Source organism: Anaerostipes sp., assembly GCF_018381315.1.
In the GTDB taxonomy this organism is placed as follows: Bacteria; Bacillota; Clostridia; order Lachnospirales; family Lachnospiraceae; genus Anaerostipes.
This window is the reverse complement of sequence record NZ_JAGZSD010000018.1, coordinates 1-57,671: the sequence shown is the minus strand read 5'-3', so window position 1 is coordinate 57,671 and position 57,671 is coordinate 1. Positions and strand designations below refer to the sequence as shown.

Annotated in this window: 57 protein-coding genes and 1 tRNA gene (1 of these 58 running past the window's edge); 53 read left to right on the top strand and 5 right to left on the bottom strand. The window is 44.0% G+C overall.

The features are described 5' to 3' along the window. Both KH180_RS13065 and KH180_RS13060 read left to right on the top strand, forming a co-directional pair. A protein-coding gene (locus tag KH180_RS13065) for a hypothetical protein (protein WP_290761034.1) crosses the window boundary here: on the top strand, positions 1 to 501 show its 3' portion. Its footprint begins 291 nt before the window's first position; only the last 501 of its 792 coding nucleotides appear in the window; the start codon falls outside the window, past its left edge; its stop codon occupies positions 499 to 501. 13 nt (positions 502 to 514) lie between these two features. Beyond that, complete coding sequence (locus KH180_RS13060) at positions 515 to 1,396, top strand: sensor histidine kinase (protein ID WP_290761032.1); 882 nt, start codon at positions 515 to 517, stop codon at positions 1,394 to 1,396. Positions 1,397 to 1,408: 12 nt separating this feature from the next. Here the strand turns inward: KH180_RS13060 and KH180_RS13055 are convergent, their stop codons facing one another. Beyond that, positions 1,409 to 1,771, bottom strand: a complete 363-nt coding sequence (locus KH180_RS13055) for a hypothetical protein (protein WP_290761030.1) — start codon at positions 1,769 to 1,771, stop codon at positions 1,409 to 1,411. A gap of 15 nt (positions 1,772 to 1,786) precedes the next feature. Beyond that, complete coding sequence (locus KH180_RS13050; RefSeq protein ID WP_290761029.1) at positions 1,787 to 2,200, bottom strand: acyl-CoA thioesterase; 414 nt, start codon at positions 2,198 to 2,200, stop codon at positions 1,787 to 1,789. Positions 2,201 to 2,354: 154 nt separating this feature from the next. Here KH180_RS13050 and KH180_RS13045 point away from each other — a divergent pair, with 154 nt between their 5' ends. The 37 genes from KH180_RS13045 (at position 2,355) to KH180_RS12865 (ending at position 41,173) form a co-directional block, all read left to right on the top strand. Further along, positions 2,355 to 5,960 (top strand): type II secretion system protein, encoded by a 3,606-nt coding sequence (locus KH180_RS13045; protein WP_290761027.1) that lies wholly within the window; start codon positions 2,355 to 2,357, stop codon positions 5,958 to 5,960. A gap of 14 nt (positions 5,961 to 5,974) precedes the next feature. Continuing rightward, positions 5,975 to 6,526 carry a hypothetical protein gene (locus KH180_RS13040; protein ID WP_290761026.1) on the top strand — a complete coding sequence of 184 codons (552 nt, stop codon included), beginning with the start codon at positions 5,975 to 5,977 and terminating at the stop codon, positions 6,524 to 6,526. 4 nt (positions 6,527 to 6,530) lie between these two features. Next, on the top strand, positions 6,531 to 6,902 hold the full coding sequence (locus tag KH180_RS13035) for a type II secretion system protein (protein WP_290761025.1): 372 nt from the start codon (positions 6,531 to 6,533) through the stop codon (positions 6,900 to 6,902). After that, positions 6,899 to 7,510, top strand: a complete 612-nt coding sequence (locus KH180_RS13030) for a type II secretion system protein (RefSeq protein WP_290761023.1) — start codon at positions 6,899 to 6,901, stop codon at positions 7,508 to 7,510. The genes KH180_RS13035 and KH180_RS13030 overlap by 4 nt, the downstream gene beginning before the upstream one ends. 115 nt (positions 7,511 to 7,625) lie before the next feature. Further along, positions 7,626 to 8,108 carry a prepilin-type N-terminal cleavage/methylation domain-containing protein gene (locus KH180_RS13025; protein ID WP_290761021.1) on the top strand — a complete coding sequence of 161 codons (483 nt, stop codon included), beginning with the start codon at positions 7,626 to 7,628 and terminating at the stop codon, positions 8,106 to 8,108. Between the two features lie 42 nt (positions 8,109 to 8,150). After that, positions 8,151 to 8,594: a hypothetical protein gene (locus KH180_RS13020; RefSeq protein WP_290761019.1), complete on the top strand. Its 444-nt coding sequence runs from the start codon at positions 8,151 to 8,153 to the stop codon at positions 8,592 to 8,594. Positions 8,595 to 8,668: 74 nt separating this feature from the next. Then, positions 8,669 to 9,442 carry a prepilin peptidase gene (locus tag KH180_RS13015; RefSeq protein ID WP_290761018.1) on the top strand — a complete coding sequence of 258 codons (774 nt, stop codon included), beginning with the start codon at positions 8,669 to 8,671 and terminating at the stop codon, positions 9,440 to 9,442. A gap of 27 nt (positions 9,443 to 9,469) precedes the next feature. Continuing rightward, positions 9,470 to 10,675 carry a type II secretion system F family protein gene (locus tag KH180_RS13010; protein WP_290761017.1) on the top strand — a complete coding sequence of 402 codons (1,206 nt, stop codon included), beginning with the start codon at positions 9,470 to 9,472 and terminating at the stop codon, positions 10,673 to 10,675. 15 nt (positions 10,676 to 10,690) lie between these two features. Continuing rightward, positions 10,691 to 12,139: a hypothetical protein gene (locus KH180_RS13005; protein ID WP_290761015.1), complete on the top strand. Its 1,449-nt coding sequence runs from the start codon at positions 10,691 to 10,693 to the stop codon at positions 12,137 to 12,139. An 11-nt stretch (positions 12,140 to 12,150) separates the two neighbouring features. Next, positions 12,151 to 12,819 carry a type II secretion system protein GspM gene (gspM, locus tag KH180_RS13000; RefSeq protein ID WP_290761014.1) on the top strand — a complete coding sequence of 223 codons (669 nt, stop codon included), beginning with the start codon at positions 12,151 to 12,153 and terminating at the stop codon, positions 12,817 to 12,819. Between the two features lie 22 nt (positions 12,820 to 12,841). Next, entirely contained in the window at positions 12,842 to 14,518 is a 1,677-nt protein-coding gene (locus tag KH180_RS12995; RefSeq protein WP_290761013.1) for a GspE/PulE family protein, read from the top strand. Positions 14,519 to 14,527: 9 nt separating this feature from the next. Further along, positions 14,528 to 15,574, top strand: coding sequence for a type IV pilus twitching motility protein PilT (locus KH180_RS12990; RefSeq protein ID WP_290761012.1), 1,047 nt, complete (start codon positions 14,528 to 14,530; stop codon positions 15,572 to 15,574). A gap of 283 nt (positions 15,575 to 15,857) precedes the next feature. Next, positions 15,858 to 15,930: transfer RNA gene (locus KH180_RS12985), tRNA-Arg, on the top strand. 96 nt (positions 15,931 to 16,026) lie between these two features. Continuing rightward, positions 16,027 to 16,383, top strand: coding sequence for a winged helix-turn-helix transcriptional regulator (locus KH180_RS12980; RefSeq protein WP_290761011.1), 357 nt, complete (start codon positions 16,027 to 16,029; stop codon positions 16,381 to 16,383). A gap of 72 nt (positions 16,384 to 16,455) precedes the next feature. Next, entirely contained in the window at positions 16,456 to 16,875 is a 420-nt protein-coding gene (locus KH180_RS12975) for a pyridoxamine 5'-phosphate oxidase family protein (RefSeq protein WP_290761009.1), read from the top strand. 466 nt (positions 16,876 to 17,341) lie between these two features. Then, a complete protein-coding gene (locus tag KH180_RS12970) occupies positions 17,342 to 18,166 on the top strand; it encodes a metallophosphoesterase (RefSeq protein WP_290761007.1) in 825 nt (274 codons plus the stop codon). A 57-nt stretch (positions 18,167 to 18,223) separates the two neighbouring features. Beyond that, positions 18,224 to 19,096 (top strand): prepilin-type N-terminal cleavage/methylation domain-containing protein, encoded by an 873-nt coding sequence (locus KH180_RS12965; RefSeq protein WP_290761005.1) that lies wholly within the window; start codon positions 18,224 to 18,226, stop codon positions 19,094 to 19,096. A gap of 146 nt (positions 19,097 to 19,242) precedes the next feature. Continuing rightward, a complete protein-coding gene (locus KH180_RS12960; protein ID WP_290761003.1) occupies positions 19,243 to 19,908 on the top strand; it encodes a hypothetical protein in 666 nt (221 codons plus the stop codon). Further along, positions 19,905 to 20,309 (top strand): 23S rRNA (pseudouridine(1915)-N(3))-methyltransferase RlmH, encoded by a 405-nt coding sequence (locus KH180_RS12955; RefSeq protein ID WP_290761001.1) that lies wholly within the window; start codon positions 19,905 to 19,907, stop codon positions 20,307 to 20,309. Before KH180_RS12960 ends, KH180_RS12955 begins: the two co-directional genes overlap by 4 nt. A 15-nt stretch (positions 20,310 to 20,324) precedes the next feature. Then, positions 20,325 to 21,215 (top strand): DUF2156 domain-containing protein, encoded by an 891-nt coding sequence (locus KH180_RS12950; protein ID WP_290760999.1) that lies wholly within the window; start codon positions 20,325 to 20,327, stop codon positions 21,213 to 21,215. Positions 21,216 to 21,279: 64 nt separating this feature from the next. Continuing rightward, positions 21,280 to 22,191 (top strand): aspartate carbamoyltransferase, encoded by a 912-nt coding sequence (gene pyrB, locus KH180_RS12945; RefSeq protein WP_290760997.1) that lies wholly within the window; start codon positions 21,280 to 21,282, stop codon positions 22,189 to 22,191. 1 nt (position 22,192) lies between these two features. After that, positions 22,193 to 22,615 carry an aspartate carbamoyltransferase regulatory subunit gene (locus tag KH180_RS12940; protein ID WP_137328823.1) on the top strand — a complete coding sequence of 141 codons (423 nt, stop codon included), beginning with the start codon at positions 22,193 to 22,195 and terminating at the stop codon, positions 22,613 to 22,615. A gap of 16 nt (positions 22,616 to 22,631) precedes the next feature. Continuing rightward, a complete protein-coding gene (locus KH180_RS12935; protein ID WP_290760994.1) occupies positions 22,632 to 24,908 on the top strand; it encodes a RelA/SpoT family protein in 2,277 nt (758 codons plus the stop codon). A gap of 10 nt (positions 24,909 to 24,918) precedes the next feature. Beyond that, entirely contained in the window at positions 24,919 to 25,563 is a 645-nt protein-coding gene (locus KH180_RS12930; RefSeq protein ID WP_290760993.1) for an MBL fold metallo-hydrolase, read from the top strand. Continuing rightward, complete coding sequence (hemZ, locus tag KH180_RS12925) at positions 25,560 to 26,999, top strand: coproporphyrinogen dehydrogenase HemZ (protein WP_290760992.1); 1,440 nt, start codon at positions 25,560 to 25,562, stop codon at positions 26,997 to 26,999. Before KH180_RS12930 ends, hemZ begins: the two co-directional genes overlap by 4 nt. A gap of 13 nt (positions 27,000 to 27,012) precedes the next feature. After that, the gene (locus tag KH180_RS12920) at positions 27,013 to 27,621 is read left to right on the top strand and encodes an HD-GYP domain-containing protein (protein WP_290760991.1); all 609 of its coding nucleotides are present in this window, start codon (positions 27,013 to 27,015) and stop codon (positions 27,619 to 27,621) included. A 14-nt stretch (positions 27,622 to 27,635) separates the two neighbouring features. Then, the gene (gene hisS / locus KH180_RS12915) at positions 27,636 to 28,877 is read left to right on the top strand and encodes a histidine--tRNA ligase (protein WP_290760989.1); all 1,242 of its coding nucleotides are present in this window, start codon (positions 27,636 to 27,638) and stop codon (positions 28,875 to 28,877) included. A 410-nt stretch (positions 28,878 to 29,287) separates the two neighbouring features. Then, a complete protein-coding gene (locus KH180_RS12910; protein ID WP_290761059.1) occupies positions 29,288 to 30,835 on the top strand; it encodes an L-lactate permease in 1,548 nt (515 codons plus the stop codon). 21 nt (positions 30,836 to 30,856) lie between these two features. Further along, positions 30,857 to 32,152 (top strand): nickel-dependent lactate racemase, encoded by a 1,296-nt coding sequence (gene larA / locus KH180_RS12905; protein ID WP_290760988.1) that lies wholly within the window; start codon positions 30,857 to 30,859, stop codon positions 32,150 to 32,152. Between the two features lie 14 nt (positions 32,153 to 32,166). Next, positions 32,167 to 33,594, top strand: a complete 1,428-nt coding sequence (locus KH180_RS12900; RefSeq protein ID WP_290760986.1) for an FAD-binding oxidoreductase — start codon at positions 32,167 to 32,169, stop codon at positions 33,592 to 33,594. Between the two features lie 43 nt (positions 33,595 to 33,637). Next, a complete protein-coding gene (locus KH180_RS12895) occupies positions 33,638 to 34,774 on the top strand; it encodes an acyl-CoA dehydrogenase family protein (protein WP_290760985.1) in 1,137 nt (378 codons plus the stop codon). Positions 34,775 to 34,803: 29 nt separating this feature from the next. Continuing rightward, the gene (locus tag KH180_RS12890; RefSeq protein ID WP_290760983.1) at positions 34,804 to 35,607 is read left to right on the top strand and encodes an electron transfer flavoprotein subunit beta/FixA family protein; all 804 of its coding nucleotides are present in this window, start codon (positions 34,804 to 34,806) and stop codon (positions 35,605 to 35,607) included. 13 nt (positions 35,608 to 35,620) lie between these two features. Further along, complete coding sequence (locus KH180_RS12885) at positions 35,621 to 36,619, top strand: electron transfer flavoprotein subunit alpha/FixB family protein (protein WP_290760981.1); 999 nt, start codon at positions 35,621 to 35,623, stop codon at positions 36,617 to 36,619. Positions 36,620 to 36,825: 206 nt separating this feature from the next. Beyond that, complete coding sequence (locus tag KH180_RS12880) at positions 36,826 to 37,515, top strand: FadR/GntR family transcriptional regulator (protein WP_290760980.1); 690 nt, start codon at positions 36,826 to 36,828, stop codon at positions 37,513 to 37,515. Between the two features lie 188 nt (positions 37,516 to 37,703). Next, complete coding sequence (locus KH180_RS12875) at positions 37,704 to 38,492, top strand: electron transfer flavoprotein subunit beta/FixA family protein (protein ID WP_290760978.1); 789 nt, start codon at positions 37,704 to 37,706, stop codon at positions 38,490 to 38,492. A gap of 81 nt (positions 38,493 to 38,573) precedes the next feature. Then, positions 38,574 to 39,767, top strand: a complete 1,194-nt coding sequence (locus tag KH180_RS12870; RefSeq protein WP_290760976.1) for an electron transfer flavoprotein subunit alpha — start codon at positions 38,574 to 38,576, stop codon at positions 39,765 to 39,767. A gap of 2 nt (positions 39,768 to 39,769) precedes the next feature. Then, the gene (locus KH180_RS12865; RefSeq protein WP_290760974.1) at positions 39,770 to 41,173 is read left to right on the top strand and encodes an FAD-binding oxidoreductase; all 1,404 of its coding nucleotides are present in this window, start codon (positions 39,770 to 39,772) and stop codon (positions 41,171 to 41,173) included. 67 nt (positions 41,174 to 41,240) lie between these two features. On the opposite strand, the gene KH180_RS12860 is transcribed toward KH180_RS12865, so the two are convergent. After that, positions 41,241 to 41,762 (bottom strand): flavin reductase family protein, encoded by a 522-nt coding sequence (locus KH180_RS12860; RefSeq protein WP_290760972.1) that lies wholly within the window; start codon positions 41,760 to 41,762, stop codon positions 41,241 to 41,243. Between the two features lie 263 nt (positions 41,763 to 42,025). Between KH180_RS12860 and aspS the strand changes: the two genes are divergently transcribed. The 6 genes from aspS (at position 42,026) to KH180_RS12830 (ending at position 48,378) form a co-directional block, all read left to right on the top strand. Then, positions 42,026 to 43,825 (top strand): aspartate--tRNA ligase, encoded by a 1,800-nt coding sequence (gene aspS / locus KH180_RS12855; RefSeq protein WP_290760970.1) that lies wholly within the window; start codon positions 42,026 to 42,028, stop codon positions 43,823 to 43,825. Between the two features lie 13 nt (positions 43,826 to 43,838). Then, positions 43,839 to 44,309, top strand: coding sequence for an ACT domain-containing protein (locus tag KH180_RS12850; RefSeq protein ID WP_137328802.1), 471 nt, complete (start codon positions 43,839 to 43,841; stop codon positions 44,307 to 44,309). A gap of 27 nt (positions 44,310 to 44,336) precedes the next feature. Continuing rightward, positions 44,337 to 45,572: a serine hydroxymethyltransferase gene (glyA, locus tag KH180_RS12845; protein WP_290760967.1), complete on the top strand. Its 1,236-nt coding sequence runs from the start codon at positions 44,337 to 44,339 to the stop codon at positions 45,570 to 45,572. Positions 45,573 to 45,694: 122 nt separating this feature from the next. Beyond that, on the top strand, positions 45,695 to 46,876 hold the full coding sequence (locus KH180_RS12840) for an ROK family protein (protein ID WP_290760965.1): 1,182 nt from the start codon (positions 45,695 to 45,697) through the stop codon (positions 46,874 to 46,876). Positions 46,877 to 46,899: 23 nt separating this feature from the next. Beyond that, positions 46,900 to 47,649 carry a cupin domain-containing protein gene (locus KH180_RS12835; protein ID WP_290760963.1) on the top strand — a complete coding sequence of 250 codons (750 nt, stop codon included), beginning with the start codon at positions 46,900 to 46,902 and terminating at the stop codon, positions 47,647 to 47,649. A 51-nt stretch (positions 47,650 to 47,700) separates the two neighbouring features. Continuing rightward, a complete protein-coding gene (locus tag KH180_RS12830) occupies positions 47,701 to 48,378 on the top strand; it encodes an HAD family hydrolase (protein WP_290760961.1) in 678 nt (225 codons plus the stop codon). 110 nt (positions 48,379 to 48,488) lie between these two features. On the opposite strand, the gene KH180_RS12825 is transcribed toward KH180_RS12830, so the two are convergent. After that, complete coding sequence (locus KH180_RS12825) at positions 48,489 to 49,124, bottom strand: lactate utilization protein (protein ID WP_290760959.1); 636 nt, start codon at positions 49,122 to 49,124, stop codon at positions 48,489 to 48,491. 276 nt (positions 49,125 to 49,400) lie between these two features. Here KH180_RS12825 and KH180_RS12820 point away from each other — a divergent pair, with 276 nt between their 5' ends. From KH180_RS12820 to KH180_RS12800, 5 genes are all read left to right on the top strand, one after another. Next, positions 49,401 to 51,407, top strand: coding sequence for a DNA topoisomerase (locus KH180_RS12820; protein ID WP_290760957.1), 2,007 nt, complete (start codon positions 49,401 to 49,403; stop codon positions 51,405 to 51,407). 2 nt (positions 51,408 to 51,409) lie between these two features. Beyond that, positions 51,410 to 52,078 (top strand): acyltransferase, encoded by a 669-nt coding sequence (locus tag KH180_RS12815; RefSeq protein WP_290760955.1) that lies wholly within the window; start codon positions 51,410 to 51,412, stop codon positions 52,076 to 52,078. 22 nt (positions 52,079 to 52,100) lie between these two features. Further along, positions 52,101 to 52,976, top strand: a complete 876-nt coding sequence (locus KH180_RS12810; protein ID WP_290760954.1) for a hypothetical protein — start codon at positions 52,101 to 52,103, stop codon at positions 52,974 to 52,976. A 50-nt stretch (positions 52,977 to 53,026) separates the two neighbouring features. Continuing rightward, positions 53,027 to 54,304, top strand: coding sequence for an HD domain-containing phosphohydrolase (locus KH180_RS12805; protein WP_290760953.1), 1,278 nt, complete (start codon positions 53,027 to 53,029; stop codon positions 54,302 to 54,304). 247 nt (positions 54,305 to 54,551) lie between these two features. Then, positions 54,552 to 54,974: a hypothetical protein gene (locus KH180_RS12800; protein ID WP_290760951.1), complete on the top strand. Its 423-nt coding sequence runs from the start codon at positions 54,552 to 54,554 to the stop codon at positions 54,972 to 54,974. A 4-nt stretch (positions 54,975 to 54,978) separates the two neighbouring features. On the opposite strand, the gene KH180_RS12795 is transcribed toward KH180_RS12800, so the two are convergent. Continuing rightward, positions 54,979 to 55,299 carry a hypothetical protein gene (locus tag KH180_RS12795; RefSeq protein ID WP_290760949.1) on the bottom strand — a complete coding sequence of 107 codons (321 nt, stop codon included), beginning with the start codon at positions 55,297 to 55,299 and terminating at the stop codon, positions 54,979 to 54,981. A gap of 283 nt (positions 55,300 to 55,582) precedes the next feature. Between KH180_RS12795 and KH180_RS12790 the strand changes: the two genes are divergently transcribed. The 3 genes from KH180_RS12790 to KH180_RS12780 form a co-directional block, all read left to right on the top strand. Further along, the gene (locus KH180_RS12790) at positions 55,583 to 56,275 is read left to right on the top strand and encodes an iron-sulfur cluster assembly scaffold protein (protein WP_290760947.1); all 693 of its coding nucleotides are present in this window, start codon (positions 55,583 to 55,585) and stop codon (positions 56,273 to 56,275) included. A 12-nt stretch (positions 56,276 to 56,287) separates the two neighbouring features. Further along, a complete protein-coding gene (locus tag KH180_RS12785; RefSeq protein WP_290760945.1) occupies positions 56,288 to 57,298 on the top strand; it encodes a GGGtGRT protein in 1,011 nt (336 codons plus the stop codon). 133 nt (positions 57,299 to 57,431) lie between these two features. Next, positions 57,432 to 57,671, top strand: a 240-nt coding sequence (locus KH180_RS12780; protein ID WP_290760943.1) for a DUF1989 domain-containing protein, incomplete at its 3' end; no start/stop codon positions are given.

Genomic DNA, 57,671 nt, shown 5'->3' with positions numbered 1-57,671 from the left:
GGGAAAGCGGTTTCTTATTTTATAGTTCTTCTCATACTGATTCTTCCATATTTTTTAGTGGCAGCAGCAGCAATTTTCATAGACAGCCAGTATCAGCTGTATATTCCGTCTGTTTTCCTCACATTGATATGCCAGGAGTCAGGGGATGCAGTCACACTGCAAAGTGCATTAAAGATGATTGGAATTACGGCAGCCGTATGTGTGGTCTATGCCGGACAGCTGAGTATTTGCCTTCCGCTGTCCTTTATCTTCCGCAGGCCCGTGCCGGTCATAGGCATAGGATACCTTGTATCTTTAATCTGCGGAATGCTTCAGGCCGGAGGAAATCAGGCATTTCAGAAACTGATATCCCTGACACCGTTTCACAGTAAATATTTATTTCGGCTTTCCATGGATGCAGAACCGGAAATACTTTTAAAGAGTATCAGTGCAGGGGCCGTATTTGCCGCTTTGATGATATTGATTTCTGTTTTGATCTTCCGGAGAGCTGAAATTAAGTAAAAGGGGTACCCAAATGATTCTAATATTGTCAGCGGGAATTGTCATTTTGACCGGTTATCTGATATTGCTTAGAAAGCAGATCAATAAAATGAACCGTCAGCTGGACAAACGCAGAAAAGAAAATACAAGACAGCCCATAAGCCTGGAATTGATGGATTCCGGGCTTACATGCCTTGCGGCAAATATCAATCAATGTCTGAAAAGTGAGGAAAAGCTGAAGGAGCAGAGTATTCGGAAGGAACAAGAGCAGAAGGATATGATAGCAAATCTGTCCCATGATCTGCGCACCCCGCTGACGGCAATCAAAGGATATCAGCAGCTGCTCATGAAAACGCTGACACAGGAAGATCAAAAGGACAGGCTGAGAATTGCGCAGAAGCATGCAGATGAGCTGGGTAATCTTATTGAACAGTTTTTTGAATACTCCCTTTTGGCCAGTAAAGCATCCGAGCCGGACTGGGACCGGATAAATCTTGGGGCACTGATAGCTGAGTGTATTGCGGAAATGATTCCGGTACTGGAAGAAAAAGAACTGCGTATAAGGATGGAAGAACAGGAAATTGTCTATGTGAGAGCGGACAGGAAAATGCTTATTCGTATGATACAGAATTTAATCAGAAACTGCCTTGCCTATGCAGAATCTGATGTGACAGTGAAAGTAGAAAAAACAGAAAAAGGTATATTCTCTTTTGGCAATAAATCTGGGGAGAAAGCAGACACTGACCGGCTGTTTGAACGATTTTACAGAGAAGACCGTGCAAGAGGCCAGTCAGGAGGACTTGGGCTTTCTATTGTGAAATTATTATCCGAACAAATGGGAGGGACAGCCAAAGCCAGCTGGACTGACGGATGGCTTGTAATCCGCGTGGAACTTCCGCTTTACTGTCCGGAATGATTCATATTTTGATCAGTTCATTGGCCGGCGTTTTATAATATAATGTTTCCATAATTTATAGAATTGAAAGCCGCGGACGGCAAATCCTGACAGAAACAACAAAACTGCAATGGCCAATGCATTCTGAAACTTAAGGGCTGACAGAGCAAAGCAGGCTCCTGTTGATGAAATGAAAGCTGCGGCTGTATAGATAAAAACAGCGTATATCTTTATCTGCCTTTTGGACAGGCCTGATAAGAATTCACTCCATTTGCCGGGGCTTAAGCATATGGATTTATCTTTTAATAAAAACAGTGCAAAGACAAATATGAATGCGGTGAATTTCGTTAAGACAGATTTTAATCCTATGACAAGAGCCAGCCAAACAAGTTTCAACTTTATAATCTCCCTTTATTGATCTAAATTTTTCTCAAACATCCGGTAGATTTCCGGGTGTTCTTTTTTTACATTGAACGGCACCAGATTTTTGTTTACCATTCCGTGAGACGTTGTGCCGTCCGCAATCACGGTATGGGGATTTTCCCTGACCACTTCATAGGAGAATTCCAGGCGAACCGGTGTCAGCCTTGTAAGTTTGATATTGACGAAAAGCTCATCTTCGTAAAAAGCAGCCTGTCTGTATTTGACACTCAGACCGGTGAGAGGCATTATAATACCGGCTTTCTCCACATCTGTATAGCTGATGCCGCAGGCCTTTATAAAATCAGTCCTGGCAACCTCAAACCAGACCGGATAGTTACTGTGGTGGGCAATTCCCATCTGATCAGTCTCTGCGTATCTCACTGTGATTTTTGTTGTATACATAAAAACATCCCTTCTTTCTCTGACGATTTTATCAGTATATAATAAAACAGCCGGATATGTCCAATCCTTCTTTCCGGGAACCGTTGAATTTCATAGATTTATATTGTATCATTAAGAGAACAGATTGAGATTAAAGAAAGCAGGGAGAGCTTTTATGAAAAACAGGCTGAAAGACAACAGAGGATACACATTGATAGAGCTGATGGCCGTGCTGGTCATTTTTGCTATTCTTCTGGCCATTGCCGGAGGAGGCATCGCCGCCTATCAGAAGCACTCTGCATTCAAAAAGAATAATGAATATGCACAGACTATTTTTACAGCGCTGCAGTCTTCCATGGCCCACGCAAAAGCCGGAGGAAGCCTGGATGAACTGTCAAAAGAACTGACAGGATCAGAATATAAAGAAAACCGTCTGAACGGGAAGATGATTGACGATGGGGCACCGGTTCCGGATGATGCCAAGGGCATGTATTATTTCTTCTTCCAGAAAGACGAAAAAAGATCAGAATATAAAGGGGCAAAAAAGACCGTCTATGATATGATTGCTCCGTATATTTACGACGCCGATGTGCTGAATGCCTCATTTTGTGTTGAGTTTGACCCTGCTGAGGGGACTGCGCTGGGAGTCTGCTACTCTGATAAAGCAAAAAGCTTTTACTATGGGAATACCCAGCCTAAAGGCGGAGAAGGAAGTGCAGATATCAGCGGAAGAGCTAAAGCGGACCGTTCAAAAGCTGTGATCGGATATTATGGGGTAGATTCTATATCTTCAACTCCGGAGCCAATGGAGGGTTCTGTGTTCAAAGATCTGAAGCTGGTTAATAAAGAGACACTTTCTGTCCAGTGGGATCTTGAAGATGCATATCAGGCATCTGCATTGAGTCTGGCATATGATATGAAGCTTTATGATGCATCAAGTAATCAGCTTATGTGTTCTTTTAAGATCAATGACCTGGATAAGCCGGACACGATTTTACATGAGGAGGGCAAAGAAAAAGAGCTGACCTTGAGCTGTGATGTTACATTTTATGACAAAGATGAAAAAGTGACAGAAACGAAAAATGATATGAAATTCATGGGATATGTGTCCAAAGAAGGGAAAATGATTTTGGTCCTGGATGCAGTAGACCTGGAAGCCGCATCCCAAGTGTCAGAAAAGGTACCTGACTATGACGGTACCTACAGTATACGCAGGCTTGGTTTTTCAGGTGTTCCTGTGTATGCCAGAATGCAGGCATCAGGAACCGGATACCGGCCGAGCCAATGGGAACAGACTAATACAGAGCACTCTTATTTTGCAAAAGAAGAGACAAAAAAAGACGGCACAAAGATTTTTGATCTGAACAATGCCAGACATTTATATAATCTCAGGTTTGAAGAGAAAGATGCGCCGGATGATACGATTTTATACCGGCAGTCTGATGATATAATATGGAGCGGTGACAAGGGCCTGGCAGCAGGCGGATTTCTCTTTGACAAGACGAAACAGGTGCCGGAGTCCGGAGACGATGTTTCGTTTCCTTCCATTGAAAAGCTTAATAAAACCCATACGCTTCAGGGAATGGGTGAAAATGACAAGTCCTACACTGTCCGGTCATTCAGCTTCGGCAAAAAGGATCAAAAAACACCGGCCGGGCTGTTTGAGGTAAATGAAGGGACCGTAAGAGGCATGGTGCTGGAACAGATTTCATCCGAAGGAACAGATTACGTAGGAACCATCTGCGGTATTAATTACGGAACACTAAAAAATATTTCTGTGGATAAGAAAAGCACTGTTTCCGGAAAAGAATTTGTCGGAGGCATTGCCGGCAGTGATATTACCGGAAAGCCTTTGGATACAGGGGAAGAAAAACTGATCTTGGTCGGAAGCATGCGGACATATGAATCCCTTAAAAACAGTGCCAGAGTAACCGGGGAAAAGTTTGTGGGAGGCATTGTGGGCTATCTGAACGGAACTTACATTGAAGATCCGCAAAAACCAGAAGCAGTTCGGAACCTTGCGCTTACTGAGTGCGAAAATTATGGATATGTGACGGGAAGCAGGCAGTGTATCGGAGGTATTGTCGGATACAGCAGGCTGACGTCCATTGAAAAGTGTCTGAGTGCACCTGTTCTTACTGAAAAGGAAGAAACAGAGCTGAAGGAAACCGCAAAAAATGATCAGCTGAAAGGTGATTTCGTCGGAGGTATTGCAGGCATCAATGATGATGGGACGATTACAAAATGTACCACCGGAAAAGAAAAGGAAAAGACCTTTGTAACCGGAAGGAGATACGTAGGAGGAATTTCCGGATTCCATATGAAGATAGGTGATTCCGGAGTGATAGATTCAAAGCTTGTCATGGACGGAGATGGATCTTCAAACTATGCGAATGTTATCGGAAGCCAGTATGTAGGCGGTATCACAGGTGTCAACGGAAGCGTTCAGGGAAGTGTGTCAGATATATTGAATAAAGACATTGACCTCAACAATTTCATAGTAAAAAAGGAAGAATACACATCCAAGGCAGTCCTTAAGAACTGGACGAATAGGGGACTGGTCACTGCGACCCAGCTTTTCGGCGGAGGGATTACCGGGCTGAACACCGGAATGATCCAGAATTGTACTTCCCAGATGCAGACAGAGGAGACTTCCAAAGAAGAGATCCACAAGCTGCTGCTTGAATATGGGTCACAGGGAGTGCAGATTGGAGGAATCGCAGGCTACAATAACGGAATGATCAAGAATGATCAGAGTACACCGGCTACGGTATATGTGTGCGGCGATACTTACGTCGGAGGAATTACCGGATACAATGAAAAAAACGGGAAGATTAGAAACTTCTATGAGATAAAAGGATATGTCTATGGAAAAGACAGTGTAGGCGGAGTTGCCGGAGTACAGAAGGGAGAAGAGGATCTGAAAGGATTCCAAAACCTGGCTGATATTACAGCGGAGACTGGAGATGCAGGCGGTATCTGCGGAACAATGGCATCCAATACCATGGTCCTTGACAGCGGCAGCAGCGGAAATATCAGTTCTGTTTACGGAAATGCAGGAGGCATCTCCGGCAGCGGAGAGGACATGATCATCGAGGGATGTATTGTAAGGGGAGGCACCATAAGTTCTGAAAAGAATACAGCAGGAGGAGTCATGGGAATGCTCTCAAAGGGAGGAATCATCAGAACTTCATCTGTGATGCCGGGAGTTTTGGTTCAGAGCCCGAAACAAACAGCCGGAGGTATTCTCGGATTGTCAGAAAAGTCGGCATCCGGTGAGAAAACAGAGATCTTTGGATGCTCAGCAGCAGCTCTGCTGGAAGCTGAAAAGGCCGGGGGGATTGCCGGAGGGGCAGACCTTACGGCAGGCACCATGGAGATCAGACAGTCCAGAAATTATGGATTTCCGGTTGAAAAGACGAAAATGTCCGGTATAATCGGCGTCAAACAGGGACCTGCAAAAAATCTAAAGCTTCAGCAGTGTTTTGGGGTGTCCTATCTGGAGTATCCTCTGGCATCCGAAGCGTTTAGTGAGGCAGATATCTTAAAATGCTATTACTTTACTGCAGCTGATCCGGATGAAGAACGCGGCATTGGTGTTCCTTTGACCGTAGAAAAACAGGGAACAGCGTATTTCAGGGCAGTCGGAACTGATGGAGGAAAAAATGTTACCATCAGCAATTTTACAGTAAATCCGGTGAAGCTTACGGTGACAAACTTAAGAAACTTTTATCAAAGCATTGACGGTACGATCACAGGGTATTATAACGGCAGAAACTAAGAGGGTGGATAATTATGGAGAAACTCAAAAAAAGAAATGAAGGAAGTGCTTTGATCTTTGTTATGTGCATCCTCTGTGTATTTATGGCTGTGGCGCTGATCATGATTCTTGTGTCCTATCAGGTCCTGACCAATGCACAGCAGTCGGCAGTAAAAGACCAGTGCAGGATTTCAGCCGTTTCTTTTAATAAGATATTGGAAAAGGAGATCACAAGCCCGGAAGGACAGGGGACATCTGACGATAACATCCGGTATTTTCTTTATGATCAGATTAAAAATGATAAGTGGGTCTACTACAACGAAAAGGAAGAAGGGCACGGTGAAAAGGAAGCCTTCCGCACTTTGGATATTGATATGATCCAGTCCGCAAAGGATACTCTGGGGGAGATTCAGGTTACCATGTACTGGGAGTCTGAAAAGGATGCGCCTGCTGATCAGACTGTGCTTGTAACAAAAGTGAGTTCCAGTTCCAGAAAACAGGAGTATCATATTACGACCAGATATTCGTTAAAAATAAGTACAGATGATCCGGAACAGTGGACCTGGGCTGTGAAATGGCAGGAGTGACCGTATGAGAAAAACATGGAGAAAAATCTTTAATCATATTTTAAGGCAGAGGAGCGGGATGACGCTGGTGGAAGTTCTTGTGGCGTTTTCTATTCTGCTCATGGGAATTGCGTTTCTCTATAAAAGTACAGTCATGTCTTTGAATCAGATCAGGAAGGCAAGAGTGGTACAGGAGCAGGCGGACCGGGCTGTCTCAGAATTCTATGAGAAAAAAGCTGCGGAGACTTCAGAGGAACAGAACATTGTGTTTTCAGTGAAAAAGCCGGAATCTGATACCGCTGAGGCTCAGTGGGGCATGAAGGTTAAAGTCGGAGAAGCCAAGAGCAGTGATGGGTATTTTATCTATTTCTTCGGGCAGGAAGGAAGTGAGAAATGAAACGTCAGCTGAAAAAAAGAAGGCTGTGCCGCAAGCTGGTGCAGGCTAAGGCAGGGATGACTCTTGTGGAGTTAATTGTTACGTTTCTTCTGCTCGGCATACTGATGACAGCAGCCATCGCAACACTGGCCCCTGCAATGAATGTCATGGGAAGGATCTCCAATATGAGCCGGGCACAGAGTGTGGCAGATATTCTGATGGAAAAGATCTGTGGCGAGGTGGGGAGTGCTGCCGGACAGGTACAGATGGACAGCGGCAATGAGAAGATTTCGTATGCTGATAAGAAAGGGCGCATGGTGATTATGTATGCAAAGGAAGAGACAGACGGGAAAAAATTAGTGCTGCATTACCAGGCATCCTCTATCTCTGAAGGCGGAGAGGCGGCAAAAAAGGGAGTTGACTGGACCTTTTCCAAAAAGATGTATATGAATCAGGAGATCAAGGAACTGAAGTTTGAGCGGGAAAAGGATACAAATCTTGTAAAGATTATCCTGACAGTGCGCAATGTAAAGACCGGTCAGACCTATAAGCGGACAAAAATTGTGGAGTGCTATAAGCTGGATGAATCAGGTTTTATCACGGATAAAGACTTTCCGGATGAGTTGTAAACGAGGGAGAAAATAACAGGTTTTTAAAACTCGATATTATTTGACAAGTATGTGGATTCAGCATATAATTTGAGTATACATTATTGAATATTTTAAAGGATAGGAAGGACAAATTATGAGGAAAAAATTAAGTGATTTCAGACAAAAATTAAGGAAGGACAAAAAAGGTTTTACACTGGTAGAATTGATCGTTGTATTGGTTATTCTGGCGATCTTGATTGCACTGCTGATCCCAACACTGACCGGGTATATTGACAATGCCAATAAGAAAAAGGTACAGTCAGAAGGACGTCAAGTATTAATGGCGGCTCAGACACTTGCAGAAGATGATTATGTTTTTGATGGGACAAAGACGATGTGTGGTGTTACAGCTGGCGTCCCACTTAATACAAAGCCTGCTGGGGCTGGTGATCCAAAGGATCCGGACATTGCCACATTAGCCGAAGTGACTGGAAAGTATAAGGGTGATGAATCACATGTAAAAGTTGATGCAGCAGGCAAGGTTACAGAAGTTGTTTATACAGACAAAGACGGTAAATTTGAAGCTACATATACAAATACCGGAAATAACGGAAGTTGGACAGTTAAAAAGAAATAGTATTTTGAAACTTATAATCCTCAAGGAAGAGGGATATCATTTATGAACACAAAAAAGAAGTTTAGGAATAAAAATTTTATTGAAATTGTAGAATGGATTCTTCTTTTAGTGTTATTGTCAATTTTTTTTCTTGGAATTATACCGTATGTAAAACAATCCATGCAGCGCCAGAAAGCCAGAGAGATCTTAAGAAATGCCAAGGACGTCCGGGTTTCAGCGCAGATCTGTTTTTACGATACATATGTTAAGGGAGAAAAAGTGCCCGTGGCAGGAAAGCGGCAGGTACTTCCTAAAGATATCGAGACAGATATTTTAAAAACTGCCAGGAGCCATGGGAGGATTGACACCATTGCCTATGACAGGCAGGATGTGAAGGTGACGGATCTTATCTATATTGAGGCTGGCTACATGGTAAGCTACAGTGAAGTGAAGGGAAAACCAGTCTGGAAAGTGTATCGGCTGAGCCAGATGATTGGGGATTCATAAGAACTTAAGGAAAAGGGTGTCCCAAAAGTATATTTACTTCTGGGGTACTCTTTTCTTTCGCAAAAGGGGGAAACATGGGACTTGTATATTTTATCTTCTTCTGGATCGGGGCATCTGTTTTTTCCTTTGTAAATGTTTTGATTTACCGGGTGCCCAGAAAGATATCTTTTGTGGGCGGCAGGAGCTTTTGCCCGTCCTGCGGCACGAAATTAAAATTTTATGATATGATACCAGTATTCAGTTATCTCTTTCTAAAGGGGAAATGCAGAAAATGCAGGGCAAAGATATCGCCCCGCTATCCCGCCGTGGAACTTTTAGGAGGAATCACAGCCGTTTGGTGTGCATTTCTCATACCTCTGGAGGCGGGAGCGGGAATATATCTTCTAAAGGTATGTTTCCTTCTGCTGACAGGAGCTTTGTTGGCGGCGGTTGCATTTGTAGATGTGGATACAATGGAGATTCCGAATGGTTTTGTGCTTGCGTTAGCCTGCCTTGGGATCGTGTCTCTTTTTTTGTTTCCGGAAGTTTCGCTGGTTATGAGGATGATCGGCTTTTTTGCTGTCAGTGTTCCTATGCTGCTGCTGACGGTGCTGATTCCCGGGGCGTTCGGAGGCGGAGATATTAAGCTGATGGCGGCTGCAGGGTTTTTGCTGGGAGTAAAACTTATAGCGGCAGCATTTTTCTTTGCCGTCCTCACAGGAGGAATTTACGGAATTTATCTGCTGGCCGGAAAGAAAAAAGGAGGCAAAGATCATTTTGCGTTCGGACCATTTTTATGTATAGGTATTTGGGCAGCTGTATGCTGGGGAAATGAAGTAATCAGCTGGTATTTGAACCTTTTGCCGTGAGATGATACTTGAGGAGGGAAATCATTTATGCCGAAGTATAAATATAAAGCGAAAGACAGTAATGGAAAATTGTTAAAGGGCGTTGTAGAAGCAGCCGATGAGCTGGCTTTATATCAGGCTTTGAGGGCGAACGGAGAATATTTGGTTTCCAGCAAGGATCTGGAGGAAGCAAAACTAAACTCCAGACGGAAGATGAAGACCTCTGTGCTGGCGGATTTCTGCAGACAGCTGGGGACCCTCCTGAAAGCAGGTGTGTCACTGGTCCGTTCTCTGAATATCATTGCCAATGAGATCGGGATTAAAAATACTGAGAAAGAGGCCTATGAAACACTTTTAAATTCTATCCGACAGGGAATCCCTCTCTCGGAGGCTATGGAAGAACAGGGAAGAACATTTCCGGTGCTTTTGGTCAGCATGATGCGTTCTGCGGAAGCAAACGGAAATCTGGACCAGACATCCCTGCGCATGGCGGAACACTATGACAAAGAGAACAGGCTGAACGGAAAAGTCCGGAATGCCATGATCTATCCGGCAATCTTATCTGTACTGCTTGTAGGAGTGATTATTTTTGTCCTTTCCTATCTTGTGCCACAGTTTCAGGATATATTTGATACTATGGAATCCCTGCCGCTGCCCACGGTCATTCTACTGGGGATGAGCAGCGGGATCCGGAAATACTGGCCTTTTATTTTATTGATTCTCGCCGCTGTTATTTTTGCCGTCCGCCTTCTGCTCCGAATTCCGAAGGTACACTGGAAGAAAGACCAGCTGAAGCTGAGGCTTCCGGTGATCGGCAAGCTTTTGAGGAAAATTTATACTGCCAGGTTTGCAAGAACGCTGTGTTCTTTATATTCCAGCGGTATTCCGATTATCCAGGCCATGCAGATCGGGAGTTCTACCGTGGGAAACCGGTATATAGAAGACCAGTTTGACCAGGCGGTGGATTCCATACGGAGAGGGGAATCATTATCTGTTTCTCTGATGGGGATTGATGGATTTCAAAGAAAACTTTCCTCTGCGATTCTGGTGGGAGAAGAAACCGGAAGCCTGGATGAGATGCTGGATTCTATTGCAGAAAGTCTGGAATTTGAAGCGGAGAGAGCATTGGAGAGGCTTGTGACACTATTGGAGCCGGTTTTGATCATCCTGATGGCACTGATTATCGGATTTGTGGTAGTAGCGGTCATACTGCCGATTTATCAATCTTACTCTACGATTGACCAGGGATATTAAAGGGGGATCTTTTTTATGAAGACATCAGTATATTTATCAAATCACAGAGTACAGGTTGCTGTGGGAGAGGCAAAAAAGAAAGTTAAGATACAAAACCTTGTACAATTTGACCTTAGGGAAGGAAGCCTGATCAACGGAGTGATTACTTCAGAGGAAGGACTCACAGCCCAGCTTTCAAAAGCCTGGGAGAGCCACGGTATTTCTAAAAAAATCAACCTCGTCATTGACAGCACGCAGATTGCTGCAAAGATCATGACGATTCCGAAGATGAACAAGAAGAAAACTTTGGAAGTGGTAAAAAAAGAACTTTCAAGCCTGGAAAACCCGGAGAATTATGTTTATGATTACCGTGTCTGCGGCACGGATAAAAAGAGCGGAATGACAACGGTTTTAGGTGCAGCGGTTCAGGAATCCATGTTGAGAAGCTATCTGGATGTGTTCGCAGCCATGGGTGTGGAAGTGGAAACTGTAGACATCGCCCTGAATACACAGCTGAAAGCCTTTGAGCGTATACAGGATTTGAATCGTGAGACCTTCATTTTTTCAAAACTGGACGGTGAGATTCTAATCAGTACTTTGTTTGTGCAGGGAGCTTACAAGTATCTGAACCGTACAAGGATCTTTGCAGATCACGGGACGGAAGGGATTGCCGCTGAGGTGGGGAATACGATCAGTTCGATGATCCAGTTTCTTGCCACGGAGCAAAAAGGAGAGAAAATAAAAAGTATATACCTGGGAGGGTTTCCGGAAGAAGATCAGCGGATTCTTAAGACCCCTCTGCAGGAATTGGGCCTTGAAATCGGGAAGCCGTTTTCGCTGGCGGGCTACGATATACCGGATGTCAAAGAATTTTACAATTATATTTTTGCTGTCGGCGCTTTTATTTCAGAGAAAAGCCAGGATATTGATTTTGCCAAGAAGATGAGGGCCAGGGAGGAGAACAAAAAATCCTCCAAAGTATATCCCGGGGTCTTTGCAGCTGCCGGGGTGCTTGTACTGTGCCTTGCCGTATCCGGTGTGATTTTTGCCATGAATGTAATCAGCAAATCAAAGATCAGTGAAATGGATACTTATATTGAGGATTCGGGTCATCAGGCAGACTATACCAACGCAAAAAACCTGGATTTGGAATTGGCCGGAAAGCAGGCTGGAAAAGAGCAGTTTGCCTTGGTAAAGCAGGTATTGGAATCTTATCCGCAGGCAAACTCAAGAGTGGAAAAGATGGTCAAAAACAGTGCAGGGACAACAGTATCCATCACAGTTGACCGGTATGATTCATCTACCGGAAGGTATGAATTTGTAGCTATGGCTCCAAAAGTTACAAGTATTTATGACTTCATCAACCGCCTGAAAAAATCTGAACTCTTCGCAGATCTGAAATACTCAGGCTACAATTATACAGAAGAAACAAAACAATATGATATTCATATCAGCACTTATCTAAGTGAGAATGCAGGAAAGTAGGTGGATCATCCATGGAAATAACAACTCGGGATAAAAAAATATTATGTGTGCTTTCTATTATACTGATGATTGTGGTCTTTGGAAATTTTGTGATCCGTCCGCTGCTCACACAGAGAAGCGAGCTGTCCGAAGAATTTAAAGAAAAAAAGCAGACAAAAGAGACAATGGAGAAGGCGATTGCATCCATCCCGCAGAAGGAAGCCCGGCTGAAAGCGTCCAGGGCCGATTTCAAAAAGGAAACAAAAGACATTTATCCAATGATGGAGTCTCATAAAGTAGAGCGTATGATAACAAAGCTGATTCTTAATTCCGGACTTTCTTCCAGGGATTTTGAGATTTCAGCAAAGCCGTCCGTCAGTGTCATGACACCTTATATTGAATCTTCCCTGGCAAAAACAATGGGTTTGGAAAGCAGTGAAGGCAGCACAGACAGTACAGCCGAAGACGGAAGTAAGAGTACGGTTACGCAGAATGTTCTTTATTCTTATCCGGTTTCCGTAAATATCCTTGGCACGAAGGCTAATGCAAAGAAATTGATTGATAAGATTTATGCAGATTATCCGTCCATTCGTGTCGTAAGTTATGGAATGAGTTCAGAGACAGCGCTGACAACATCGAACAAGGTCATAGATGCATCGACTTTGTCTTTGGTGCTGGAAGTCTATATGTGCAGAAAATAATACTTAGAAAGCGGGGGAGACTATGAAGAATATTCCAATTGGAGAAGTTTTGCTGCAGTATGGATATATAACGGAAGAACAGATTGATCAGGCGCTGGATTATCAGAAGGAACATCCGGGCAAACGGCTGGGTACGATTTTGATGGAACTCCGGTTTATTACAGAACAGCAGATGCTGGAGGCTTTGGGACAGAGGCTGTCCCTGTCTCATATCAACCTGGGCAGTTATCCGGTGAACAGTGAGGCTGTGGAAAAGATTCCAAGACAGCTGGCCTTTAAATATAATATATTGGCTGTGGATATCAAAGACAATCAATTACATATTGCAGTCAATGATCCGCTGAATTTCTACGCAATGGAAGATATCCGGCAGCTCACAGGTATGCAGCTGAAGGTGTTTCTCTCAGAACTTACTCCTCTGAAAAAGTCGCTGGAGTATTTCTATGCGGAGGTGTCTGCAAGGCAGGCTGCAAGACAGGCCAATGAGACAACCCAGGAGGCGGAAGATATCTCTTTCCTGGATGATATGGATGAAGAGGCTGACAGCGACGCCCCAATCATCAAACTTTTAAATACCCTGGTCCTGCGGGCTTACAATACGAATGCCAGCGATATTCATATTGAACCGTTTGAAAAAGAGACGGTGGTGAGAATGAGGATCGACGGAAATATCGTGGATTATGTTACATTAAAGCGTTCTCTGCATGCATCCCTGACGGCGAGAATTAAGATCATGGGTGGCATGGATATTGCGGAGAAGCGGATTCCCCAGGACGGACATTTTAAAATGCGTCTGGAGGAAGATAATATCAATATGCGTGTGTCTGTCATTCCTACAGTGTATGGGGAAAAGTCGGTACTGCGGCTTTTGAGCAACAGGACACCGATCGATCATAAGGATCATTTCGGCATGAATGATGAGAACTATGAGAAATTTCAATCGCTGTTAAAGTCCCCTAACGGGATTTTATATATTACCGGGCCTACAGGAAGCGGTAAATCTACTACCCTCTATATGGTGCTGGAACATTTGTCTAAGAGAAATGCCAATATTTCTACCATTGAAGATCCGGTGGAAAAAAATATTGCCAGGGTAAATCAGATGCAGGTGAATAATACTTCGGGACTGACTTTTGAGACAGGTCTGAGAGCTTTGCTCAGACAGGATCCGGATATTATCATGGTCGGAGAGACAAGGGATTCCGAGACTGCTTCGATTTCTGTCAGGGCAGCGATTACCGGACATTTTGTTCTTTCTTCCCTGCATACAAATAATGCAGTATCTTCAGTTGTGCGTTTGATTGATATGGGCGTGGAGCCGTATCTGGTTGCCAACTCCCTGATTGGGCTTGTGGCACAGAGACTGGTGCGAAAAGTATGTCCGGAGTGTGCAAAAAAAGTAAAAGCATCAGAGACAGACTGCCGGATTCTTGGCAGGGATATTGATTTTGTCTATGAAGCTGTGGGATGTTCTAAATGCAACCATACCGGATACCAGGGAAGGATCGCAGTTCATGAGATTGCGGTGATTGACCAGGCCATTCGGAAAATGATCTCAGAAGGCAGGCAGGTGGACGAAATCCAGGCCTACGTGACAGAGGAACAGGGCATGAAAACGCTGAAGGAAAGTGCGGCAGACCTTGTGGCAGACGGGATTACCACAATGGAAGAATTTTGGAAGATTGCTTATTATGTATAGGAGGCTCTTATGACGATAGAAGAAATGATTGGGATGGCCAGACAAAGAGATGTATCGGATATCCATTTGTCCGAGGGCATGCCGGTAGCATTCCGAAGCTGCGGCCGTCTTGTGGACAGCGGAATTCAGCTTTCTGACAATGAGATCAGGCAGATGATTTTAGATTTTCTGCCAAAAGTACAGAGAGAGCTGTTTGATCAGGGCCAGGATGCAGATTTTGCACTTCAGACTTCAGATAAGAACCGTCAGAGGATCAATGTCTTCCGCCAGCAGGGAAAAATAGCAGCTACGATTCGTCTTCTCAATAACCATATCCCGACGCTCAGTGAGCTGAAGCTTCCGAAATGTTTAAAAGATCTGGCAGACCAGCCCAGAGGCCTGATTTTAGTTACGGGGCCTACGGGAAGCGGAAAGTCCACCACTCTGGCCGCTATGATTGATTACATCAATAAAAACCGCGCTGAGCATATTATAACGGTGGAAGACCCTATTGAATATGTCTACGAGAGAGAAAAATCAATCATTCACCAGCGGGAGACCGGCATTGATGTAAAGGATTTTGCCTCTGCCCTCAGGTCTTCTCTGAGAGAGGATCCGGATGTGATTCTGGTAGGGGAGATGAGGGATTATGAGACAATCTCTGCAGCTTTGACTGCCGCAGAGACAGGGCACCTGGTGATGTCAACACTGCATACCACAGGGGCGGCACAGACCATTGACCGTATTATAGATGCCTGTCCCGGCGAGAGCCAGAACCAGATCCGCACACAGCTTGCCGGCGTGCTTGCCGGAGTCATAACTCAGTGTCTGATTCCGACACTCAGCGGTATGGAACGGATTGCCGCAACAGAAGTTCTCATGGGTACAGATGCGGCATTAAATTTGATTCGGGAAAACAAATGCCATCAGCTGAATACCATTATGCAGTCAGGAATGGCACATGGAATGCATACACTGAACCGTGACCTGTCAAGACTGGTGGCGGAAGGAACCATATCTAAGGAATCTGCAAAAAAATATACGAATGATATTCATGATTTGGAGCAGTATTTATGACATGTTCCACATGATTTCCGTTCGGCTCTTAGAATGCCTCACTCCAATCATGTGGAACATGGACGTAATGTCTGCTGGATAAGGATGACATTTTCTGTTTTATGGTTGTCTTTTTCCAGCGGACATAACACTGTATGAGCAGATATCTCATAGGATTGGAGGAACTTTTTGCAGGAAGTGAATTGCTTATAATAGAATAAGTAAAAAGAAAAAATGAAAGTTTTGATTGCAAATTAATTGAAATTGTTGTAATATATAACACGGACATTTAATACAGTCTTTTGCATCAGTAACTCAGTGGATAGAGTGACAGCCTCCGAAGTTGTTGGTCGCAGGTTCGACTCCTGCCTGGTGCATTTTTAAAACCGCGAATATTCGCGGTTTTTTTGTTCTATAGGAAATTTAAATTTATGCAGGATACTTACGATATGCCCTGAAAGGAGGCAGCTTAGATGAAATTACGCAGTGACTATACATGTCCGCTGGAACTGACACACGATATTATAAGAGGAAAGTGGAAACCAATCATCTTATGGCAGCTTAGTAAGGAAAGCTCTTCTCTTTCTGCCTTGAAGAAATCTATTCAGGGAATAAGCCAAAAAATGCTGGTACAGCATCTGAATGAACTAATCGAATGCGGAATCGTAGAAAAAACAATGAAAGAAGGATACCCTTTAAAATCGAATTATTTTCTTACAGAGAGAGGGAAAAAAGTTTTTGAAGCTGTAACAATTATGCAGGATGTTGGAATTGAAATAATGAAAGAAGATCACAGAGAAGATTTTTTGAGGGATAAAGGACTGATATAGTTACGAAAAAGTGACTAATTTACTGTGTACCTGGTTTCACTTATAATTTTATTTAAACAAGGAGGTACAAATATGAAAGATACCATAAAAACAGTCGGTAACCTAATTGACAAACAAGGTGTGTCATTTATCAGTTCTGTGGATGAAAATGGCTTTCCGAATACAAAAGCTATGCTTCCGCCGCGAAAACGGGAAGGGATTAAAGTATTTTACTTTACAACCAATACATCATCCATGAGAGTAAGGCAGTATAAGGACAATCCTAAAGCGTGTATTTATTTCTGTGACCGGAGATTTTTCAGAGGTGTTATGCTGACAGGCACAATGGAGGTACTGGAAGATCAAATGCATAAGGAAATGATATGGCAGAAAGGCGATACCATGTATTATCCGGAAGGTGTAACTGACCCTGATTACTGTGTTCTGCGTTTTACCGCCGAACAGGGGAGATTCTACAGCAATTTCAGTTCTGAAAATTTTGAAATATCATAAGTTTAGCTTTACTGTCTCCAGTCAACTCTGAAAAGGCATCCTTTCGATAATGAAAAAATTTACGCTTCTGAAACAGCAGGCCGCAGACATTATTGTAAATCCTATACCTGCAGGATGATTTGAGTAAGCGGCTGCTAATCATGTCTTGCCATACTTTTATCTATCGTGTATACTTAACAAATAACATGAATGAAAATTAGCAGATTTGTCTAAGAATATGAAAGAGCGCATAGCAGTATGCGCTTTTTCATCACATAGGAAGGTCTCTGAACCTCCCTATGTGATAAAAAGCACTCCGTGCAGGATGCACACAAAGTGAACAAGCCCTTCAAAGAATGAAGGATTGGGGAAAATGAGGTGGCATGCCCACTTTGTTTTTCTATAGGAAATTTTTGCAGGATGACATTTTGGCCAGTTCTGTGGCTTGCTGTCTCAGAAGCAGTGTCTTCCGGAGAGGAGAATTTCGTTGAAGATTATAAAACGAATTGTTTTGTTTATACTGCTGATTCTGATTGTATCAGGTCTTTTGGCAGCATATGCAGTGAAAATAGAACCGTACCGTCTGGTAGTCCGTGACTATCAGCTGAAAAAAGGCAATACATCCACTGAGTTAAAAGTGGTTCACATATCAGATATCCAGGTCAGCAGATCCTATACAGAAAACCGGCTGGATAAGCTGGTCGAAAAGATTAACAGCCAAGAACCGGATTTTGTGCTCTTTACTGGTGATCTTTATGATAACTACGCAGACTATCATCCTGAAAATAAAGTGGAGAAAGCTTTTTCTGAGATGAAAGCTAAATATGGGAAGTTTGCCGTCTGGGGAAACCGGGATTACGGCGGCGGGGCTATGAGGGCTTACTCAAAGATTATGGAAAACGGAGGATTCCAGCTTCTTACGAATCAGACAAGGATTGTTTCACTTCCCGACGGAAAGACTGTCTGCATCGGGGGATTGGACGATGTCCTGTTTGGAAAACCGGATTATACGCTGATGGAAGCAGAGAATATCAAAAAGTGTGACTACAGGATTCTGATGCTGCATGAACCGGATGCAGCAGAGCGCCTTTCGGACAAATGTGCAGATCTGGTACTGGCAGGGCACAGTCATGGCGGCCAGGTGAAGCTTCCCTTTTTTAAGATGAAAACATCTCTTGCGAAGAAATATACAGACGGTTTTTATTCTGTGAATGGAATGAAACTGTTTGTCAATACAGGCATCGGGACATCCCATTATTCTGTCCGGTTTCTAGTTCCGCCGGAAATTGATGTATTTCATATTTCATTCTGACCCAAAATCAGGTATATTAGACTTATAGGATTTGGTCTCTGATAAGGAGGGAACAGAATGAAACAGACAGTTAAAAATAATAAAGGATTCACATTGGTGGAATTAGTTGTAGTGTTAGTGATCATTGGCATATTTGCTGCGATTGCGATTCCCTCTTTTACCGCTTACCTGCGCAGGCAGAAAGAAACGGATGCCAAGTCGGAATGCAAGCTTGTGGTGGCTTCTTCCCAGAGCGCCTATATGGAACTGTATGCCAAAAACAGACTGACCTCTGTTGGAGCGGATAAGAAACAGATTTTATCCATGGCCGGAGTAAGCGGCTCTTTTCAGGGAAGCATTTTTTTCGATGAGAACGACATGAAAATCCAGACTTTGACCTACAAAGCAGAAAACGGTCTCTGTGTGAAATACAATAAAGATGCGGATGTGAAATATGTCATTTCTGATGACAGTGCCCTGACACCTCTGGAAGAATACGTGGAAGAATATAAAAAGCTCATGGATCAGCTGTACAAAGAAGGCAAGGTGAATAACTGGGCCAGCAGGGAGTCGCTGATGAAGCATATGTATGACCATGGAAACGGATATATGCCCGTGGATTCCGCATTTCTTAAATCAAAATATTTTGACCAGCTGGAAGACCAGCTATACTGGCAGCCATACTATCTGTCATCAAAAGGTGTCTCAGGTACCTTCGGCACAATGCTGATTGCTACGAAGAGTGACGGATCAAATCCAAATGACATGCATGGACAGTGGAGAGCATATCTTATCTATTATGATGGGAAAATATATGAGACAAGCAAGACGTCGACAGATGCATCCGGCACTCATCCTGCATATATAGGGGTTGCTTCTCTGTCAACAATTAAAAGCCCGGATGATGTGCAAAGCTTTCTTGAAAGTCTTGGGTTCCGGGAACAGAAATAAAAAGACCGGCAGCATGTGAATGCCGCACCCCGTCTATTTTCCTGTGCGATGCAGAGGGAGACAGGGGTGCGGCTCTTATGTTTCCTTTGTATCAAAAAAAGGGATGTGCTATAATAAAAAAAACTATTTATATGGAGGCATGGTAAGTGAAGCTAAAGAAATCAACAGTCATCGTTATCGTTTTGAGCTGGATTTTATTTTTTTGCGCTTGTTTTTTGATTTTTCTTAAATTGGACAAGGAGCATACAGAAAGAATTACAAATGAAAAGATATTCAGGGAAGAGACAAAAGCCTCAGAAAAGGAAAGCACTGAAGCGTCATCTGACGCCCAGGCAGTGGAGCCGGAATCAGATAAAGTCCTTGAGTTTATGAATCAATATTATAAGAAATTAGAAGCAGGGGATGAGAAAAGCCTGAAGGCTATGACCGAAGATCCAAAAGATCTGGTTTCCAGCCGTATAGTTAAGAAGCTGCATAAATACATAGAATCCTATCAGAATCTTTCTTTTCACATTGAAAAGGGTGCAGATGATAATTCTTTCGTTGTCTATGCTGTATACAATACAAAGATCAGGGGCATAAAGACGCCTGCGCCTGGCATGAGCCAGTATTATCTTACCAAAAAGGGCCAGTCCTATAAGATTTACAACAATGAGAAGCATTATACCTCCCAGATAAAGAATGCACTGAATGCCGGATTAGGAAAAGAAAAGGTAAAAGAGCTGATTAAGGAGACCAACGATGCATTTGAGAAGGCTCTGAAATCAGACAAAAAGCTTAAAAAGTTTTTCGACAAAGGCAAATCATCATGAGGTTTTATATTTTTATCTTACAGAAGAATAAAGACCGGCTATATGTCCAGGCAATGGAAGAATATTTGAAACGTCTGGGAAAATATTGTACAATAGAAATCAAGTATGTAAAAAAAGAGAAACAATTGGGAAGAATCTTTGAAAAGGAAGGGAAGCATTTTTTAGTGACCAGTTCTGGGGATAGTATGGAGAGCACTGCTTTTGCAGAAGAAATCAGCCGTTGGATGATAAACGGCTGTTCTAATATCTGCTTTTATATTGGGGAGTTCAGCAGTGAGCATAATTTTTCAGAATTCACCATCTCATCCTTTGACATGGCGCCGGAACTATGCGGAACAGTCCTTTTAGAACAGATTTACAGGGGCTTTAGGATTATTAACCGTCAGCCTTATCATAAATAATTAAAGGAGTTTACAATGGATTTTAAGACACCAAAATTAGAAGATAAAGAAATGCTGGATCAGTATTTCAGCAAAGTGAATTACAGGAGCGCTGATTTTTCTGCGGCAACCTTGATTCTCTGGAAAGACCACTACCATATGTCCTATGCAGTGGAAGAAGATATGCTGATTATCCGCTCTGATGATGAGGGCGGCTGTACTTTCAGTTACCCTATCGGAGACGGAGATGAGAAAAAGGCTGTGGAAGCCATTATGGAATACTGTAAAGAGGAAGGCATTCCGTTTGCCATGCACGGTATTTTAAAGGAAACAGAAGAAAAGATGAAAGAGATGTTCGGGGATATTTTCACGGTAGAATATGACAGAGATCTCTTTGATTATATTTATGAAAGAGAGTCACTTGCCACATTAAAAGGCAAAAAGCTTCACGGCAAGAGGAATCATATCAACCGGTTTAAGGAAAATCATGAGTGGGCTTATGAATCCCTGAACGATGAAAATGCGCTGGAAGCACTGACCATGCTTATGGAATGGAAGCTGGCAAATGAGGCAACCGAGCAGGAAGATTCAGAAAAACATGACGAGATCTGTGCCGCTAAAAATGCCCTGATGTATTATAAGGAACTGGACTTAAAAGGCGGAATTTTGAGAAGTGACGGTAAGATCATAGCATTTGCCATAGGAGAGGGTACTGCGAAGGACACGTTTGTGGTTCATTTTGAGAAAGCGTTCGGTGAGATACAGGGTGCCTATCCTATGATCAATCAGCAGTTTATTCTGCATGAGGCCATGGACTACCAATATATCAACCGGGAAGAGGATCTCGGAGAGGAAGGACTCAGGAAAGCAAAGCTCTCTTACAGGCCTTCGGAGCTGCTGGAAAAAGGACTGTTAAAATATAAGTAATTCATTGACACTATTGGTCTAAAAATGTAGAATTATTATAACATAAGATTAGGAGGTACTTTCAATGAAACATTTAATCGATCCTATGGATTTGTCTGTGGATGACGTCGACAGGCTGTTAAATCTTGCGGATGATATCTCTTCCAGTCCGGAAAAGTACAGGGAAGTATGCAGATATAAGAAGCTTGCAACCTTATTTTTTGAACCAAGTACCAGGACAAGGCTCAGCTTTGAAGCGGCCATGCTGGAGTTAGGCGGCAGTGTACTTGGTTTTTCTTCTGCTGATTCTTCATCTGCAGCCAAAGGAGAAAGTATCGCCGACACAGCGCGGACGGTGGCCTGTTATGCAGACATTATAGCCATGCGCCATCCAAAGGAAGGAGCGCCGTATGTGGCATCAAAGCATGTGGATATTCCTATCATCAATGCCGGGGACGGAGGCCATAACCATCCGACGCAGACCCTGACAGACCTTCTGACCATCAGAAGGGAGAAGGGACGCCTTAACAATCTGACCATCGGTTTCTGCGGGGATCTTAAGTTCGGACGTACCGTGCACTCACTGATCAAGGCCCTCTCCAGATATGACAATATTACTTTTATTATGATCTCACCGGAGGAACTGCAGATTCCGGAGTATCTGAAGAAGGATGTGTTTGAGAAGAAGAATATCCCGTTCCGCGAGGCCAGGAAAATGGAAGAGGTTATGCCGGAACTGGACATTATCTATATGACCAGAGTCCAGAGAGAACGTTTCTTTAATGAGGCCGATTATGTGCGTTTGAAGGACAGCTATATCCTGGACCCTGAAAAGCTGAAGAATGCAAAAAAAGATCTGTCAATTCTTCATCCGCTGCCAAGGGTCAATGAAATATCCGTCAAAGTGGACGAAGATCCGAGAGCGTGCTACTTTAAACAGGCGCTGAACGGCAAGCATGTGAGGATGGCGCTGATTATGGATTTATTGGGGGTTTAGCATGAACATAGACAGTATTAAAAACGGAATCGTTTTGGATCATATTACAGCCGGAAAAGGGATGGATATTTATTACCAGCTGGGGCTGGATAAGCTGGACTGCAGCATTGCCATCATACAGAACGCCAAAAGCAATAAGCTGGGCAAAAAGGACATCATTAAGATTTCCGACAATTTTGACATTGATCTGGATGTCTTAGGATATGTGGATCCCAATGCCAGTGTCTGTATTATCGAGGACGGCAAGTTAAAGTCCAAGCATAAGGTAGCCCTTCCCGAGGTCATCACAAACATTGCAAGATGTAAAAATCCGCGGTGCATCACTTCCATAGAACAGGAGATTGATCATACATTTAAGCTTGTGGATAAAGAGAACAAGGTTTACAGGTGTATTTACTGTGAATCAAAATTAAAAAATAATTAAACTGGAGTGGCTGCCAATGGAGCAAAACAGCAAAACAAAAATAAACCGTGTAAAAAAAGATATCAGCAATCCGAAGAGTTTTACGGCTCCTGAGGAACTCCGTCTTCAACTGATGGACACCATGAAGAGCCTGTACAGTGATGAAGATATAGAGATGGTAGAGAAAGCTTTTGATATGGCTTTTGAGGCCCACAAGGATCAAAAGAGAAAGTCCGGGGAACCCTATATCATTCATCCTATTTGTGTTGCCATCATTTTGGCAGAACTGGAACTTGACCGGGAAACCATCATTGCTGGTTTGCTGCACGATGTGGTGGAAGACACGGAAGTGACCTATGAGGACGTAGTCCGGGAGTTTGGGGTGGAAGTAGCCCAGCTTGTGGACGGTGTTACAAAGTTAGGCCAGCTGAGTTATTCCAAGGATAAGATCGAGGTACAGGCAGAGAATCTGAGAAAGATGTTTCTGGCCATGGCAAAGGACATCCGGGTCATTTTGATCAAGCTGGCGGACCGGCTGCACAACATGCGGACGATGCAGTTTATGAAGCCTGAGAAGCAGAAGGAAAAGTCCAGAGAGACCATGGATATCTATGCGCCTATTGCTCATCGGCTTGGTATCTCCAAGATTAAGGTAGAACTGGATGACCTGTCCTTAAGATATCTGAAGCCGGATGTATACAAGGAACTGGAGCATTCCCTGGATTCACAGAAGGTCCGCAGGGAAGCCTACATCAAAGACATTGTAGATGAGGTCCGGGGACATATTGAGCGCAGCGGCATCAAGGCAGAGATCGACGGCCGGGTGAAGCATTTTTTCAGCATATATAAAAAGATGGTGAATCAAAATAAGACTCTGGATCAGATTTATGATTTGTTTGCAGTGCGCATCAAAGTGGACACGGTGAAGGACTGTTATGCAGCCCTGGGAGTGATTCACGAGATGTATAAGCCCATTCCGGGAAGATTCAAAGACTATATTGCCATGCCGAAGCAGAATATGTACCAGTCACTGCATACGACGCTGATCGGGCCGGAGGGGCATCCGTTTGAGATTCAGATCCGGACATTTGAGATGCACAAGATTGCAGAATACGGTATTGCAGCCCATTGGAAATACAAAGAAAACAGCAATAACGTAGGTGTCAACAAAGAAGAAGAGAAGCTTTCCTGGCTCAGGGAGATTCTGGAGTGGCAGCAGGACATGGATGACAATAAGGAGTTCCTGTCCCTGTTAAAGACCAATCTGGATCTGTTTGCAGAGCAGGTATACTGTTTTACGCCTAACGGAGATGTTAAGAGCCTTGCCAATGGCTCTACGCCTATTGATTTTGCCTACAGCATCCACAGTGCCGTGGGGAATACGATGGTGGGAGCCAGAGTAAACGGAAGGCAGGTGCCGTTTGAGTATCATCTGCAGAACGGCGACAGGGTGGAAGTCATCACTTCCCAGAACTCAAAAGGACCCAGCAGGGACTGGCTGGGCATTGTCAAGTCTACTCAGGCCAAGAGCAAGATCAACCAGTGGTTTAAAACCCAGTTTAAGGAAGAAAACATTGTCAAAGGCAAGGAAATGCTGGAGAAGTACTGCAAGAGCAAGCGCATAGAGCTTCCGCATTATTTAAAGCCGGAGTACATTAAAAAGGTACAGCTTAAGTACGGGTTTAAGGATTGGGAATCTGTCTGTGCTGCCGTCGGACACGGCGGGCTGAAAGAGGGCCAGGTTGTCAATAAGCTGGTGGAAGAGTTTAACAAGGACCAGAAACAAAAGGTTACGGATGAACAGGTACTAGAGGCAGCAGAACATATCAGGGAGCACCGTCCGGAGGAAAAACAGAAGGGCGGTATTGTTGTCAAAGGTGTGGATGATGTGGCAGTGCGGTTTTCCAAATGCTGCAATCCGGTACCTGGAGATGAGATTGTGGGATTTGTCACAAGAGGACGGGGAGTTTCCATTCACAGGACGGACTGTGTCAATCTGCTGAGTATGTCAGAGACGGACAGATCCAGGCTGATTGAGGCTGAATGGCAGGAAGGTTCTGAGGGCTCCGGGCAGACTTACACCACGGAGATTTCCATTTATGCCAACAACCGTAAGGGAATGCTTGCAGATGTTTCCAAAGTATTCCTGGAACTGGATATAGATATTCTGACTATGAATGTGTCAAATTCTAAAAAAGGCCGGGCTACCCTGAGCATGTCATTTGATATCAACGGAGTTGCCCAGCTCAACCAAGTGATCGCAAGAATCCGCAATATTGAAGGTGTGGTGGACATAGAGAGAAAGGTAGGATAGATCAGCAGCTATGGATAATGATATTATTTTGCTAGGAGCCTGTCTTGGACAGATGCAGACAAATTGTTATATTGTCGGCAGCCGCAGGACAAAAGAGGCGCTTGTATTTGATCCGGGAGATGAAGGATTCCGGGTTATGGAGATGTTAAAAAAAGAAGGATTTGAACTCACAGCAGTGCTTTTGACCCACGGACATTTTGACCATGTAATGGCACTTCCTTATTTACAGGAACAAAAGCCAGGACTGCCGGTTTATCTGCATGAGGATGAGGCAGAGGTGCTCAGAGAGCCGTCTCTGAATCTGACTTCGATGTTTGGAGAACCTGTCTCCATGGATGCAGACCATATTGTAAAAGACGGACAGGTTCTGGATCTTTTGGGAACCGAGATACAATGTATTCACGTGCCGGGCCATACAAAGGGCGGAGTCTGTTATTATTTCAAAGAGCAGGGATGGCTGATTGCAGGGGATACCCTGTTCCGCCAGAGCATCGGAAGGACAGATTTTCCTACAGGTGATACGGATGCACTTCTGTCCGGCATCCGGGAAAAGCTGTTTGTTCTGCCGGATGATACAGAAGTTTATCCGGGGCATATGAACAGCACAACCATCGGACTTGAAAAACGCACAAACCCGTTTCTTGTACAGCCATGATCGGATTGATTCAGAATGAGACCCTGTATGAATACGATATCAGAAGCCTGATACTGGCGTTCTGCATTGGAGAAAAGATAGAATTGTCTTCAGAAGAGAATGACAATTCTATCTATGATTTTATTTGCAGAGTCTTCTACGGAGAACCGGAAACTCTTCTGGAACTTAGAGCCGGGGAAGCAGTTCTTTCTGAGAAGGTTAAGGGGGATTATAAAGATAAAAAGAGTTTTAAAAATGGCCTGAAAGCAGCGCTGTACCGGCTGCTGTCCGGCCATCTTAAAAAGGAACTTCCATGGGGAACACTGAATGGTATCCGGCCTACAAAACTTGTGTTTGAAGACTGTGCCTCAGGAAGAAGCAGGGAAGAGATGGAAGCAAAACTGCGGAATGATTACCTGGTCAGCAGAGAAAAGGCACAGCTCTGTGTCTCTGTGGCACAAAAAGAGACAGAATTACTGGGGGATATCTCCTATACCAATGGATACAGTCTGTATGTGGGGATTCCGTTCTGTCCAAGTACATGTCTGTACTGTTCTTTTACTTCGTATCCAATTTCTGCTTATAAAGAGTATGTGGATCAGTATCTGGATGCTTTGATCCGTGAGATCCGCTATGTAGGCAGTCAATACAGGGACAGGCCGCTGGTCAGCCTGTATGTGGGGGGAGGAACTCCTACAACCCTTTCACCCAAACAGCTAGAGCGTTTATTGAGAGAACTGAGAAAGTGTTTTGATTTCAGCAGGATCCGGGAGATTACCGTGGAAGCGGGAAGACCCGACAGCATTACCGGGGAGAAGCTTTCTGTACTTTTTGAGAACGGTGTCACAAGGATCAGCATCAATCCTCAGACTATGAATAATGTTACACTAAAGAGGATCGGAAGGAACCATACGGCGGAGGAAGTGGCAGCCAGCTTTGAGGCAGCGAGAAAGACAGGATTTGATAATATCAATATGGATACCATCTGCGGACTTCCGGGAGAAGGAGAAAAAGAGCTTGAAACAACCTTTGCGGCTCTTGGTGAATTGAAACCGGACAGCATTACCGTCCATGCGCTGGCCATCAAGCGGAGTGCGCCGTTAAACCAGCTGAGAGACCAATATTCTTTTGGAGCAGATGAACAGATGATTCAGTATGCACAGGATGCATGCTTTTCTATGGGAATGGAGCCGTACTATCTGTACAGGCAGAAAAACATTCCCGGGAATTTTGAAAATATAGGCTTTTCTTTGGAAGAAAAGGAGTGTCTTTATAATATACTGATTATGGAGGAACTGCATGATATCATAGCAGTGGGAGCCGGTGCCTCATCAAAGATTCTCGGCCCGGGCAGAAATATTCAGAGAGTGGAGAATCTCAAGGATGTCAGGCAGTATACAGAACGGATCAGTGAAATGATTTTACGGAAAGATAAATTACTAAAAAGTATGTGTTAGGTGGTGCTGCATTATGCCAATGAAATATGAATCCCGGGATGTGGAAACCCCGATTCAGGTCAGCCTGGATGATTCTATTGAGCACGGGATCGTTGTAAGCAATCTTGCATACAGTGTGGGAAAAGAGCTGGGCCTGGATGAAGCGACCTGCTATGACCTGGCTGTGGCAGGGCTTTTACATGATATCGGAAAGGTTCGTTTAAATTTTTACATGAATGAAAAGGAAGAGCAGATCCTTGCGGTTGATGAGACACGCTATCTGCGCATGCATTCCACCATTGGCCATTCTATTTTGATTGAGCATGGATATGACGATATTGTTTTAGATGCAGTATTGTATCATCATGAGCATTACGACGGCACCGGATATCCGAGCAATTTAAAGAGGGATGAGATCCCTCTGGTGGGAAGGATCATGCATGTATGTGATATTTTTGGGGCTTTGATTGCCAACCGGGATTACAGAGAAGGATTTTCGGTGGAAACTGCCCTGGAAGTTATGATCGAAGAAGTAAAGAATTTTGACATGAAAGTGTTTCTTGCGTTTCAGCGGGTTGCATTTTCCAGAGAAATGCTTAGAATATTAGAAAAGAGCAATCTGCACGATACAGATATAACTTAAAGGAGGAACTGTGAATGATAACACAAGCACCGAGAGGGACGAAAGACTGGTTCGGGGAGGAGATGCAGAAGCGGACATACCTGGAGAATATTTTTAAGGATTTATGCGGGACATATAATATCCATGAGATTATCACCCCGGTATTTGAGCATACGGTATTGTTCCAGCGAAGCGTAGGAGAGACGACAGATGTGGTTCAAAAAGAAATGTACACATTTGAAGATAAGGGGAACAGAAGTATTACTTTAAAGCCGGAAGGAACCGCAGGCGCCATTCGTGCTTATCTGGAGCATGGAATGCAGAATGAGCCTCAGCCGGTAAAGATGTTTTACATCACCCCGGCCTTCCGTTACGAAAAACCCCAGAGCGGAAGACTGAGACAGCATCATCAGTTTGGAATAGAGTTCGTGGGGGCAGAAAGCCCCCTTGCAGAAGTTGAGCTGATTACTCTTGTCACGTCTTTTATTAAAAAGATTGGGCTTAAGGATGCAAAACTCCATATCAACAGTATTGGCTGTTCAAACTGCAGAAAAGATTACAATAAAGCTTTGCTTGATTACCTTCACCAGCATGAGGACAAGCTTTGCCCGACATGCCGCGAGAGAATGGAGAAGAATCCGCTCCGTGTGATCGACTGTAAGGTGCCTTCCTGCAAAGAGATTATCAAGGATGCGCCCAGAACCATCGATTATCTGGATGACGAGTGCAGCGCTCATTTCGAGGAACTGAAAAGTCTTCTGGACAGCCTGAACATTCCTTATGAGGTGGATACCGGCATTGTGAGAGGGCTGGATTATTACACAAAAACTGTATTTGAGTTCGTCAATGAGGACGGATTTACCCTGTGCGGCGGCGGACGGTATGACAATCTGGTTCATGAAATCGACGGAAAAGCTTCAATGCCTTCAGTCGGTTTCGGTATGGGTGTGGAACGTATTTTATATTTCCTGGAAGAAGAGGGTGTTGAACTTCCGCAGGGCAGGCCGCTGAACCTTTATGTCGGCATCCTTGGGAAAGAAGCCAAGGCCAGAGCGTATGAGATCGTTGCGGGCCTGCGCTCTGAAGGGTTTAAGGTGGAGACTGACTACCTTGGCCGCGGAGTTAAAGCACAGATGAAATATGCAAACAAGCTTCATGCACAGAATACGATTATCATCGGTGAAAATGAACTTCTGGAGAACAAAGGAAGGCTTAAAAACATGGAAACAGGTGAAGAGACAGAGATCTCTTTGGATAACATAGGAAGTGCCTTATAAATATAAGCACCATTAAAAAAATATTGTATAAGAAAAAAGAAACGGGCTCCCGGTTTATGGGGCCTGTTTCTTTTTTTCATAGGAAAGTGCATTCTATGAAATAAAAAATGCTCCGCGAGCGGGATTCTTTCTTTTTTTTGTGAGATTTCATGAAATTAAAAAAAGAGAGCATAATTTTAAAAGGGATAAAAATGGAAATATCAATCGTTTTGGCGGGCAGTGAAGAGAAAATAAAAATTAAATTTCGGCAGATTGCATAAAAAAATAGGACAAAAGGACAGGCTGTTCATGCAAAAGGACTTGACAATTTTTAAAATTGGTCCTACCATAAGGGGCAACAAGGGGATTGGTAGAACCAATTTATTTGGGTGTAACTCGTAGTTCTGAACAGAAAGGAGATTCTGCTCGTGATGTTCATCAAATTTATTTTGGCTTTGCTTCCTATCCTTTGGCTCATGCTGGCCTTAAGCGGCTTAAAGATGCCCGGATACAAAGCCTGTCCTATTTCACTTGCGATTACACTAGTTCTTGCACTGCTGCTATGGAAAATGCCGCTTTTAGATGCTCTGACCGGAACACTGGAAGGAGCAGCTATGGGAATCTGGCCAATCTGTCTGGTCATCATTGCGGCCATTTTCACTTACAACCTGACGGTACATACAAAACATATGGATTTGATCAAACGAATGCTGACCAGCGTGTCCAGAGACAAGCGGATTCTGATTCTCATCATCGCCTGGGGATTTGGAGGATTCATGGAGGGAATGGCAGGCTTTGGAACAGCAGTGGCTATTCCGGCCAGTATCTTATGCGGACTGGGAATCAATCCGATCTTTGCAGCAACGGTTTGTCTGGTTGCCAATGCAACTCCCACGGCATTCGGCTCTATCGGTATTCCGACCATCACTGCAGCTTCTGTGAGCGGTCTCGATCCTGGAAGCGTAGCTGTGGCTGTTGTACTGCAGCTGGCAGTTTTAGTCGTCCTGACACCATTCCTGATGATGATTATGACGGGAGGTTCTGTAAAGGGACTGAAGGGGATCGGCTTGATTACACTGCTTTCCGGATTAGGTTTTATTATTCCGGAGTATCTGACCGCAAAGTTTGTGGGAGCTGAACTTCCGGCAGTGATCGGCTCTGTATGCAGCATGGTTATTACGATTCTTGCTGCAAAGTTTTTAAAGAAAAAAGAAGATCCGGAATACATTCTGGAGGGACTGAATGAAGGCGGACCGGCAGACAAGGAACCTCTTGGATTAAAAAAGGCAGTAACTGCATGGCTGCCGTTTCTGCTGATCCTGATTTTCCTCCTGCTTACTTCCAGCCTGGTTCCTGCTGTTCATGATCCGCTGGCAAGTGTAAAGAGTTCAGTCCAGATCTATACAGGTGCAGGAGCTGCCCCATATACTTTCACATGGCTGGCAACACCTGGTATTCTGATTTTCCTGGCTGCACTGATCGGAGGGAAAGCGCAGGGGGCTTCCTGGGGAGAGATCGGAATGGTATTAAAAGACACCTTGATACAGATGTCAAAGACTGTCCTGACGATCGTGTCCGTTCTGGCAACGGCAAAGGTCATGGGATACAGCGGAATGATCAGTGACATCGCAGCGCTGATTGTGGCGGTTACAGGTTCATTCTATCCGCTGGTTGCACCGCTGATCGGCTCAATCGGAACCTTTGTGACAGGAAGTGCAACATCTTCAAGCGTACTGTTCACAGGACTTCAGGTTCAGACAGCCCATACACTCGGAATGAATGATGTCTGGCTGGCAGCGGCCAATACAGTGGGGTCTACGGCAGGAAAGATTATTTCACCGCAGAGTATCGCTATCGCTGTAGCCGCAACGGGAACAGTTGGAAAAGAAAGCAGGATCCTGAACGGATCTATAAAATACTTCATTCTGTTTATCGTTCTTTATGGAGTGATCGCATTTACAGGACTTCGGTTCATTTAAAACATTCAACGGAGGTAACTTATGAGTATGATAAATCTTCCCTACGGAAAAGGGAAATTAACCATTGAGATTCCACAGGAACGCCTGGCAGGCATTCTTTTATCAAAAGCCCATGACTATCAGGCAAAACTTGGAGAGGAAGAACTCGTGAAGGATGCCCTGATGCATCCGGTGGGAAGTCCGAGGCTCAGTGAACTGGCCAGGGGAAAGGACCATATTGTTCTGATTGCCAGCGATCATACCCGTCCGGTTCCCAGCAAGGTGATTATGCCGGCTGTCATGGAGGAAATCAAGCAGGGAAATCCCAATGCCAAAATAACTATTCTAATTGCCACAGGATTTCACCGTCCGACAACAAGAGATGAGCTTATTGCAAAATTCGGAGAGGAAACAGTGAATCATCCGGACATCAGGTTTGTAGTGCATGAAAGCGGCAGGGAGGAAGATATGGTTAGCCTTGGCACACTTCCTTCAGGGGGTGAGCTTTTGATTAACAAGACTGCCTGGGAGGCTGATCTGCTGATCTCGGAAGGATTTATAGAACCCCACTTTTTTGCAGGATTTTCCGGCGGCAGAAAGAGTGTTCTGCCGGGTGTCTCCAGCAGGACTACAGTACTGGCAAATCATTGCTCAGAGTTTATCGATGATCCTCATGCCAGAACGGGAATCCTGAAGGGGAATCCTATCCACAGAGATATGATCTATGCGGCAGGAAAGGCAAAACTTGCTTTTATTATAAATGTTGTGCTGGATGAAGATAAGAAAGTGATTGAGGCATTCGCAGGACACTATGAAAAAGCCCATGAAAGCGGCTGCAGTTTTGTGGACCGGCTTTCAGGAGTAGACGCAGTTCCTTCAGATATTGTCATTTCCACGAATGGAGGTTACCCTCTGGACCAGAATATTTACCAGTCTGTCAAAGGTATGACGGCGGCAGAAGCCACCTGCCGTCCGGGCGGAGTTATCATCATGGCTGCAAGCTGCATTGACGGACATGGAGGAAAAGAGCTGTATGACACCTTTGCAAAGGAAAAAGATAAAGAAAAGATCATGAAAAGATTTCTTTCCACGGACAGAAACTCTACGGTGCCGGATCAGTGGGAGTCCCAGATATTATGCAGGATCCTGTTAAAGTATAAGGTCATCATGGTGACACAGGCGCCTAAGGATATGGTAGAGGAGATGCAGATGGACTATGCAGACAGCGTGGAGGATGCGGTCCGCATGGCAGACGAGTATCTTGGGAAAGAAAATAGTAAAATCACTGTGATACCGGATGGTGTCTCAGTTATTGTAAGAAATAAAAACCAGGGTTGACCAAGGAGGATCAGATGAGTGAATATCAATACGGCAAAGTAACACAAGAAATCATTGACCAGCTGAAGGAGATTGCACCGAAACGTGTCTATACGGGGGATGAGATCAACGATGATTTTACCCATGACGAGATGTCGATCTACGGAAAAGCAATGCCGGAAGCAGTTGTGGAACCGCTGACTACGGAGGAGGTTGCCGCGGTAATGAAACTCTGCAGCGAACACAGAATTCCGGTGACTCCAAGCGGAGCCAGAACCGGCCTTGTAGGAGGTGCGGTGAGTATCCACGGCGGAATTGTGCTGTCCATCACGAAAATGAATAAGATTCTGGGATATGATAAAGAAAATTTTGTGGTGACCATTCAGCCGGGGGTATTGTTAAATGATTTGGCAGAGGATGCCGAAAAACAGGGGCTTCTCTACCCGCCGGATCCGGGAGAAAAATTTGCCACCGTGGGCGGAAATGTAGCGACCAATGCCGGAGGCATGAGAGCAGTGAAATATGGAACTACCAGAGATTATGTCAGGGCAATGACTGTGGTGCTTCCAACCGGAGAGATTGTCAAGCTGGGTGCTACAGTGTCTAAGACCAGTTCCGGCTACAGTCTGCTGAACCTGATGGTCGGTTCTGAAGGAACCTTAGGAGTGATTACAGAGCTTACTTTAAAGGTAATTCCTCAGCCTAAAGCAGTTATCAGCCTGATCATTCCTTATGAGACTCTGGAAGACTGCATTTCCACAGTACCTCAGTTTTTTATGCATCACCTTCATCCTCAGGCTTTGGAGTTTATGGAAAAGGATGTTGTCATGGATACAGAAAAGTTCCTCGGAAAGAAGGTATATCCAAGGCAGATGGAAGGCATGGATGTAGGCGCTTATCTGCTGGCTACCTTTGACGGTGACTCAGAAGAGCAGCTGGAAGATATCATAGAAGCTGCGTCAGAGGTTGTTTTAGAGGCGGGAGCAATTGATGTTCTGGTGGCAGATACTCCTGCGCTGAAGAGAGACGCATGGGCAGTGAGAAGCGCACTTTTGGAGGCCATTGAGGCGGACACTGTGCTGCTGGATGAATGTGATGTGGTAGTTCCCACAAATAAGATCGCTGAGTTTCTGACCTATACGAAATCACTGGAAGCAGAAGCTGATTTCAGGGTAAAAAGCTTTGGCCATGCGGGAGACGGTAATCTGCATATTTATACATGCAGCAATGACATGGAAGAGGAAGAATTCAAAAAACAGGCGGCTGAGTTTATGAAAAAAGTATATAAGAAAGCCACTGAGTTTGGAGGGCTGATTTCCGGGGAACACGGAATTGGACATGGAAAGCTTGATTATCTGGCGGAATCTGCAGGGCCGGTCAGCATGAGAATCATGGAAGGCATAAAACAGACCTTTGACCCGAATATGATCTTAAACCCCGGAAAGGTATGCTACAAGCTGTAAGGAGCAAAAAACATTCTATATATAAAAAAAGGAGAAATAAATTATGGCATATTTAATTTCAGAAGAAGCAAAAGATTTACTGCAGGACGTAAGTGAATTCTGTGAAAACGAAGTAAAAGAACAGTGCAAAGAATTTGATAAATCAGGAGAGTGGCCGAAAGAGATCTATGATAAAGCCATCGAAATGCAGCTTCATTCTCTGGAGGTTCCGGAAGAATACGGCGGACCTGGACTTTCCAGAGTGGACGTGGCGGCCCTGATTGAAGAAATGGCCATTGCGGATGCAGGATTTGCCACAACGATTTCAGCCAGCGGACTGGGAACAAAACCTGTGCTGATCGCGGGAAATGAAGAACAAAAACAGCATGTGTGCAGTAAGATCATTGAAGGAGGATTCGGGGCATTTTGTCTGACCGAGCCGGGAGCAGGTTCTGATGCCGGAGCAGGGACAACAACTGCAGTAAAAGACGGAGACGAATACATACTCAACGGAAGAAAATGCTTTATTACAAACGGGGGGATTGCTTCTTTCTATTGTATTACCGCTATGACAGATAAAAGCCAGGGTGTAAAAGGGATCTCCATGTTCCTTGTAGATGCAGGGACACCCGGACTGAGCACCGGAAATGAAGAAGATAAGATGGGGATCCGTACTTCCAACACCTGTGACGTTGTCTTGGAAGACTGCAGAATTCCTGCGGCAAATCTTATCGGCCAGGAAGGAAAGGGCTTTGGAATTGCCATGAAGACGCTTGACCAGGCCAGAGCATGGATGGGGTGTGTCGCAGCAGGAATAGCACAGAGAGGCATTCGTGAAGCGATTGCTTACGGGAAAGAACGGATCCAGTTCGGAAAACCGATCATCAGAAACCAGGCACTTCAGTTCAAGATTGCAGATATGGAAATCAAAACAGAGACAGCCCGCCAGATGGTAGCCCATGCACTGACAAAAATGGATCTTGGACTTCCGCATTCCAAAGAAGCGGCGATTGCAAAATGCTACGCCAGCGACATTGCTATGGAGGTGGCATCCGAAGCTATCCAGATGTTCGGCGGATATGGATACAGCAGAGAATATCCGGTAGAAAAACTTCTGAGGGATGCAAAAATCTTCCAGATTTTTGAGGGAAGCAATGAGATTCAAAGAATCGTTATTGCCAACAATACGATCGGAAGATAAGGACTTGACTGGACAAAGGAGTGAAGATTATGGAAATTTTAGTGTGCATTAAGCAGGTGCCGGATGATTCTGTGGAAGTACATTTGACAGACGAAGGCAAGCCGGATCTTACAAACATTACGCCTGTTGTCAATGCGTTTGACACCTATGCGCTTGAAATGGCTGCCCGCCTGAAAGAAGCAGGAGAAGGGGAGATCACAGCCCTGTGTATCGGCGGCGAAGAAGCCCGGAATTCATTAAAAAACTGCCTCGCAGTAGGGGCAGACCATGCATATCTGGTCCGGGAAGATCAGTTTGACGGTTCAGATTCCATGGGCATCAGCCATATTCTAATGTGTGCTGCAAAAAAGATAGAAGAAGATACCGGAAAGAAGTTTGATCTGATTTTCTGCGGAAAAGAGGCAACCGATGCAGCACTTGGCCAAGTGGGAGTGAGCCTTGCAGAGATGATGGGCACCGGGGCTGTGACCAATGTGATCGAGGTCTGCTGTGCCGAAGGGTGTGTAACTGCCAAACAGGAAACAGAGGAAGGCTACCGAATGATAGAAACAAAAGTTCCCTGTGTGCTTACGGTGACCAAGCCGGATTATGATCCAAGATATCCTACCATCAAAAATAAGATGGCGGCAAGGAAAAAGCCGATCGGCACCATAAAAGCAGAAGACCTGGCCATGCTGGAACCTGAAAAAACAGGGGCGGCCGGAGCCTTTGCCAGGACTTTGAAGCTCTATGAACCGCCGAAAAAAGAGGCAGGGGTTAAGATCCTGGAAGAGACAGCAGAGGACTCGGCATTAAAAGCGGTTGCCTTGATGGCAGATGCGAAAGTATTCTAAGGAGGAGTTTGCAATGGATATGACAGAATATAAAAATATCGCGGTTTACATAGAAACTGCGGACAAAAGCCCGGTTAAGGTCGGCTTGGAAATGCTTTCTCCTGCCAGGAAAATTGCAGAAGAGCAGGGCGGAAAGGTTATAGCGGTCATGATCGGGGACGGCATTCAGGAAGCGGCTGAAAAAGCAGCGGCTTCCGGGGCAGATGAAGTCATACTGGTCCAGGATCCGCAGTATGAAACATTTCATCCGGACCGTTATGCAAACGTGCTGGAGGAAATTACAGCAGCGGAGAAACCTTTCGCGCTGCTGATCGGGGGTACGCAGGACGGAAAAGATCTTGCCCCAAAGCTGGCAGCCAGACTCAGCACAGGGTGTGTTTCAGATGTTATGGATATAAAAATTGAAGGAGGAAAGGCAGTCTATACCTGTCCTCTATATGGAGGATGTGTCCTTCAGGATGTGACACTGGAGGGACCTGCACCGCAGATCGCCGTGCTGCGCTCCGGAGCCTTTAAAAAAGCAGAAGACCCGGTTCAGGGAGTTGTTGAGGAAAGAAATGTCCCGGTTTCCGGCGAAAACATACGGCTGGATATCAAGGGGATTGTAAAAGAAATTGCAGAGACTGTGAATCTGGAGGACGCAGAGGTCATCGTGTCCGGCGGACGGGGAATGGGAAACAAGGAGAACTTTTCCCTGGTAAAAGAGCTTGCTGATCTGCTTGGCGGAGTGGTGGGAGCCACAAGGCCTGCGATCGAGGACGGATGGATCTCCAGAGTACATCAGGTAGGACAGTCAGGAAAAATCGTAGCTCCCAAGCTTTATATTGCATGCGGCATTTCCGGCGCAACACAGCATGTGTCCGGAATCATGAATTCAGATTATATCGTAGCCGTCAACAAAGACGAAGATGCGCCCATATTTGACGTGGCAAACATCGGAATCGTAGGTGACGCAGTCAATGTGCTTCCTGTCATGATCGAAGAGATCAGAAAGAGAAAGGAAGCAGAATAAATCAGCGTGTTTCTATGCTTAATGCATATTGACCATCTTAATGCACCCCCTGCACCGGAGCAGTCCGGAGCAGGGGGTATCCTCAATTTCGTCAAAAACAGACCTGATTATCATTGAAAAACCAGAAATAATAGAAATTCCCTTGATTTCATCTTACCTGAAAGGTATAATTCTCTCCAAGCGGATTCATAGAAAGAGGGATAGAAATGCAGCAGGGAAAAGCTTATGAAAAGGTTATAGAACATATCAAGAAACAGATTATCAATCATGATCTGACCATTGGAGAGAAACTGCCTCCGGAGAGAGAGATCTCAGAAAATCTGGGTGTCAGCCGTAATTCTGTGCGTGAGGCGATTCATATGCTGGAGATGATGGGTTTTATATCAAGCCAGCAGGGCGCAGGAAATTATGTCTCCTGCAACTTTGAAAAAAATCTGGTAGAGTCTATGTCTATGATGTTCATTCTGCACAAACTTGACTATAGTTCCATCACACAGCTTCGTTTTGCGCTGGAGATGGAGGCCTTTGTACTGGCCGTAGATCATATCAGTGAAGAGGAGATTCAGAAGATCAGTGAGTATATATCCAATCTGGACAGAGGGAAAACAGAGGAAGAATGTGTAATTTGGGATAAAAAAATTCATTATGCCATAGCAAAGGCTTCCCATAATGTTCTGATTATAGATATTTTACAGGCATTGTCAGACGTTCTGGACACCTATATCACTGATATGCGGAGAGAGATTTTTAAGGATGACAACAAAGAAAAGCTCCAGCAGACCCACAAAGAGATTGCCAAATGCATGATAGAAAAAGACTTAGAGGGCGGAAGAAGAGCGATAGAGGATCATTTTGACATTATCAATAAGACTCTGGACCGCATGAAGACAAGATAATTTGTGCAAATTGACTAAAAATATCAGAAATTAAAAATAATACTGGACGAAAAATACAAATAAGTTTATAATGAAGATAAATTGGTAGGACCAATATATAGAACAAGGAACCTGGAAATGGAGCAGCATTTCCAATTATTTTTCACACGATTGGTAGGACCAATCGTAAAGGCAGGAGGAAAACAGATATGAATATTTTAGTTTGTATCAAGCAGGTACCGGAATCCAACAAGGTAGAAGTAGATCCCAAAACAGGTGTCCTGAAAAGAAACGGTGCGGCATCTAAGATGAATCCTTATGATCTCTATGCCATAGAGACTGCGATGAAGTTAAAAGAAGAACTGGGGGGAAGCGTCAGCGTGATCACTATGGGACCTCCGCAGGCAGCGCAGGTGATCCGGGAGGCCTATGCCATGGGTGCAGATCACGGAGCCCTGATCTCTGACCGCCGGTTTGGAGGAGCTGACGTGCTGGCAACAAGCTATACTCTGGCACAGGGAATCAAAAAAATGGGAGATTTTGACCTGATTCTGTGCGGAAAACAGACCACAGACGGGGATACAGCCCAGGTCGGGCCGGAGATCTCAGAATGGCTCGGCATCCCAAGTGTATCGAACGTCAGGAAGATCACGGAGGCCAACGGACAGAATATCACCGTTGAGATGGATATGCCGGATGATATTGAAATAACCAGAATTACCTACCCATGTCTTTTGGCGGTGGACAAAGACATCTTCCAGCCGAGGCTCCCCTCTTATGTGAGAAAAACGGAAAAAGCAGACACTGAGATCACAATGCTCTGCCTGGACGATATGGACGACCGGGATGAAACTCATTACGGCCTCAACGGTTCTCCCACACAGGTTCAAAAGATTTTCCCTCCGGAAACAAATCACCACAGGGAACTCTGGAACGAGGAGAGCAGTATACTTTCAGAAAAATTATTCCAAAAAGTGAAAGAACTGAAATTTGTATAACATGTTTTCTTCGTTGTCAGATAAGTATATTTTACAGCGCGGCGGAGATAGATGCAAAAAACTCATTAGGAGGGAAAAAATATGGCAAAGTTAGAAATTAATCAGGAAAAAATAAAAGATCTCGGTGAACTGATCAAAATCTGTCCGTTTGGAGCAATGGAAGAAAAAGACGGAAAACTGGAGATCAATTCAGCCTGCAGGATGTGTAAGCTGTGTGTAAAGAAAGGGCCTGAAGGTGCAGTAACCTACGTGGAGGACCAGAAGAAAGAGGAGATCGACAAATCTGCCTGGAACGGAATTGTAGTTTATGTGGACCATGTGGACGGAAAAATCCATCCGGTAACCTATGAGCTGATTGGAAAAGCCAGGGAGCTGGCTGAAAAGATTTCCCATCCGGTATATGCATTGTTCATCGGAAGCGGTATCAAAGAAGAAAGCCAGGAACTGCTGCACTATGGAGTTGACCAGGTATTTTTGTATGATGACCCGGAACTGAACCGATTTAAGATCGAACCGTATACATCGGTATTTGAAGACTTTATACAAAAACAGCATCCATCGGCTATTTTAGTAGGAGCCACAACGGTGGGAAGACAGCTGGCTCCGAGGGTAGCGGCAAGGATGAAGACAGGGCTTACAGCAGACTGCACCATCCTTGAGATGAATGAGAATACAGATCTCTCCCAGATACGTCCCGCTTTCGGAGGAAATATCATGGCTCATATCACCACGCCGAATCACCGGCCTCAGATGGCAACGGTGCGCTATAAAGTGATGAATGCTCCGGAACGGATGGATGAGATGAGCGGAGAGATTGTTGAATGTTCCGTTGATAAGCAAAAACTTCAGACGAATGTAGAAGTTCTGGATATAGTGCTGAAGGAAAAAGAGAAATTTATCGAATCTGCAGATGTGCTCGTAGTGGCAGGGCGGGGTGTGAAAAAGGAAGAGGATATTCAGATGCTGGAAGAATTGGCTGATCTGCTGGGCGGCCAGGTGGCATGTACAAGACCCGTGGCTGAAAACGGTTGGCTGGATGCCAAACGGCAGGTAGGCTTAAGCGGCCGGACGGTCCGTCCCAAGCTGATTATTACCTGCGGTGTGTCCGGGGCCATTCAATTTGTTGCAGGCATGGACCATTCGGACCAGATCATAGCAATCAATAAGGATGAGAAGGCTTCTATATTTAAAGTAGCACACTACGGTCTGGTGGGTGATTTATATGAAATCATTCCTCAGTTCATAGAAAAAATCAAAGTGGGTCAGGGGGCATAGTTATGGAATATAAAAAATTAGATGAGAAAGATCTGGAATACATAAAACAGGTGATCAATGACGATGAGCGGATTTTGTTTGGAGAAAATATTAATGAAGAATACAGCCACGATGAGCTTTCCGGAACCCAGAGTTATCCGGATGTAGTGGTAAAAGCAGCTGATGCCGGGGAAATTTCAAAAATTATGTCTTATGCATATGAGCATACGATCCCTGTCACTCCAAGGGGCGCCGGCACCGGACTGGTTGGTTCTTCTGTTGCAATGGAACACGGCATTATGATTGATACGAGCCTTATGAACCAAATCCTGGAGCTGGATGAAGAAAACCTGACAGTTACTGTGGAGCCGGGAGTGCTTTTGATGGAGCTATCCGCTTTTGTAGAAGAGCATGATTTCTTCTATCCGCCGGACCCAGGTGAGAAATCTGCAACCATCGGAGGAAATATCAGCACCAACGCCGGAGGGATGAGGGCAGTAAAATATGGTGTTACAAGAGACTATGTCCGGGGCCTGGAAGTGGTGCTGCCCAATGGAAGCATCGTAGAATTCGGAGGGAAAATTGTTAAAAACAGCTCCGGTTATGCGATGAAGGATCTGATGGTAGGATCAGAAGGGACATTGGGAATCATCACAAAGGCTGTCTTAAAGCTGCTCCCGCTTCCTAAAAAAGCGATCAGTCTTTTGATACCGTTTGAAAATCTGAACTCTGCGATACAGACAGTACCGGAGATCATCAAGTCCAAATCAATTCCGACGGCTATTGAGTTTATGCAGAGAGAAGTTATCGAAGATGCAGAAGAATACCTGGGGAAAAAATTCCCTGACCATCAGGCCGATGCCTACCTGCTTCTGAAATTTGACGGAAATTCAGCGGAAGAGATCGAAGCGGATTATGATAAGGTTGCAAAGCTCTGCTTAAGCCAGGGTGCTCTGGATGTATTGATTTCTGATACAGAGGAGAGAGATGAATCCATCTGGAAAGCCAGAGGAGCATTTTTGGAGGCCATCAAAGGCTCTACGACCTATATGGATGAAGTAGATGTGGTTGTGCCGAGAAATAAGATCAGCGAGATGGTTGAGTATATGCATAACCTTCATAATGAGGTTGATATCAGGATCAAGAGCTTCGGCCATGCAGGAGACGGAAATCTGCATGCATATATTTTGAAAGATGATCTCACTGAACAGCAGTGGCAGGAACGGATGACGCTGGCAATGGATAAGATATACCAGAAGGCAGATGAGTTAAACGGCCAGGTATCCGGAGAACATGGAATCGGATATGCAAAAAAGCCATATCTGAAAGAATCCCTTGAGGAAGAAACTATGAACATCATGAGGGGGATCAAGGCAGCTTTTGACCCGAAAAATATCCTGAATCCCCATAAGGTTTGTCAGATATAATTTCATATAATAAAGAAACTATAAAATCCGATGAAAGATTTCAGGTCTTTCATCGGATTTTATAGTTTTAATCTTGTTTTACAAGAATCTGTTCAATCTCTGCTACATACAGAGTATGGTAGTCTTTATCTGCATACCACTGTGCATCCAGTGCTTTTGCATCTCCTATGAATCCTTCCGGATCCATCGGCTGGCAAAACAGCTTTTTACAGATCAGGACGATCTTTGCTTCCTCAAAATACGGGATCCCGTTGGCATCCGTCGGCGTAAGCCTTGTCTTTGAGATTTTATCTTCGGTCCGTCCGGACACACTTCCAAGATAAGTCAGATCCTTTTTAAATGCCTCGTCGTAAAATGACAGTGAAAAGGTATCAGAATTATCAATAAATTCTTTTGTATAGCGCTGCGGACGGATGACAGACAGTGCCACGTCCTTGCCCCACATGACGCCGAATCCACCCCAGGATGCGGTCATCGTGTTGATCTTGCCTTCGTTATTTTTGGCGGTTACCAGCATCCAGTCCTTCCCAATCAGGCGGAAGGCACTCTGGTCAAAATCCTCTGGTGCAACAATTGCATATTCACTCATGTTACTTGCCTCCTTTTTCGTGTATTTACCATTATAATGCATTCAAAGGAAAAAGTACAGAATTATGATGAGAGTTTTGGGTTTTCAAGACCGCTGCAGTGAATTTGGTTCATTATCTGCCCACAGGGCATCCCGTATTTCATACCCTTCGGGTGGACGTGCTCCGCACGATAAGGTATAAACTATATATAAGTTCATTGAAATTCTGATGCCCCTTATGATATAATGACAGACAGGTTTAATATATGTAAGGAGGAAGCAGCATGGCAGAGTCAATGTCCGGGCTGTCACGGAGCCACAGATGTACAGAAGTGAGCCGTGAAAACGCCGGCGAGAATGTAACCGTCATGGGATGGGTACAGAAGAGAAGAAATTTAGGAAGTCTTATATTTGTAGATTTAAGAGACCGTTCAGGATTATTGCAGCTGGTCTTTGATGAGGATACATTGTCAGGCGGAGATTATGAAAAAGCAAATTCCCTGCGGAATGAATATGTGATCGCAGTAAAAGGGGAAGTACAAAAGCGCAGTGCCGCCATCAATGAAAATTTAAAGACAGGGGATATTGAGATCAAGGTAACGGAGTTAAGGATTCTGTCTGAATCGAAAACACCGCCGTTTCCTGTAGATGCAGAACAGACAGTGAAAGATGAGCTGCGCCTCAAATACCGCTATCTGGATCTGAGAAGGCCGAACCTTCAGAAGAATCTGCTGGTCCGCAGCCAGGTAACAAAAGCGGCAAGAGACTTTTTGGCGGAGGAAGGCTTTTTAGAGATTGAAACTCCGATTCTTGGAAAGAGTACACCGGAGGGAGCCAGGGACTATCTGGTGCCGAGCCGTGTTCATCCGGGCAATTTTTACGGGCTTCCCCAGTCACCGCAGCTGTTCAAGCAGCTTTTGATGTGTTCTGGTGTAGACCGCTACTATCAGATAGCCAAGTGCTTCAGGGATGAGGACCTGAGGGCAGACCGCCAGCCTGAGTTTACACAGATCGATATGGAGCTTTCTTTTGTAGATGTAGACGATGTGATCGGTCTCAACGAACGCCTGCTCCAGAGGGTATTCAAGGATGTTCTCAGCGTAGATGTGCAGATTCCTATGAAGCGCCTTACCTATCAGGAAGCTATGGACAGGTTTGGTTCTGATAAGCCGGATACAAGGTTTGGAATGGAACTGGTCAACGTATCTGAAACTGTTTCAGGCTGTGACTTTATGGTCTTTAAAGGGGCTTTAGAGAATGGAGGTTCCGTACGGGGGCTGAACGCAAAGGGGCTTGGTGATCTGGGCCGCAAAAAGATTGATGCGTTTGTAGATTTTGCAAAGGAATTCGGTGCCAAAGGCCTTGCCTATATCCAGCTGAAAGAGGACGGAAGCGTGAAATCTTCCTTTGCTAAGTTTATGAAAGATGAGGAAATGACGGCGCTGATTGACGCCATGGAAGGAAAACCCGGGGACCTGCTCTTGTTTGCAGCAGACAAGGATTCTGTGGTCTATGATGTACTTGGAAATCTCCGCCTGGAGATCGGCAGAAAGTATGATATGATCGACGAGTCTTTGTATAACTTCCTTTGGGTGACAGAGTTCCCGCTTTTGGAATGGAACGAAGAACAAAACCGTTATACGGCCATGCACCATCCGTTCACCATGCCGATGGAAGAGGACCTTAAGTATATCGACACAGATCCGGGCAGGGTCAGAGCCAAGGCTTATGATATTGTGTTAAATGGAACAGAGCTTGGAGGAGGTTCCGTGAGGATCCACCGGGATGATATTCAGAAGGCTATGTTCAAGGCCCTTGGCTTTACAGAAGAAGACGCCAATGAAAGATTTGGATTCCTGCTGGAAGCCTTCCAGTATGGGGTGCCGCCTCATGCAGGTCTGGCATACGGCCTGGACCGGCTTGTTATGTGGATGACAGGTGAGGACAGTATCCGTGACGTCATTGCATTCCCGAAAGTAAAGGACGCTTCCTGTCTGATGACGCAGGCGCCTGGAGGAGTGGACACAGAGCAGCTTGACGAGCTTGGAATTGAATTGAAAGAAAACGATACGAACGAGGAATAAGGAGAAGCAGATTATGGAGAAAATGTTATTTAGCGGCGTGCTGTCAAACACAGATGTTGCACAGGTAGCGATCAAAGGGCTGAAGCATGAACCTGGCATTGCGGCAAAACTGTTTACTGCCATTGCGGACAAAGGAATCAATGTAGAGTTAATCTTACAGTCTATCGGAAGAAAAGACAGCAAGGATATTTCCTTTGTTGTGAAAAAGTCAGATGCCGATGCAGCTGTGGAGACTTTGAAAGAAACATTTGAGGAAGACTCATATAAGGAGATCGTATCTGACAAAAATGTGGGTATTGTATCCATCGTAGGTGCAGGAATGATGTCAAACTCAGGGGCAGCATCTAAAATGTTTGAAGCTCTTTATAACAAAGGTGTGAACATCCATATGATCTATACTTCTGAGATCAAGATTACGGTCCTGATCCGGGAAAGCCGTGTAGAGACAGCTGTGGAAGCGCTGAAAGAACAATTCCAAGATTAATTTATGATATAACAGGAGGACGCAGAAATGTTCGATTTTAATGAAGTGGAGAATTATGATCCTGAAGTTGCTGATGCTATGCAGGATGAATTGTCCAGACAGAGAAATAATCTGGAGCTGATTGCTTCTGAGAACTTAGTATCAAAGGCGGTCATGGCAGCCATGGGAAGCCATCTGACAAACAAATATGCGGAAGGATATCCGGGAAAGAGATATTATGGCGGCTGTGAGTACGTGGATGTAGTTGAAAATCTGGCAAGAGAGCGTGCAAAGGAACTCTTTGGATGTGAATATGTCAATGTTCAGCCTCATTCCGGAGCCCAGGCTAATATGGCAGTATTTTTTGCAATGCTGGAGCCGGGAGATACTTATATGGGGATGAGCCTGGACCATGGCGGACATCTGTCCCATGGAAGCCCGGTCAATATGTCCGGAAAATATTATCATTGTGTACCTTATGGTGTCAATGATGAAGGATTTATTGATTATGACAATGTTCTTGAGATTGCAAAAGAATGCAGGCCGAAACTGATTATCGCCGGCGCCAGCGCTTATGCAAGGTCTATCGACTTTAAGAAGTTCCGTGAGATCGCAGATGAGGTCGGAGCAATCCTTATGGTGGATATGGCACACATCGCAGGTTTAGTGGCAGCAGGAGTTCATCAGAGCCCGATCCCTTATGCCCATGTGACAACCACAACGACCCATAAGACTTTGAGAGGTCCCCGCGGCGGCATGATCCTGTGCAGCAATGAGATCAATGAAAAGTATAATTTCAACAAGGCCATTTTCCCGGGAATTCAGGGCGGTCCGTTGATGCACGTGATCGCAGGAAAAGCGGTATGCTTTAAAGAAGCATTGTCTGACGGCTTTAAGGAATACGGAAAACAGGTGGTAAAAAATGCAGATGCACTTGCAAAAGCTTTGATGGAAGAAGGCTTTGATATTGTATCCGGAGGCACAGACAACCATCTGATGCTGGTTGATCTTAAGAAATATGATCTGACAGGAAAAGAAGCCGAAAAAGTTTTGGATTCTGTTCACATCACATGCAATAAAAACACAGTCCCGAACGATCCAAAATCACCGTTTGTCACATCTGGGCTCCGCCTCGGAACACCGGCAGTGACAACCAGAGGGTTAAAAGAAGAGGATATGGCGGCAATCGCAAAAGCAATCCGTCTTACCCTGTTAGACCAGAAGCTTGAAGAAGCAAAACAGCTGGTGAAAGAACTGACAGAGAAATATCCTTTATATGAATAATGAAAATGATTTAAATAATATGAGCCGGTATCTTATGATATCCGGCTCATATTTTTATGGATGTTGACAAGAAGTGAAGCTTTCTTTATAATATAATTAATAACATCAGTGGAGAAATTAATATGAAAAAGCAAAAACAGCAGGACCAGCAGCAGATGAAGATCAGCAACCGTCAGCTGGTGCTTGATAAGATCAAGTCACGGGGTAATGTTTCCAGAGCCTCTCTGGCTAAAGAATTAAAAATGAGTCCTACCAGTATGACCAGGATCTGTGCAGATTTGTCTGGCCTGAATTTTATAAAAGAATCCCAGGGAGACTCAAAGGGCGTCGGCAGAAAAGCTTTCTTACTGGAAAGAAATCCCCGCGCCTTTTATAGTCTTGGCATTTTGGTGCGCCGTGACTTTATCAGCTTTTTGATTATGGATTACGGAGAGCAGATCCTTGGCATTAAAAAATGGAATATGTCTGTCGGCGGAAGTCCAGAGGATGTCGCAGAGCTTATAAAAGAATGTTTTGATAAGTGCAGGGCAGAACTTCCGGAGATTATGGAGAGAGTAAAGGCTGCGGGAGTAAGTTTTCCAGGAGTTGTTTCTGCAGGCGGGGCGAATATCATAAGGTCCGGATTTGCCGGATGGGAGCAGACAGACTTCAAAGATCTGCTGAAGCGGAAATTGGGGATTCATATTTGTCTGGAAAACGATGTGAAGGCTTCAGTTCTGGAAGAATATTTTCATTATCCGGAATTACAGGTCAACCGCCTGGGCTTTTTAAGTCTCAGTATCGATGTGGGAGCGGCATTTATGAATGAAGGCAGAGTTATGGAAGGAGCCTGCGGGGATATTGCCCACAAAATCTTAATCTATGGCGGCCGGAAGTGCAGCTGCCATAAAGAAGGGTGTGTCTCGGCTTATCTTTCTGCCGGCGGAATACTAAAGCAGGCAGAGGAGATGGGGGAACGGTGTGCGGATTTAAACGATATTGCAGATGCATATGAACGAAAGGAAGGGTGGGCACAAGAGCTGATGGTACGTCTGGCGGGATATACAGCGCTTCTGCTCGAAGATATGATGGCATGGAACAATCCGGAAATCATACTTTTGGGAGGAAGGACAGTGAGGTGCCTGCCGATGCTCCTTGATGAGGTATTAAAAAGGCAGGATATTATAAATCCGGAAATGCTTAAAGAAACAAAAATTTGTGAATCAAAGAATGCAGGAAATGAAAGTATGCTGGGTGCAGCTTATCTTGCCATGGAAAATTATGAAAAGATCAGACTGGATCAGCTGAGGCAGAAGGAAATATAAATTTTCATATAAGGAGGGAACCTATGAAAAAACAGCAGATTGCCGATGTCCGGCGGATGGAATGGAATTACCGTCCCAACTCAGTTACAGGAAAAGTATTTGGCCAAAAACCGCTGGCAGAGGATAAAGATATGGGAGTAAGCATTGTTATGAACCGCTATCCGGCGGGATTTCAGACGATTACTCATACCCATCCCTGCGGCCACGGACTTTTTATCCTGGACGGGCAGATCAAGACGAACGGCAGTGTCTATGGGCCTGAAACACTGATCTGGTATCCGGAAGGATGTGTGGCAGAGCATGGTGCCACTGAGTATGATGATGCCACGGTGCTTTTGATTTCAAATAAGGCTTTTTCTATCCATTACATAAAAGATGAAGAGGAAAAGAAACGTCTGGAGAAAGGGATCAAACCGGTCATCAGCGATATAGGCAGAATGCCCTGGTTTTACCGCATGGCAAGTACATCAGGAAAGATGTTCGGAAAAAAACAGCTGCATTTGGACGAAGAAACAGGGATGCAGATCAACTATATTAATTATCCGGCAGGATTTACCACAGATACGCATACGCATCCTGCAGCCCACGGTTTGTTTGTCCTGTCTGGACAGCTGAAATCCAATGGAGAGTATTTTGGACCGGGCACAATGGTTTGGTACGAGGAAGGGTGCATCGCAGAGCACGGAGCAACGGCCCATGAAGACCTGATCTGTCTGCAGATATCCAACAAAGACTTTTCCATCCAGTACAGGCAAAAAGATTATGAGAAATAAAGAATCAAAAAACAGCAGTGAATCCGCGGCAGCGAAAGGCAGGAGGAAGAAATGGACTTGAAAGGAATTATATTTGATTTTAATGGGACTATGTACATTGACGGGGACAAACAGGAAGCAGCATGGTTTGAATTTTTTCAGAGACATGCAGAGGGAAAATATACAGTTGAGCAGCTCCATCAGATGATCCATGGCATTAACGGGGGAGAGTTTCTGAAAATGGCTTTAAATCCTGAACTTACAGAAAGTGAGATTTATAAGCTGACAGAGGAAAAAGAGGATATCTACCGTGAAATGTGCCTGAATGATCCCGAAGGGATGAATTTTACAGAGGGGCTTCCGGAGTTTCTCACAAAGCTGAAGGAGGCTGATATTCCATTTGCCATTGCCACGGCTTCTGCTATAGGAAATGTCCGGTTTTATATAAAACATATGCATTTAGATCACTGGATCCCTATTGAAAATATCGTCTATGATGACGGGACCTTTTTAGGGAAACCGGAACCGGATATTTATCTGATGGCAATGAAAAAGATCGGCATGGAACCCGGGCAGTGCGTTGTCTTTGAGGATGCAGATGCAGGAATTGAAGCTGCCAGAAGAGCAGGAGCGGGAAAGATTGTAGCTATCGGGCCGAAAAAGGAACATGAGAGACTGCGCTGTCTTCCCGGTGTGACAGAAGTGATAGAAAGCTTCAGAGAAGCCGGACCAGATATACTGAAAAAATAAGAACAAAACCTGATGTTTCAGCTGTCAGCCGGTACATCAGGTTTTTCTTCTGCATAGGAAATTCTTTCAGATTTGTTCTTACAAAGGAAAGTTCTTTGAACCTCCTTTTTCTAATATCCCAGGTCTTCCCCAACCAAGATGACCTTAATGCGGTCTTTCTGTCCGCATCTTCTGGTGATCAACAGGTGGGAGCAGATAGAAGAATCACCGTAGCATTCTCCGCAGTGTCCGGTGACAGAACAAGGAGTTTTTAGCCCCAGCCGGATGGTATTTGGACAGGAAGCCTTGCTTCTTGTGCGGTGGACACCTTCTTCTATGGTGCTTACTACCTTATTCATTCCAACGATCAGGATTACCTGTCTCGGACCGTAGCTTAAGCATCCAACACGGTTTCCGGAACCGTCAATATTAATCAGTTCTCCTTCTAAGGTGACAGCGTTTGTACTCATGAGGTAAGTGTCAGCCAAAACGGCTTTTGCATATATCTGGCGCTGTTCCTCATAATTTTTAGCTGCTGTACGGTCGACTGTTTCATAATCAGCAGAATTTTTTACATAATCCAAAAGACCTGTTTCAGCCACACTCATGGAACCGCCCCATGAAACGACAGACCCTTTTTCTATGTAGGATAAGGCCTGCTTTAAGGCATCTTCCTTTGTTGCACAGTAAACTCCTGAGAAATTTCTTTTTTCCATGTTTTTAATAATAGTAGCCGCAGTTACTTCATTTGCTTTTTCCATACTCATTTTATGCACACTCCTTTACTGGTTTTATCTATGGATATGCTGTTGGGGTCAAAAAATATTTTGACCCCTGATGCCTGCGGATTTCTCCGCACTTTGTGCTCCCAAAATCCTAAAAACATTCGAAATCCGCCCTGATCGGGCTGCTTTCTCATGTTTTACGGGTCCCAAAGTTATCCAATTGCATGCAAGCATGCATTGTATAACCTTTTGACCCTGGCATCTGGATATTATTGTATCACAGCAGAGGGAAATATGGTATAATAGCAAAAGAAAAAAATGAAAGCAGGATTACGTTTGAAGTCATTATTTATTACCGAAAAACCGAGTGTGGCCAGAGAATTTGCCAACGCACTGGACCTGAAAACGTCCAGCAGGGACGGATATCTGGAGAGTGAAAATACTGTGATCACATGGTGTGTGGGACACCTGGTCACTATGTCATATCCGGATAAGTATGATCCGAAACTGAAACGCTGGGAACTGGAGACACTGCCTTTTCTGCCTGAAGATTTTAAGTACGAAGTCATTCCGGCGGTGAAGAAGCAGTACGATATTGTAAGTTCTCTTTTAAACAGGGAAGATATTGATACCATTTATGTCTGTACTGACTCCGGACGGGAAGGGGAATATATATACAGGCTGGTAGACCAGGAAGCCCATGTGGCCGGAAAGAAGAAAAAAAGGGTCTGGATTGACTCTCAGACAAAGGAAGAGGTGATCCGGGGTGTCCGGGAGGCCAAAGATCTGAATGAGTATGACAATCTGGCTTCAGCAGCTTATTTAAGAGCGAAAGAGGACTATTTGATGGGCATTAATTTTTCCAGAGTCTTAACCTTAAAGTACGGATGGACACTGGGGAATTTTATGAACCAAAAAAGGAGCGTTGTAGTAGCGGTAGGCAGGGTTATGACCTGTGTCCTCGGAATGATCGTCAAAAGGGAAAGAGAAATCAGAAGCTTTGTGCCCACCCCGTTTTATAAAGTGCTTTCCCATATCACGCCACAGGGAGTGAAGATTGAGTCTGAGTGGAAAGCAGTAAAAGGGTCCAGGTATTTTGAATCAAAGAAATTATATAAAGACAACGGGTTTTTGAAAAAAGAAGATGCTGAAGCCTTTATAAAAGAGATCGAGGAAGCCTCCGGCATGGAGACGGTTGTGGAATCGTCCACGAAGCGCCAGGAGAAAAAGAATCCGCCGCTTTTGTATAATCTGGCGGAGCTTCAGAACCAATGCTCTAAAATGTTTAAGCTGAGTCCTGATGAGACACTCAAGATCGTGCAGGAGCTGTACGAAAAAAAACTGGTCACTTATCCAAGGACCGATGCGAGGGTATTGTCTACAGCCGTCAGCAAGGAAATCTATAAAAATCTGTCGGGGTTAAAGAATTATGGAATACTTTCGGAAACCGCTGTGGATATTTTGGAGAAAAAGTCCTATACAGGGCTTGCGAAAACCAGATATGTGGATGATAAAAAGATCACGGATCATTATGCCATCATTCCTACAGGACAGGCTCTTAATAATCTCAAAAATATTTCACAGACCGGGCAGAAGGTATATGAAGTGATTGTCCGGCGTTTTCTGTGCATCTTTCTGCCCCCGGCTGTATATTCTAAGATAAAGCTGATGACAAAAACAGCGGGAGAAACCTTTACGGCAAATTTCAAACTGCTTGTGGATCCCGGTTATCTTCTGGTCTCCGGCGGAAAAGAGGCAAAGAAAGAGGATTCTGTCTCTAAAGAGCAGATTGACGCCATCCTTTCCCTGAAAAAAGGGATGAAGCTTCCGATTAAAAAACATTTGATTAAGGATGGAACGACAACGCCTCCGAAACGTTATAATTCGGGATCTCTGATACTGGCCATGGAGAATGCGGGACAGCTGATCGAAGATGAGGACCTGAGAGCACAGATCAAAGGAAGCGGGATCGGCACCAGTGCCACCAGGGCAGAGATCGTTAAAAAACTGATCAACAATAAATATATTGCACTGAACAAAAAGACACAGACTGTGACGCCTACGCTGATGGGAGAGATGATCTTTGACGTGGTCAGGGGATCCATTCATTCTCTTTTAAATCCGGAGCTGACAGCCAGCTGGGAAAAGGGCCTTACTTATGTGGCAGAGGGCACAGTCAGTGAAGAAGAATATATGAAAAAGCTGAATCATTTTGTTGCAAAGCACACAGATGCAGTTAAAAAGACCAATCATCAGTATGTACTGCGCCGGATGTTTGATCAGACGGCCCAGTATTATAATATCAAGAAAGGAAAAGGTGAATAAGCATGAAACAGCTTACAAATCAAAAATTATTTAAAGATATGGACCAGACAATCGCAAAAGAATTATTTGAGCAGACTACATATCCCTGGGAGGTTTTAGCTTTGATCGGTGACTTTATTTTAAAGACGGGGCCTGAACTGTCTGAGGAAGATTTTGACCGGATCGGAGATGATGTATGGATCTCAAAAACCGCTGTGATTGCAAGGACGGCAGAGATCAACGGGCCGGCTATCATCGGAGCAGGCACCGAAGTAAGACCCGGAGCTTTCATCAGAGGGAACGCACTGATCGGGGAAAACTGTGTGGTGGGCAATTCCACAGAAATTAAAAATGATATTTTGTTTAATAATGTGCAGGTTCCGCATTATAATTATGTGGGAGATTCTGTTTTGGGGTATAAATCCCATATGGGTGCAGGTTCCATCACATCCAATGTAAAATCTGACAAGACAAATGTCGTGATCAAATGTAAGGGTGAGAAGATCGAGACGGGAAGAAAAAAAATAGGAGCGATCCTGGGAGACCATGTAGAAGTAGGATGCGGAACCGTTTTAAATCCGGGTTCTGTTGTAGGAGCAAACACAAACATTTATCCGCTTTCCATGGTGCGGGGTTATATTGAAGAAAACAGTATTTACAAAAACGCAGGAGAAATCGCTCAGAAACAATAAGACAAAGAAAGGATTCCACAGCATGAGAAAAAGAATGATGACGCTGTCGCTTTTAATCTGTGTTTCTTTTGCGCTTTCCGCATGCGGAAAGGCTTCCAAGCAGGAAATCATTGAATCAGAGTACTATCAGAAGCTTCAGGATCAGAATGAAAAGCTTACGCAGGACTTAAAAAAGTCAAGAGCCAGGGAAGATTCTCTGGACAAAAAAATCAAGGAGATCCATGAGTACACCGGTGACCAGAAGTTAGCTTCCTATAAAAAAGAAGTGGCTGACAGCACGATTTCCAAGACAGATTTTGTCCGTATTCAGAAGGGAAAATCTTTCAGAAGTTTTGCCGTTACCAACGAACCTGTGTGCAGCTATGTAAAAAATATTGTGAAAAATGCCTATAGAATTATAGGTCTGACGGTCACGGATCTGAGAGAAAATTACTCCGGCAGTATTTATTCTTATGCACTTATTGATGAAGACAATACAACCTATGAATTTAAGGTTTACGGCAGCAGTTATATCGTTTTTGACTCAATTCCGGAAAACGTATATTGCTTTGACAATGCAGGCGTAATCGGAGACGGACTGATTGATGCAGAAAATGAAAAGATTTACGCATCCTCTATCGACAGAATGAAGGATGCAGCGCTTGTCGTCACAGACCAGGATCTGAAGTTTAATGATACTGCCATTAAGACAGCAAATCTGTTGGAGAAAGCCAAGAAAACAAAAGAAAAGCAGGATGTTTCAAAATGGACAGAATACCGCTTCTATACGCAGGGAACGGTGACAAAGCTGTCTCTGTCAGACAGCAAGGAACTCTGTATCACAGATAAGACAGGCAGCCAGGAATTTTACACAGTGAGTGAGAAGACATTTTCCAAAATAAAGAAGCTTTTAAAGTAGGATTTATGATATTTAATGATTAGAAGAAGGGGTTAAAAGGACAAAACTTTATGTATGCCATCAGAAGTAAAAATATATGGGGGATTATAAAAAAGACTTTAAACCGGGTAGATCCCCGGCTTATTGAGCATGGAGAAAGGGTAGCTTATATTGCACTGCAGATCTTAGAAGAAACAGGAAGAGAGATTCCGGAAGATATGACAAAGAACCTCCTCCTGACATGCCTGATCCATGATATCGGCGCATATAAGACTGAAGAGATCGACTGTATTGTAAAGTTTGAGTCAGGGAATGTGTGGGAGCATTCTATTTACGGGTGCCTGTTCCTGAAGATGTTTGCACCGCTGGATGACTATGTGGAGGCTGTTTTATACCATCATGCTGACTACAGCAGCCTGAAAGAAAACGGCATTACAGGGGATTCCCTGTTTTTTGCGGATATTATTCATCTTGCAGACAGGGCAGATCAATTATGGCAGATGAAATCAGAAATTAAGCATGATTTGAGGCAGAAAAAAGGGAGTGTATTTTCAGAAGAAGCAGTCGAACTCCTTATTTCTGCAGATGAGAAAAAACATATCAGGGATCTGCTGAGATCAGAGGAATTTCTGGATGAGATCGAAGAGTATGTGGAGAAGATGAAGTTCTCTGAGCAGGAGCAGCGCACATATCTTGAGATGCTTGCCTACTCTATTGATTTCAGGAGCGAATTTATGGTGCTGCATACGATCACTACAGTAAATGCCAGCATGGCTATTGCAGATGTGATGAATCTTACAGACAGCCGGAAGATGTGTCTGTATTACGGGGCACTTCTGCATGATGTAGGCAAAGTTTCAACACCGGTGGAGATTCTTGAAAAACCAGGAACCCTGACGCCGGAAGAGTTTGAGATCATGAAGCAGCATGTGGTGGAAAGCGGGAAAATACTGGAGGAATATGTCCATCCGGATATCTATAAAATCGCAGTCAGGCATCATGAAAAACTGGACGGATCAGGCTACCCTCTGGGGCTGAGCGGTGAAGAACTTTCCAAGGAGGAGAGAATCTGTGCCGTGGCAGACATTGTCAGTGCCCTTATCCGTAAGCGCAGCTATAAGCAGGTGTTTTCTAAAGAGCAGACGATTAAGATCCTGACGGATATGGCAGAAAGAAATAAAATATGTCCGGAAGTTACGGAGACGGTAGTCGCTGAATATGATGATCTTATGGAGTATATTGACAAGAACGGAGAGCATCTGATGAATATTTACCGTCAGATGAAAGAAGAATACAAAGAAATGCTTGTAATGCTGAAAGAACAGGGATTTCCAAAGATGTTGTCGTAAAATCGACCTGAGGTGGTGAAATGAGCTGTTGAATCTTAAATTAAAAAATATTTTAATTCGGTTCCTGTACAATTCATTATTAGTAATCCTTTTGCTTGTATTAAATTACTGTTTAAGCCAAAAGAATGGGTATCAATTAAACATGGCTGTATTATTTCTCGCTGGGGAAGCCGCAGCACTGATCTTTGCACTGATATATGAAAAAATGAAAAGAAGAAAATAACAAATTGACATTTGGATTGGCTCAATGGAGATAATCAAACTTATGGTTCGTGCAAATCAACTGCCTTATACGATTCTGCACGAATTTTTTATGAAAGAAGGAATGATAATGGAAAAAGACTATTTTAAAGACCGCACAAAAGAATCGACATCCTACCAGGCTGTCCGTGTGGGGAGTTATGTATATATCTGCACTAAAGATAAACAAAGGACAGCAAAGACGATTCATGATCTGCGCTTAGTAAAGGTCACTGCTCATCTGACGAAACAATCTATTCATCCCAGGGGACAGAAGATAAAAGGAGTGGAGACTGCGACCGGGAAAACCTTGGTTGGAAGAGTTGTATATCTCACGGAAAACGGAAAGCTTATTATTACCCAAAATGGCAGCTTAACAGTTTCTGAGTGGTATGATGTACATAATTTAGAAAAAAATTCTGACAATTAATCATTCAGCAGTCTTTTTCTTTTCCCGCCTTATACCAAATATAAAGGCAGCATCCTATGGCTATAAGATAACCTCCAATCAAAATCATCAATTTCTTTCCGGCAGGATTGATCGTTTTGTAAACCGGATAAAACGATAATATAAGCAAAAGGGGTACTATTATTCCAAGAAAAGCTCTTTTTCTGGTTGACAGATAAACATGAGAGCCTAATAAAGCTATCATTATGATATATGACAGTGACTCTTTGAAATCGAATCCGCCGCTGAATAACTGTATTATATACAATATTGCTATTCCAATTATAAAACATTTAAAAGTTGTCATATGCTTTCCTCCTGTTCTGATAAATTCAATTTAATAATCTTATTATAACAGACTTTCATCCTATCCACTTGTCTGTTTCCTGCATCTTCTCCAGGCTTATTGTTTATTAAGGGCAGTTTCCCTATTTCCATAATAAAATACAAAACTCAACAAAGTTATTGAGATAATTTCTTGTTTTAATTTTAACAATATGATAAAATAAGCTAGAGCAAATGAGCTTAAAAACATTACATACATATGATTGTGGAATGTTTATTATTTATTCACTGAAAGGAGTTTCAACATGATTTATTCACATGAAGTAGAACAAATGTGTACTGTAGCTCAGGGTGTAAACCACGGAGCTGCTCCAATCCCTGAAGAAGCGAAATGGATCAGTGCTAAAGATGTGACTGATATTTCCGGACTGACTCACGGAATTGGCTGGTGTGCACCTCAGCAGGGGGGATGTAAGTTAACTCTGAACGTAAAAGAAGGTATTATCCAGGAAGCATTGGTAGAGACTATCGGATGCTCTGGTATGACTCATTCAGCTGCAATGGCATCTGAAATTTTACCGGGAAGAACAATTTTAGAAGCATTAAATACTGACTTAGTATGTGATGCTATTAATACAGCAATGAGAGAACTGTTTTTACAGATCGTATACGGAAGAACTCAGAGTGCTTTCTCAGAGGACGGGCTTCCGATCGGAGCAGGTCTTGAAGATTTAGGAAAAGGTTTAAGATCTCAGGTTGGTACTATGTATGGTACACTGAAAAAAGGACCTCGTTACCTTGAAATGGCTGAAGGGTACGTTACAGGAATCGCTTTGGATGAAGAAGAACAGATCATTGGATACCAGTTTGTAAACTTTGGTAAAATGATGGATTTCATCAAAGCAGGCGATGACGCTCAGACAGCTTTAGACAAAGCAAAAGGTCAGTACGGCAGAGTAGATGATGCTGCTAAAATCATTGACCCAAGAAATCAATAGGAGGTAACGAACATGGCTTTATTTGAATCATATGAGAGAAGAGAAAAACAGATTCTTGCTGTATTAAAAGAATATGGTATTAATTCTATCGAAGAAGCTGCTGAAGTTACAAAAGCCGCAGGATTAGATGTATATGCCCAGGTAGAAGGTATTCAGCCTATCTGTTTTGAAAATGCAAAATGGGCTTACACAGTAGGTGCTGCCATTGCAATCAAAAAAGACTGCAGAAGAGCTGCAGACGCTGCAGCTGCAATCGGTGAAGGCCTTCAGGCATTCTGTATTCCGGGATCTGTTGCTGACCAGCGTAAAGTAGGTCTTGGACATGGTAACTTAGGAAAGATGCTTCTGGAAGAAGAAACAGAATGTTTTGCATTCTTGGCAGGACATGAGTCTTTCGCTGCCGCTGAAGGTGCAATCGGTATTGCTGAAAAAGCAAACAAAGTGCGCCAGAATCCTCTGCGTGTAATCTTAAACGGACTTGGAAAAGATGCTGCACAGATCATTTCCAGAATCAATGGATTTACATTTGTTGAAACTAAGATGGATTATTCCACAGGTAAAGTAGAGGAAGTATTTAGAAAATCTTATTCTGAAGGATTAAGAGCTAAGGTTAACTGCTATGGTGCAAATGATGTAACAGAAGGTGTTGCAATCATGCACAAAGAAGGCGTTGACGTTTCTATTACAGGAAACTCTACAAACCCAACACGTTTCCAGCATCCTGTTGCAGGTACATACAAAAAAGAATGTATCGAACAGGGCAAAAAATACTTCTCAGTTGCATCCGGCGGTGGTACAGGCCGTACACTTCATCCGGACAACATGGCTGCAGGACCGGCTTCTTATGGTATGACAGATACTATGGGACGTATGCACTCTGATGCACAGTTCGCTGGATCTTCTTCCGTACCGGCTCACGTTGAGATGATGGGTCTGATCGGAATGGGCAACAACCCGATGGTAGGTGCTACTGTTGCAGTGGCGGTTGCTATCGAAGAAAGTGCTAAAGAAGGTAAATTCTAAGAAATGGCTTAAAATAAGGATCTCTGATGGCATGAATTGCTGTCAGAGGTTCTTTTTTGATGTGGAACGTTTTTTGGAGTGAGATTATGATTTTACAGTAATAAACAAATCGGGATTTATGGAGGTGAGTATAATGAGCAAAGAGTATATAATACCAGCGTGCTCAGGAATAAAAATTGATGTTCAGCAAGGACAAAATATTACAGTGATTGATATTGAGGGCGGTCAAGTGGTTGACTTTTTTGCAGAAGTGACAGATGAACCGAATGAATTCCTTTCAACCGGAGTGACGATTGACTGTAATGAATCTTTAAAATTAAAAATTGGGGACACTATTTATACAAACTTATATACACCTATGATGGAAGTTCTT

What these genes read in the sequence shown, in the direction of transcription:
- KH180_RS13060 (WP_290761032.1), top strand. Translation starts at nt 515, where the DNA reads ATGATTCTAATATTGTCAGCGGGAATTGTCATTTTGACCGGTTATCTG.
- KH180_RS13050 (WP_290761029.1), bottom strand. Translation starts at nt 2,200, where the DNA reads ATGTATACAACAAAAATCACAGTGAGATACGCAGAGACTGATCAGATG.
- KH180_RS13045 (WP_290761027.1), top strand. Translation starts at nt 2,355, where the DNA reads ATGAAAAACAGGCTGAAAGACAACAGAGGATACACATTGATAGAGCTG.
- KH180_RS13040 (WP_290761026.1), top strand. Translation starts at nt 5,975, where the DNA reads ATGGAGAAACTCAAAAAAAGAAATGAAGGAAGTGCTTTGATCTTTGTT.
- KH180_RS13035 (WP_290761025.1), top strand. Translation starts at nt 6,531, where the DNA reads ATGAGAAAAACATGGAGAAAAATCTTTAATCATATTTTAAGGCAGAGG.
- KH180_RS13030 (WP_290761023.1), top strand. Translation starts at nt 6,899, where the DNA reads ATGAAACGTCAGCTGAAAAAAAGAAGGCTGTGCCGCAAGCTGGTGCAG.
- KH180_RS13025 (WP_290761021.1), top strand. Translation starts at nt 7,626, where the DNA reads ATGAGGAAAAAATTAAGTGATTTCAGACAAAAATTAAGGAAGGACAAA.
- KH180_RS13020 (WP_290761019.1), top strand. Translation starts at nt 8,151, where the DNA reads ATGAACACAAAAAAGAAGTTTAGGAATAAAAATTTTATTGAAATTGTA.
- KH180_RS13015 (WP_290761018.1), top strand. Translation starts at nt 8,669, where the DNA reads ATGGGACTTGTATATTTTATCTTCTTCTGGATCGGGGCATCTGTTTTT.
- KH180_RS13010 (WP_290761017.1), top strand. Translation starts at nt 9,470, where the DNA reads ATGCCGAAGTATAAATATAAAGCGAAAGACAGTAATGGAAAATTGTTA.
- KH180_RS13005 (WP_290761015.1), top strand. Translation starts at nt 10,691, where the DNA reads ATGAAGACATCAGTATATTTATCAAATCACAGAGTACAGGTTGCTGTG.
- gspM (WP_290761014.1), top strand. Translation starts at nt 12,151, where the DNA reads ATGGAAATAACAACTCGGGATAAAAAAATATTATGTGTGCTTTCTATT.
- KH180_RS12995 (WP_290761013.1), top strand. Translation starts at nt 12,842, where the DNA reads ATGAAGAATATTCCAATTGGAGAAGTTTTGCTGCAGTATGGATATATA.
- KH180_RS12990 (WP_290761012.1), top strand. Translation starts at nt 14,528, where the DNA reads ATGACGATAGAAGAAATGATTGGGATGGCCAGACAAAGAGATGTATCG.
- KH180_RS12980 (WP_290761011.1), top strand. Translation starts at nt 16,027, where the DNA reads ATGAAATTACGCAGTGACTATACATGTCCGCTGGAACTGACACACGAT.
- KH180_RS12975 (WP_290761009.1), top strand. Translation starts at nt 16,456, where the DNA reads ATGAAAGATACCATAAAAACAGTCGGTAACCTAATTGACAAACAAGGT.
- KH180_RS12965 (WP_290761005.1), top strand. Translation starts at nt 18,224, where the DNA reads ATGAAACAGACAGTTAAAAATAATAAAGGATTCACATTGGTGGAATTA.
- KH180_RS12955 (WP_290761001.1), top strand. Translation starts at nt 19,905, where the DNA reads ATGAGGTTTTATATTTTTATCTTACAGAAGAATAAAGACCGGCTATAT.
- KH180_RS12950 (WP_290760999.1), top strand. Translation starts at nt 20,325, where the DNA reads ATGGATTTTAAGACACCAAAATTAGAAGATAAAGAAATGCTGGATCAG.
- pyrB (WP_290760997.1), top strand. Translation starts at nt 21,280, where the DNA reads ATGAAACATTTAATCGATCCTATGGATTTGTCTGTGGATGACGTCGAC.
- KH180_RS12940 (WP_137328823.1), top strand. Translation starts at nt 22,193, where the DNA reads ATGAACATAGACAGTATTAAAAACGGAATCGTTTTGGATCATATTACA.
- KH180_RS12935 (WP_290760994.1), top strand. Translation starts at nt 22,632, where the DNA reads ATGGAGCAAAACAGCAAAACAAAAATAAACCGTGTAAAAAAAGATATC.
- KH180_RS12930 (WP_290760993.1), top strand. Translation starts at nt 24,919, where the DNA reads ATGGATAATGATATTATTTTGCTAGGAGCCTGTCTTGGACAGATGCAG.
- hemZ (WP_290760992.1), top strand. Translation starts at nt 25,560, where the DNA reads ATGATCGGATTGATTCAGAATGAGACCCTGTATGAATACGATATCAGA.
- KH180_RS12920 (WP_290760991.1), top strand. Translation starts at nt 27,013, where the DNA reads ATGCCAATGAAATATGAATCCCGGGATGTGGAAACCCCGATTCAGGTC.
- hisS (WP_290760989.1), top strand. Translation starts at nt 27,636, where the DNA reads ATGATAACACAAGCACCGAGAGGGACGAAAGACTGGTTCGGGGAGGAG.
- KH180_RS12910 (WP_290761059.1), top strand. Translation starts at nt 29,288, where the DNA reads ATGTTCATCAAATTTATTTTGGCTTTGCTTCCTATCCTTTGGCTCATG.
- larA (WP_290760988.1), top strand. Translation starts at nt 30,857, where the DNA reads ATGAGTATGATAAATCTTCCCTACGGAAAAGGGAAATTAACCATTGAG.
- KH180_RS12900 (WP_290760986.1), top strand. Translation starts at nt 32,167, where the DNA reads ATGAGTGAATATCAATACGGCAAAGTAACACAAGAAATCATTGACCAG.
- KH180_RS12895 (WP_290760985.1), top strand. Translation starts at nt 33,638, where the DNA reads ATGGCATATTTAATTTCAGAAGAAGCAAAAGATTTACTGCAGGACGTA.
- KH180_RS12890 (WP_290760983.1), top strand. Translation starts at nt 34,804, where the DNA reads ATGGAAATTTTAGTGTGCATTAAGCAGGTGCCGGATGATTCTGTGGAA.
- KH180_RS12885 (WP_290760981.1), top strand. Translation starts at nt 35,621, where the DNA reads ATGGATATGACAGAATATAAAAATATCGCGGTTTACATAGAAACTGCG.
- KH180_RS12880 (WP_290760980.1), top strand. Translation starts at nt 36,826, where the DNA reads ATGCAGCAGGGAAAAGCTTATGAAAAGGTTATAGAACATATCAAGAAA.
- KH180_RS12875 (WP_290760978.1), top strand. Translation starts at nt 37,704, where the DNA reads ATGAATATTTTAGTTTGTATCAAGCAGGTACCGGAATCCAACAAGGTA.
- KH180_RS12870 (WP_290760976.1), top strand. Translation starts at nt 38,574, where the DNA reads ATGGCAAAGTTAGAAATTAATCAGGAAAAAATAAAAGATCTCGGTGAA.
- KH180_RS12865 (WP_290760974.1), top strand. Translation starts at nt 39,770, where the DNA reads ATGGAATATAAAAAATTAGATGAGAAAGATCTGGAATACATAAAACAG.
- KH180_RS12860 (WP_290760972.1), bottom strand. Translation starts at nt 41,762, where the DNA reads ATGAGTGAATATGCAATTGTTGCACCAGAGGATTTTGACCAGAGTGCC.
- aspS (WP_290760970.1), top strand. Translation starts at nt 42,026, where the DNA reads ATGGCAGAGTCAATGTCCGGGCTGTCACGGAGCCACAGATGTACAGAA.
- KH180_RS12850 (WP_137328802.1), top strand. Translation starts at nt 43,839, where the DNA reads ATGGAGAAAATGTTATTTAGCGGCGTGCTGTCAAACACAGATGTTGCA.
- glyA (WP_290760967.1), top strand. Translation starts at nt 44,337, where the DNA reads ATGTTCGATTTTAATGAAGTGGAGAATTATGATCCTGAAGTTGCTGAT.
- KH180_RS12840 (WP_290760965.1), top strand. Translation starts at nt 45,695, where the DNA reads ATGAAAAAGCAAAAACAGCAGGACCAGCAGCAGATGAAGATCAGCAAC.
- KH180_RS12835 (WP_290760963.1), top strand. Translation starts at nt 46,900, where the DNA reads ATGAAAAAACAGCAGATTGCCGATGTCCGGCGGATGGAATGGAATTAC.
- KH180_RS12830 (WP_290760961.1), top strand. Translation starts at nt 47,701, where the DNA reads ATGGACTTGAAAGGAATTATATTTGATTTTAATGGGACTATGTACATT.
- KH180_RS12825 (WP_290760959.1), bottom strand. Translation starts at nt 49,124, where the DNA reads ATGAGTATGGAAAAAGCAAATGAAGTAACTGCGGCTACTATTATTAAA.
- KH180_RS12820 (WP_290760957.1), top strand. Translation starts at nt 49,401, where the DNA reads ATGAAAGCAGGATTACGTTTGAAGTCATTATTTATTACCGAAAAACCG.
- KH180_RS12815 (WP_290760955.1), top strand. Translation starts at nt 51,410, where the DNA reads ATGAAACAGCTTACAAATCAAAAATTATTTAAAGATATGGACCAGACA.
- KH180_RS12810 (WP_290760954.1), top strand. Translation starts at nt 52,101, where the DNA reads ATGAGAAAAAGAATGATGACGCTGTCGCTTTTAATCTGTGTTTCTTTT.
- KH180_RS12805 (WP_290760953.1), top strand. Translation starts at nt 53,027, where the DNA reads ATGTATGCCATCAGAAGTAAAAATATATGGGGGATTATAAAAAAGACT.
- KH180_RS12800 (WP_290760951.1), top strand. Translation starts at nt 54,552, where the DNA reads ATGGAGATAATCAAACTTATGGTTCGTGCAAATCAACTGCCTTATACG.
- KH180_RS12795 (WP_290760949.1), bottom strand. Translation starts at nt 55,299, where the DNA reads ATGACAACTTTTAAATGTTTTATAATTGGAATAGCAATATTGTATATA.
- KH180_RS12790 (WP_290760947.1), top strand. Translation starts at nt 55,583, where the DNA reads ATGATTTATTCACATGAAGTAGAACAAATGTGTACTGTAGCTCAGGGT.
- KH180_RS12785 (WP_290760945.1), top strand. Translation starts at nt 56,288, where the DNA reads ATGGCTTTATTTGAATCATATGAGAGAAGAGAAAAACAGATTCTTGCT.